General features: G+C 32.1%; 44 protein-coding genes (1 of these 44 running past the window's edge). 7 read left to right on the forward strand and 37 right to left on the reverse strand.

Annotation, left to right across the window (positions count from 1 at the left end):
- Nucleotides 1-54: 54 nt before the first annotated feature.
- Nucleotides 55-546 carry a hypothetical protein gene (locus tag KTF99_RS12145; protein WP_008791127.1) on the reverse strand — a complete coding sequence of 164 codons (492 nt, stop codon included), beginning with the start codon at nucleotides 544-546 and terminating at the stop codon, nucleotides 55-57.
- Between the two features lie 25 nt (nucleotides 547-571).
- Nucleotides 572-2131, reverse strand: coding sequence for an alpha-glucoside-specific PTS transporter subunit IIBC (locus KTF99_RS12150; RefSeq protein WP_009301236.1), 1560 nt, complete (start codon nucleotides 2129-2131; stop codon nucleotides 572-574).
- A 248-nt stretch (nucleotides 2132-2379) separates the two neighbouring features.
- On the opposite strand from KTF99_RS12150, the gene asnB reads away from it, so the two are divergent.
- Nucleotides 2380-4209: an asparagine synthase (glutamine-hydrolyzing) gene (gene asnB, locus KTF99_RS12155; RefSeq protein ID WP_272222709.1), complete on the forward strand. Its 1830-nt coding sequence runs from the start codon at nucleotides 2380-2382 to the stop codon at nucleotides 4207-4209.
- An 8-nt stretch (nucleotides 4210-4217) separates the two neighbouring features.
- On the opposite strand, the gene KTF99_RS12160 is transcribed toward asnB, so the two are convergent.
- The 6 genes from KTF99_RS12160 to KTF99_RS12185 form a co-directional block, all read right to left on the reverse strand.
- Entirely contained in the window at nucleotides 4218-4595 is a 378-nt protein-coding gene (locus KTF99_RS12160; protein ID WP_003537312.1) for a hypothetical protein, read from the reverse strand.
- A 64-nt stretch (nucleotides 4596-4659) separates the two neighbouring features.
- On the reverse strand, nucleotides 4660-5418 hold the full coding sequence (aroD, locus tag KTF99_RS12165; protein ID WP_009301238.1) for a type I 3-dehydroquinate dehydratase: 759 nt from the start codon (nucleotides 5416-5418) through the stop codon (nucleotides 4660-4662).
- A gap of 146 nt (nucleotides 5419-5564) precedes the next feature.
- Nucleotides 5565-6449, reverse strand: a complete 885-nt coding sequence (locus KTF99_RS12170; RefSeq protein WP_008791123.1) for an ROK family protein — start codon at nucleotides 6447-6449, stop codon at nucleotides 5565-5567.
- 240 nt (nucleotides 6450-6689) lie between these two features.
- On the reverse strand, nucleotides 6690-7601 hold the full coding sequence (locus KTF99_RS12175; protein WP_008791122.1) for an ABC transporter permease subunit: 912 nt from the start codon (nucleotides 7599-7601) through the stop codon (nucleotides 6690-6692).
- The gene (locus KTF99_RS12180; RefSeq protein WP_008791121.1) at nucleotides 7582-8517 is read right to left on the reverse strand and encodes an ABC transporter ATP-binding protein; all 936 of its coding nucleotides are present in this window, start codon (nucleotides 8515-8517) and stop codon (nucleotides 7582-7584) included. The genes KTF99_RS12175 and KTF99_RS12180 overlap by 20 nt, the downstream gene beginning before the upstream one ends.
- Entirely contained in the window at nucleotides 8510-11629 is a 3120-nt protein-coding gene (locus KTF99_RS12185) for an FG-GAP repeat domain-containing protein (protein ID WP_029480912.1), read from the reverse strand. Before KTF99_RS12185 ends, KTF99_RS12180 begins: the two co-directional genes overlap by 8 nt.
- Nucleotides 11630-11919: 290 nt before the next feature.
- On the opposite strand from KTF99_RS12185, the gene brxF reads away from it, so the two are divergent.
- Nucleotides 11920-12348, forward strand: coding sequence for a BREX-3 system P-loop-containing protein BrxF (gene brxF, locus KTF99_RS12190; RefSeq protein WP_003537301.1), 429 nt, complete (start codon nucleotides 11920-11922; stop codon nucleotides 12346-12348).
- 17 nt (nucleotides 12349-12365) lie between these two features.
- Here the strand turns inward: brxF and KTF99_RS12195 are convergent, their stop codons facing one another.
- From KTF99_RS12195 to KTF99_RS12245, 11 genes are all read right to left on the reverse strand, one after another.
- Complete coding sequence (locus tag KTF99_RS12195) at nucleotides 12366-12974, reverse strand: V-type ATP synthase subunit D (protein WP_003537300.1); 609 nt, start codon at nucleotides 12972-12974, stop codon at nucleotides 12366-12368.
- Between the two features lie 2 nt (nucleotides 12975-12976).
- The gene (locus KTF99_RS12200; RefSeq protein ID WP_008791119.1) at nucleotides 12977-14419 is read right to left on the reverse strand and encodes a V-type ATP synthase subunit B; all 1443 of its coding nucleotides are present in this window, start codon (nucleotides 14417-14419) and stop codon (nucleotides 12977-12979) included.
- Nucleotides 14420-14432: 13 nt separating this feature from the next.
- On the reverse strand, nucleotides 14433-16184 hold the full coding sequence (locus KTF99_RS12205; RefSeq protein ID WP_003537298.1) for a V-type ATP synthase subunit A: 1752 nt from the start codon (nucleotides 16182-16184) through the stop codon (nucleotides 14433-14435).
- A gap of 15 nt (nucleotides 16185-16199) precedes the next feature.
- Nucleotides 16200-16796, reverse strand: a complete 597-nt coding sequence (locus KTF99_RS12210; protein WP_003537297.1) for a V-type ATP synthase subunit E — start codon at nucleotides 16794-16796, stop codon at nucleotides 16200-16202.
- A gap of 12 nt (nucleotides 16797-16808) precedes the next feature.
- A complete protein-coding gene (locus KTF99_RS12215; protein ID WP_003537296.1) occupies nucleotides 16809-17117 on the reverse strand; it encodes a V-type ATP synthase subunit F in 309 nt (102 codons plus the stop codon).
- A gap of 19 nt (nucleotides 17118-17136) precedes the next feature.
- Nucleotides 17137-17568 carry an ATP synthase subunit C gene (locus KTF99_RS12220; RefSeq protein WP_003537295.1) on the reverse strand — a complete coding sequence of 144 codons (432 nt, stop codon included), beginning with the start codon at nucleotides 17566-17568 and terminating at the stop codon, nucleotides 17137-17139.
- Nucleotides 17569-17588: 20 nt separating this feature from the next.
- Nucleotides 17589-19481 carry a V-type ATP synthase subunit I gene (locus KTF99_RS12225; protein ID WP_003537294.1) on the reverse strand — a complete coding sequence of 631 codons (1893 nt, stop codon included), beginning with the start codon at nucleotides 19479-19481 and terminating at the stop codon, nucleotides 17589-17591.
- 12 nt (nucleotides 19482-19493) lie between these two features.
- Nucleotides 19494-20855: a hypothetical protein gene (locus KTF99_RS12230; RefSeq protein ID WP_003537293.1), complete on the reverse strand. Its 1362-nt coding sequence runs from the start codon at nucleotides 20853-20855 to the stop codon at nucleotides 19494-19496.
- A gap of 13 nt (nucleotides 20856-20868) precedes the next feature.
- Nucleotides 20869-21900 (reverse strand): V0D/AC39 family V-type ATPase subunit, encoded by a 1032-nt coding sequence (locus tag KTF99_RS12235; RefSeq protein WP_003537292.1) that lies wholly within the window; start codon nucleotides 21898-21900, stop codon nucleotides 20869-20871.
- Between the two features lie 12 nt (nucleotides 21901-21912).
- Nucleotides 21913-22221 carry a hypothetical protein gene (locus KTF99_RS12240; RefSeq protein WP_003537291.1) on the reverse strand — a complete coding sequence of 103 codons (309 nt, stop codon included), beginning with the start codon at nucleotides 22219-22221 and terminating at the stop codon, nucleotides 21913-21915.
- A gap of 231 nt (nucleotides 22222-22452) precedes the next feature.
- Nucleotides 22453-22914 (reverse strand): DUF2798 domain-containing protein, encoded by a 462-nt coding sequence (locus KTF99_RS12245; RefSeq protein ID WP_029480919.1) that lies wholly within the window; start codon nucleotides 22912-22914, stop codon nucleotides 22453-22455.
- Between the two features lie 228 nt (nucleotides 22915-23142).
- On the opposite strand from KTF99_RS12245, the gene KTF99_RS12250 reads away from it, so the two are divergent.
- Nucleotides 23143-24888, forward strand: a complete 1746-nt coding sequence (locus tag KTF99_RS12250) for a M24B family metallopeptidase (protein ID WP_034559117.1) — start codon at nucleotides 23143-23145, stop codon at nucleotides 24886-24888.
- A gap of 92 nt (nucleotides 24889-24980) precedes the next feature.
- On the opposite strand, the gene nrdG is transcribed toward KTF99_RS12250, so the two are convergent.
- From nrdG to KTF99_RS12300, 10 genes are all read right to left on the reverse strand, one after another.
- Nucleotides 24981-25496, reverse strand: coding sequence for an anaerobic ribonucleoside-triphosphate reductase activating protein (gene nrdG / locus KTF99_RS12255; protein ID WP_022008183.1), 516 nt, complete (start codon nucleotides 25494-25496; stop codon nucleotides 24981-24983).
- 7 nt (nucleotides 25497-25503) lie between these two features.
- Nucleotides 25504-27807, reverse strand: a complete 2304-nt coding sequence (locus KTF99_RS12260; RefSeq protein WP_008791115.1) for an anaerobic ribonucleoside triphosphate reductase — start codon at nucleotides 27805-27807, stop codon at nucleotides 25504-25506.
- A gap of 153 nt (nucleotides 27808-27960) precedes the next feature.
- Nucleotides 27961-29586: a B12-binding domain-containing radical SAM protein gene (locus tag KTF99_RS12265; RefSeq protein WP_003537281.1), complete on the reverse strand. Its 1626-nt coding sequence runs from the start codon at nucleotides 29584-29586 to the stop codon at nucleotides 27961-27963.
- Nucleotides 29587-29626: 40 nt separating this feature from the next.
- A complete protein-coding gene (locus tag KTF99_RS12270) occupies nucleotides 29627-30874 on the reverse strand; it encodes a M15 family metallopeptidase (protein ID WP_003537280.1) in 1248 nt (415 codons plus the stop codon).
- A gap of 29 nt (nucleotides 30875-30903) precedes the next feature.
- Nucleotides 30904-31458 carry a Fe-S-containing hydro-lyase gene (locus tag KTF99_RS12275; RefSeq protein WP_003537279.1) on the reverse strand — a complete coding sequence of 185 codons (555 nt, stop codon included), beginning with the start codon at nucleotides 31456-31458 and terminating at the stop codon, nucleotides 30904-30906.
- Nucleotides 31455-32297 (reverse strand): fumarate hydratase, encoded by an 843-nt coding sequence (locus KTF99_RS12280; RefSeq protein WP_029480945.1) that lies wholly within the window; start codon nucleotides 32295-32297, stop codon nucleotides 31455-31457. Before KTF99_RS12280 ends, KTF99_RS12275 begins: the two co-directional genes overlap by 4 nt.
- A gap of 36 nt (nucleotides 32298-32333) precedes the next feature.
- Nucleotides 32334-33149, reverse strand: a complete 816-nt coding sequence (locus KTF99_RS12285; RefSeq protein ID WP_003537277.1) for a MurR/RpiR family transcriptional regulator — start codon at nucleotides 33147-33149, stop codon at nucleotides 32334-32336.
- Between the two features lie 297 nt (nucleotides 33150-33446).
- Nucleotides 33447-34418 carry a dipeptidase gene (locus KTF99_RS12290; protein WP_003537276.1) on the reverse strand — a complete coding sequence of 324 codons (972 nt, stop codon included), beginning with the start codon at nucleotides 34416-34418 and terminating at the stop codon, nucleotides 33447-33449.
- An 11-nt stretch (nucleotides 34419-34429) separates the two neighbouring features.
- Nucleotides 34430-35284, reverse strand: a complete 855-nt coding sequence (locus KTF99_RS12295) for a DegV family protein (protein ID WP_003537275.1) — start codon at nucleotides 35282-35284, stop codon at nucleotides 34430-34432.
- 14 nt (nucleotides 35285-35298) lie between these two features.
- Entirely contained in the window at nucleotides 35299-35559 is a 261-nt protein-coding gene (locus tag KTF99_RS12300) for a hypothetical protein (protein ID WP_003537262.1), read from the reverse strand.
- A 66-nt stretch (nucleotides 35560-35625) separates the two neighbouring features.
- Here KTF99_RS12300 and KTF99_RS12305 point away from each other — a divergent pair, with 66 nt between their 5' ends.
- Both KTF99_RS12305 and KTF99_RS12310 read left to right on the forward strand, forming a co-directional pair.
- Nucleotides 35626-35862 (forward strand): RDAC family protein, encoded by a 237-nt coding sequence (locus KTF99_RS12305; protein WP_003537261.1) that lies wholly within the window; start codon nucleotides 35626-35628, stop codon nucleotides 35860-35862.
- A 143-nt stretch (nucleotides 35863-36005) separates the two neighbouring features.
- A complete protein-coding gene (locus KTF99_RS12310; protein WP_003537260.1) occupies nucleotides 36006-37424 on the forward strand; it encodes a 6-phospho-beta-glucosidase in 1419 nt (472 codons plus the stop codon).
- Between the two features lie 84 nt (nucleotides 37425-37508).
- Here the strand turns inward: KTF99_RS12310 and KTF99_RS12315 are convergent, their stop codons facing one another.
- The 4 genes from KTF99_RS12315 to KTF99_RS12330 all read right to left on the reverse strand — a co-directional run bounded on the left by KTF99_RS12315 (nucleotide 37509) and on the right by KTF99_RS12330 (nucleotide 49035).
- On the reverse strand, nucleotides 37509-39254 hold the full coding sequence (locus tag KTF99_RS12315; protein WP_029480948.1) for a DUF2207 family protein: 1746 nt from the start codon (nucleotides 39252-39254) through the stop codon (nucleotides 37509-37511).
- 1 nt (nucleotide 39255) lies between these two features.
- Nucleotides 39256-39810: a LemA family protein gene (locus KTF99_RS12320; protein WP_003537258.1), complete on the reverse strand. Its 555-nt coding sequence runs from the start codon at nucleotides 39808-39810 to the stop codon at nucleotides 39256-39258.
- 128 nt (nucleotides 39811-39938) lie between these two features.
- Complete coding sequence (locus tag KTF99_RS12325) at nucleotides 39939-44633, reverse strand: glycoside hydrolase family 2 TIM barrel-domain containing protein (RefSeq protein WP_029480950.1); 4695 nt, start codon at nucleotides 44631-44633, stop codon at nucleotides 39939-39941.
- A 259-nt stretch (nucleotides 44634-44892) separates the two neighbouring features.
- Nucleotides 44893-49035, reverse strand: a complete 4143-nt coding sequence (locus KTF99_RS12330; protein WP_029480952.1) for an InlB B-repeat-containing protein — start codon at nucleotides 49033-49035, stop codon at nucleotides 44893-44895.
- A 287-nt stretch (nucleotides 49036-49322) separates the two neighbouring features.
- On the opposite strand from KTF99_RS12330, the gene KTF99_RS12335 reads away from it, so the two are divergent.
- Nucleotides 49323-50036 carry a GntR family transcriptional regulator gene (locus KTF99_RS12335; RefSeq protein WP_054322524.1) on the forward strand — a complete coding sequence of 238 codons (714 nt, stop codon included), beginning with the start codon at nucleotides 49323-49325 and terminating at the stop codon, nucleotides 50034-50036.
- 23 nt (nucleotides 50037-50059) lie between these two features.
- On the opposite strand, the gene KTF99_RS12340 is transcribed toward KTF99_RS12335, so the two are convergent.
- Both KTF99_RS12340 and KTF99_RS12345 read right to left on the reverse strand, forming a co-directional pair.
- Nucleotides 50060-50260 (reverse strand): hypothetical protein, encoded by a 201-nt coding sequence (locus tag KTF99_RS12340; protein ID WP_029480956.1) that lies wholly within the window; start codon nucleotides 50258-50260, stop codon nucleotides 50060-50062.
- A gap of 75 nt (nucleotides 50261-50335) precedes the next feature.
- Nucleotides 50336-51121, reverse strand: coding sequence for a MurR/RpiR family transcriptional regulator (locus KTF99_RS12345; RefSeq protein WP_003537247.1), 786 nt, complete (start codon nucleotides 51119-51121; stop codon nucleotides 50336-50338).
- Nucleotides 51122-51275: 154 nt separating this feature from the next.
- On the opposite strand from KTF99_RS12345, the gene KTF99_RS12350 reads away from it, so the two are divergent.
- Complete coding sequence (locus tag KTF99_RS12350; protein ID WP_008791106.1) at nucleotides 51276-52412, forward strand: MFS transporter; 1137 nt, start codon at nucleotides 51276-51278, stop codon at nucleotides 52410-52412.
- Nucleotides 52413-52469: 57 nt separating this feature from the next.
- On the opposite strand, the gene KTF99_RS12355 is transcribed toward KTF99_RS12350, so the two are convergent.
- The gene (locus KTF99_RS12355) at nucleotides 52470-55940 is read right to left on the reverse strand and encodes a DUF4082 domain-containing protein (protein ID WP_029480958.1); all 3471 of its coding nucleotides are present in this window, start codon (nucleotides 55938-55940) and stop codon (nucleotides 52470-52472) included.
- A gap of 329 nt (nucleotides 55941-56269) precedes the next feature.
- Nucleotides 56270-57671, reverse strand: partial view of a family 1 glycosylhydrolase gene (locus tag KTF99_RS12360; protein ID WP_008791104.1) — the 3' portion only. 104 nt of this gene lie beyond the right edge of the window; 1402 of the gene's 1506 nt are visible here — the last part of the coding sequence; its start codon lies beyond the right edge, outside the window; its stop codon occupies nucleotides 56270-56272.

Genomic DNA, 57671 nt, shown 5'->3' on the forward strand with positions numbered 1-57671 from the left:
CCACCAGCAATAACAACTGAATATTTCTTTTCCATTTTCTTTTTCTCCTCTGTTTTACATTAATCTAAGCGTCGCAAATAAACAAACGGTTGAAAAGGCTACTACAATGAAGCTTCCTCCACCATACTGGAAAGTGTACTTCATTGTAAATTCCTTAAGGGTCTTGAATACTTTAATATCATATGTTTTAACTGTTACATAGAACAAGTAAGCAATAATCATAAAATATAAACTATTTAATGTTAAGGCCTGAGCTAAAAGCAATAATACGAAGTTAATACAAGCAAATTTAATGTCACCTTCTTTTAATTTTCTTTGTGCAATATTTAGTAAATAAGCAATATATGGATTAATCATTGCAATCAAGAAAATTACTGCTACACTTGGCTCACTGCTCAGCACTTCTGGCAAAGTAATTGAACGCATCATCGCTAACAACGATAAATATAGATAAGCAATAAACGGTGTAACCATTAAGAACACTTTAGCGATCATATAATATCGATCTAATCTTTTTAACTTCTTTTCATTAATTCTTTTTGCCATCTTCAAGACCATCCTTTTCATTTATTTATAGTAATGCTTCAAAATCTTCTCTTACACTTGGTACTTTTAATCCAACAATTACTTGAATATTTGTCTTAGTAGCTTTTAAACCATGAGTACCAATTGATTTAAAATAGCTATCAGATTGAACTAATTTTTCATCTTTTACATTAACTCTTAAACGAGTTGCACAGTTAGTAACATCAACAATGTTATCTTTACCACCTAATCCTTCAAGGATAGCAGCAGCTAAACTTTGTTTTTCTACCTTTCCACCAGCTTGTTTTTCTTTAAAATCAGCTTTAGTGTGGAATTTAATTTCTTCTTCATCATCTTCACGACCAGGTGTCTTGAAGTCAAATTTTAAAATCAAGAATCTAAATACAATGAAATAAATACCTGTAAAGACTAAACCTACTACCAATAATGTTAAATATGTTTGCCAGTGTGAAGCCATTAATGGTATAAAGTTAAGGGCTGACATTTCGATCAAACCACCTGATAATACCCCAACAACACCTAGCGCATTTGCTACTGTAGCTAAAGTAGCAGCTAATACTGCATGTACTACAAACAATACTGGTGCAATAAATAAGAATGTAAATTCAATTGGTTCTGTAATTCCACAAACAATAGCTGTTAATGTGATTGGAATTAATAGACCAGCAATTTGTTTTTTCTTCTTATCTTTAGCTGTCGCATAAAATGCTAGTGCGATACCTGGACATCCAAATACTTTAGATAAACCTGTAAGTGTTGGCCATGCCCAAGGTGCTAATGATTTTAAAGAATCACTTGAAGCCGCTAAATCTGGTAAAGCTGTTGCCCAAGCTGAATAAACTCCACCGTTGATAATTACTGAATCGTAGAAGAATGGGAAATACATTAAATGATGTAATCCAAATGGAATTAAGATACGTTCCATGAAGATAAAGATCCATACCCCGATTGATCCAGCACCAGCAACAAATCCTTGGAATGCACGCATACCATCTTGAACGATTGGCCATAACCATGCAGATAAAAATGCAACTGGTAATAAAGCAAAGAAACCAACAATTACTACGAATGATGAACCACTGAATGTTCCTAACCATTCAGGTAATTCAGTATCAAAGAATTTATTGTGTAAATATACAACGATACATGAAATCATTAACGCTCCGATCATCCCCATATCTAGAGTTTTAATACTAGCAATCATCGTAAGACCACTTGTACCTCCAGTTTCTGCTGCGAAGTCAACTCCGAAAGTTCCTCCCCATTGGCTTAAGATCGTACTTAAGAAATATTGAAATGTTAGATAAAGTACTAACGCTTCCATACAACATCTTGCTTGTTGTTTTTTCGCAAGACCGATTGGTAATCCAACCACGAAGATTAATGGTAACTGATTGAATACTGTCCATCCCCCTTGAAGAATGACATTCCATACTTGATACCACAATCCATTAGGGTCAGCTAGACCACCCATAATTGCTTCAGTTGTAAACAATGTTCCAATCCCGATAGTTGTTCCTGCAAAAGCAAATAACAGTACCGGCGTGAACATTGCCCCACCAAAACGTTGAATTTTTTGCAACATATTTTGTCCTCCCTTTTCTCTTGACACATACATCGTATCAATTTGAAAGCCGTTACACAACACTTTGACCAAAGTTAGAGACAAGGTGATATTTTCTATTATTTATCACATTCACCGTGATTTTTCACGCTAGCGCAAAACCCTTGATATACCTAATTTTTCGCATTTTTATGGAGAATCAAAAAAGAAAACACGGTTAAAATTATCTTTTGACATAATAAAAAGTATCATTCATATAATGATACGGGGTGATTAATTTGTGTGGATTTTTATGTATGTATGACTATATGAACGATTTAACTAATCAAGTTCAAAACTTTAATAAGATGCTTACATTATTAAAATATCGTGGACCTGATGATTTTAATATCGCCAGTAGTGAACATGTTTTATTAGGCCATTGTCGGTTATCAATTATTGACTTAAATGGCGGTAAACAACCATTTAAATATACTTATAATGATATTGAGTATACGATTGTATATAATGGTGAGATTTACAATATGAATACGATCAAAGAGCAATTAATTGATGAAGGGTACCATTTTACTAGTCAAAGTGATACCGAGGTAGTTGTTGCTAGTTTTATTGCTTACGGTCCACGTTGTCTTAATTTATTTGATGGAATTTTCTCTTTTGTAATTTCATATCAAAATAAACTTTTTGTGGCTCGTGATCAACTTGGTGTCAAACCGCTTTATTATTATCAAAAAGATGATTTATTTATTTTTAGTAGTGAAATAAAATGTATTTTAATGTATTTAGGGCGTTGTGTCGTTGATGAAACAGGACTTAAAGAATTATTAGGACTAGGGCCAAGTGTTTCGCCTGGTAAAACTATTTATAAAGATATCTATAGTCTTCGACCAGCACATTATATGAATGTCTTTAACGGTTACAAAGAAATCAATCGTTATTGGGCACTTGAGCGACGTAATCATAATCGGAGTTACGAAGAAACAGTTCATGATATCCGCTGTCTCGTAAATCATAGTATTCACCAACAGTTGTTGAGCGATGTCCCTGTATCATGCATGCTATCTGGCGGCCTTGATTCTTCGATCATCACTGGTGTTACTAGCCAATATATTTCCAAATTATCAACTTATAGTGTCGACTATCAAGATCAAGACAAATACTTCCAACCTTATGAGTATCAAACAACACGTGACGACCACTATATCGATGAAGTAAAAACACTGTATAACACCAAACATAAAACAGTAACTTTATCCCAAAAACAATTAGTGATGTCGTTAAAAGAATCATTGATTGCGCGTGATGCTCCTGGGATGGCAGATATTGATTCAAGTTTCTTATTATTTTCAAAAGAAATTTCTCATAATCATAAAGTTGTACTTTCCGGAGAATGTGCGGATGAAATTTTTGGTGGCTACCCATGGTTTTATCGAAAAGAACTTTACAGTATTGACGGCTTTCCATGGATGCGTGATTTAGATAAACGAATGGAACTATTCTCTGATGAAATTCAAGCACTGAATATCAAAAACTATGTCATGGATAAGTATCATCAAACATTAAACGAAATTGATTATCATGATCATACTTATGAAGATGCTAATAAGCGTAAAATGATCTATTTAAATATGGAATGGTTTATGCAGACTTTATTGACTCGTTCTGATAGTCAAACGATGCGTAGTTCTATTGAATTACGAGTTCCTTTCGCTAATAAAGATATTGTTTCATATTTATATAATGTGCCATGGGAATATATGTATCACAATGATATTGAAAAAGGTCTATTACGAGATGCTTTTAAAGATTTTCTACCAAGTGATATCTATAATCGAAAAAAGAATCCTTATCCTAAAACCCATTCACCATTATATCGTGATTTAATCGTAGAATTGTTAAAAGAATCATTAAATGATGAAAATAATCTACTTCTACGTTTATTTAACCGTGATAAATTAATTGATTTAATTAATAGTGGCGGAGAATCCTTTAAATATCCATGGTTTGGTCAACTGATGACTGGTCCTCAATTATTAGCATATTTCTATCAGATTTATCTCTGGGGTCGGATTTATCATGTTGAAATAGAACTAGAATAATCTTACGATTATTTTAGTTCTATATTTATATATTCATCTTTTAAAGATATCTCCCGAACATACTCATTATCAATAATAATACTTTCATCATTGATTGTTAAATATGGCAAATCCTTGACCGTTTCCTTTAAAACTTTATTTAAATCTAAATTAATAAATCCATATTTAATAACTCCGTTTATATCAATAATAATCTTATCTTCGACTCTTACCCGAGCTATTGCTCTCAGCTTTGTTTCTATATTATAATAATTTAAATTTGCACTTAGATGTAAATAGTCGTCGATCTTAATATTTAAGTCATAAAGGCTAATATCTTTATAATCAAAAAATTTTGGATATAAATATTTACATAATTTTTCTAATTCATTCTGATTTATTAACATTTAACCACCTATTTTATTTTATGTGTAAATTATAAAAAGGTGCAAAAAAAAGGACATATAGTCCTTAATTATTATGGTGAATCACTTTTAACACTTCTTTTAAAGCATGAACTTCAATTTGACCTGGAGCAGAGCTATTGTTATCTTTTCCAAATGTGATCGCTGAGCCAAATTGTTCACCTAAAATTCTTGTTGCAATTCCTTTGCTTGACATAGACATTGTAACAAGTGGTTTATCATATAACTCATTAGCTTTTAGTGTTGTTTCTAATAACAATAAAACATCACGATAGTCTTCTGGCATCACTGCAATCTTAATTATATCAGCTTCTAAAGAATCCATTTGTTTTATCTTTCCTAACATTGTATCAATACTAGGAGTACGAGTAAAATCATGACTAGACATAATGATTTTTTTATCATTTTGATGAATTAAATTACTTAAATTAATAACGGTATTAGTTCCACTAGATAATTCAACATCATAAATATCAAATGCTCCACTTTCAAGAGCAATTGAATATAATTGCATGTATTCATCATTACTTAATTTACCATTTCCTCCTTCAGGAACACTTCGGTAAGTTAAAATAATTCCTTGTTTAATTGCCATTGAAGCAATTGCTTTAAATAATTCGGTTAATTTTTGATGATCTAACAGTTCATTGAAATAATCAATTCTAAGTTCAATCAAATCTATATCTAATGACTGTAATCTAATCAAGTCTGTTATGATATCTTGATGATTGTTGCTAACAACTGGTACACATATCTTTGGCATACCCTCACCAATTACAATATTTTTAACTTTACAAACACCCATAAATCATCCTCCTAAAAACCATATTCATTTTAACATCAATATGTTTCTTTTAATAAGAATACTGAATGAACATTCCCCAATATTCACCTTTTATACTATAACACTATTGATGATAATATGATACTTTTTTAGGGTAAAAAAACAAATTATTTTATGCTAAGAAAGTATGATAGCGCTCCAATTAAGTTTGCTTCATTATAAAATTTACATGTCGTTACATTTGGTTTAAGCAGCTGATTAGTCTCGTTAGCAATTATTTCAACCGCCTCTTTAATCAGCTTGATCAATAGAGGTTGTTTAGAAATTCCTCCACCAATACAGATTACTCCTGGATCATAACTATACTGAAGGTTATACAACTGTATTGCAATATCCAGACAAAAATTTTTCAGTACCTCCAGAACAACTTCATCCGCATTGTTAGCCAATTCAAAAACACGTCTTCCATCAATTGACGTGACTGCTAAAGCTTCCGCTGCCCGCTTACATAAAGCTGTTGTAGAAGCAATGTCCGACCAGGTCAATACTTGATTAGTCTCTTTATCATAATCAACGATCAGGGTACTTATTTCACCAGCAAATAAATGTGCACCATGATGAATTTGTTTATTTTTTATAATCGCTCCACCAATTCCAGTTCCTAAAACTACAATTATTGCATCATCATAAGCTTGTGCACTCCCAATCCAGGCTTCAGCCAATCCAGCGCACTTAGCATCATTTTCCAAAGAAACCTTTATATTATCACAAGCTTTAGAAATTAGCTCAGTTAAACAGATTCCCTGTAAATATGGATACGCAACAACGACTTTGATCGTTCCATTAGCTGCATCAATAACACCGGGACATGATAAAGCAATTCCTTCAACTTTCCTATTACTTTCGTGGTATATTTTAGCAACTGTTTCTATAAATTTATCTAAGCTGTCTACTGCTGTTGATAAAATTTCTTGTTTATTAAAAATTTCTCCCGCTTCGTTCATCCAGCAATATTTTATTGCTGTTCCACCAATATCAAATACTAGATACATCGCTCAATCCTCCTACTAATTAATAATATCATAGATTTTAATCGGAGTGTTTATTAATCTTATTTTGAAAAAAGTTCTCATAAAAAAACTAGAAAATTATTATGTAAATAACTTCTAGTTTTATAATCCGTAAAGGAACCTCTATTGTTCAAAGGGATATACAGCTTTGCTACTAAAAAAGCGGTAGTCAAAAACATTACTCAAATAATAAGATTCATTGTATTATTATATAGTACTAAATTAAATGTCTTTTTTATCCATCCGGCGATAAGATAAAACATACAGTCCACTAGCTAAGGCTAGATAAACTGCTGTAATCAAACCACTATTTAGTGACTGATTCAATGTATAAACAGCACGATTTCCTAAATCAAAATCAGTTACACCATATGAGTAAAGATTTGTGAACATTCCAAACATGCTTAGATCACCTAACATTGTATTAAAATCTCCAACCAGCATTAAAAATTGATTAAAGATCAATGAAAGATGATAATTAATATCAAATAAATATAAATGATAGGTATCATATTTTCCAGTATTCGTAAGGAAAATTCGGGCAAAAGGGATAATTCCAAAAATTAGTGCAGCTAATGCTACTAGAATTAAAATAGCAGGTACTTTCTTTTTAAAACATGATGATAGAAAAGTCGCTAATCCCCCAAGAATAAAAATTAAAATTATTCCATAACTAATGAAGGCAAGAGTAGCTGCTAATACCATCCGTAATATATCTTTTTCAACACCACTTAAAATAATAAAGACCATTAAGAATGTCGCAAAAGAAATAACCAAATAAACAAAACTGCCCACTAGCATACCACCTACTTTACCGATTACTAACTCTAAACGTGATATTTTTTTTGATAATAATAATCTCATTGTCCCCTCGTGAATTTCACTTGCGAAAAGTCCCGAACCACTATTCGAACAAATAATCCAGATCAACATTCCTACTAATAAAACGAAAGCTAAAACTGCATAAAACATTAAAATATCTTGTGATAAAGAAAGATAAGTTGGCTTTTGACTCATTAAACCAAGATATTGATTTGATAGTATAAAACCAAAAAAGCCACTAATAATCACACACGCAACAACCGGAATAAGCTTAAACATTTTAATAAATGTCTTACTGAATAGTACTTTCATGATCATTTTCCTCCACTAACTGCTGATATAGTCCTTCTAGAGAAATCGTATCCTCTTTTAATAAATCTAATTCATAATCATTTTCATAAATAAACTTAACAATTTCTTTTTTACATTTTTGTTTATCATCTATACTTACTCTTAAAACTCCATTATTGAGCGTATAAAAATACCCTTTAGTTTCTAAATATGTTTGTAAATGCTCATTATGATTACAGCTTACAAGTAATTTTTCTTGATTAAATTCATTTTGAACTACATCAATAGGTTGATTTAAAACTACATGACCTTTATTGATCATAATAACATGATCAATGATCATTTCTAATTCCGTTAAAACATGTGAACTAATTAAAACCGTCATCTTCCGCTGCTTTACTAAACGTTTTAAAGTTTGAATAATTTCATAACGACTAGTTGGATCTAAATTAGCGGTTGGTTCATCCAGTAATAAAATCTCTGGCTTATGCATCATTGCTTGAATCAATCCAACTTTCTTTTTCATCCCTGTTGAAAATTTAGCAACACGTTTCAACTGATGTTCAACTAAATCAAATTCTTCTAATAATTCCTTAGTTCGTTTTAAAGCTTCATCATAGCTAAGATCAGACAACATCCCCATATAGACTAAATATTCTAAACAGCTCATATCACTATAAAAATTAGGAAATTCTGGAGAATATCCCATTATTGCCTTTGCTTCATTAGAACCTAACGGATACCCTTTGATCAAACCACTCCCTTTGGTCGGAAAAATCAAGCCCATCAGCAATGACATAGTTGTTGACTTTCCTGCTCCATTCGGCCCAATCATACCGTAAATTTTTCCTCCCTCTAAACTAAAAGACAAATCATCAATTGCTTTATAATTACCAAAAACTTTATCCATATGTTCAATCACAATTAATTTATCCATGTTTAACACCTGCCTTTTTCATTAATCGATATTTTGGGTAGAAGACTAAACCAAAGCCGCCAGCAACAATTCCTATTACCAGTAACATAATCAAATAACGACTAATAGTGCTTTTTTCCACTGTAATTACAGTAGCATAATGAGTAACCTTTCCTTGACCATCATTATATGAAAAGATTAAATCATGCTCTCCTGCTAATAATTTAACATTAAAGTTTTTAGCTGTTGTCTTTTCAATCAAATTTCCTTGATCATAAACATACATCAAACCATTCTTTTCTGTTTTATAACTTATTTTTAAATTCCCATCATTTACATCTTTTTCATTAAAATCAACTAATTCAAAATCTCGTTGATCAGTAAAACTATATAACTGCCCTACATTATCTTCAAGCTGCAATAGCTGATTATTTAAAGTTCGAGCACTCGTGACTGCCATTTTTAATCCCGCTACTAAACTATCATTTCTATAATCATATATTTGTGATAATGTACCATCATTATAGATTAATTTTGATTGTCCGATCACTGTAGTAATTTGACTCGAATCATAGTTTCCTTTACCAAGGATCTTACTTTTTAACTCCTCATAATTACTTCCATTTAAAATCTTTAGAATATTCTTTGTACCATAGTCAGAATTATCATAATCCCTAACTAAATACGCTAACTCTTGAATCCCGTCATCATTAAGATCATTGATTTTAACTACACTATTTCCATTTTCAATTAAATTAAAACTAACTATATTTTCCAAAGGAACCGGATCACCCATAGAATTATCCCAATCATTATGATAATCAGTAATTAAGTATTCAAATAACTTTTCACCAGTTGCTCCACTAAGAACAGTCCTCATTTCATCATAAATACCATAAACAAGATCATCAACTCCATCATTGTCATAATCAATTCCTGTCACACTAAAACTATCTTCTTCATTTTCATAGATAACACCATCTTTTAATAATGAATATCGTACCGATAAGTCTTTCCCTTTAATGACTTGGAAACATTGACAGCCTTTATCATTATAAGCATTGATTACAAAATCTTTGATTCCATCATGATCAAGATCGCCTAGCACTTTAACATGAATATTGTTTTGCAATTTTTTATCATAACTTTTAGCAATATTAGTTTTTTGATAAGTTATATCATAACCATTCTTTAACGAATAATATAATCGCATTTCACTTTCACCAATATTGACTAGATCACTTATTCCATCATTATTCACATCACCTACGTCAATAATCGTAGTAGCACCTTCAAATGATTTATTATAAACACTTCTAAATGTTAACGATGCCCCATCAAGAATATTCTCATCAACAATAATTTCTGATTTGCCATCATTATTCATATCTGTAAAATATCTAATTGTTTCACCAATTAAATAATGTTCATAATACTTATTATTTTCATCATAGCCTTTTTCTAATAATACCTTTTTATCTGCCAGCGTATTTCCGTCATTTAAATTCATAATTACGATATGACTAGCAATTACCTCACCATTAGCGTTTAGTTCACTGACTAAACTTAAAAGATGATTATGTTTTTCATCATAATTAATCGCTTCAAAACCATTATTATGATAACCATCTGGAATGTTAAACGTAACTAAATTATCATCACGGCCACCTAAACCCATTTTTTTAATTTGCGTTATTTTACCATTATTCAAAACAGACACGATTGTACCATCACTAAGATCAACAACTTTATTAACAACTTTAACACTACCTAAGTACTCTATTGTTTTCAAATCTTGATCAACAAGCAGTGACACACCCCCGTCAACTTGTAATAAATAACGTTCTCCTTGATTAGCAAAATGAATTTTCACATTTTTACTATTAATACCATTAAGATTCAAATTAGTTTGTTTTAATACTGTACCATCATTTAATGAATAAGCGACAAGTCTTAACTTTCCAGTACTAGCATACGTTGGAACAACCAAAGCAGGCTGATTATCAAAAATACCTTTAACCGCTCTACTATAATCTAAATTATATTGCTCAACAGGAATATCCAGTTTAACCTCCATCTTTTCAAGATCAATAAGTATTAAATGAGGTATCTCTTTTTCACTATCTCCTTCATTTAATTCAATTTGTGGACTCCCCAAGTAAGCACTTATCAACATTAAATTATTATCTAATAAATCCATTCGATAACTCATAAAACTAATATTATGGATTCCTGTAGGAACTAGTTGACCGCTCCATTTATTATTGTTTTTTAATAAATTTCCTAATTTCTCATCAATATCCTCTTCTAAATTTACTGTTTTAATAATTTTCCCATTCATTTGATCAATTTGATATAATTTGGCATCTTCTGTAGTTACATACAATTTATCTTTAATATACACAATATCCCAAATATTTAAATTGACTTTCCCCAAAGTATCATATCGTGGATCTTTAATTTCTTTAGGTGTTGTTAATGCAACTGTATAATTTAATTTTCCATTAGTTTTATTAAGACTTCCCAATTCTCCTAATTGTGTCGTAAAAATAACCTGATTATTAACTAATGCCATTTTCCAAATATTATCTTTCGCTTCATAATCAAATACAACCTGATAATCTTTTGTACTAATTCCTACTAAATGATAATTATAAATTAAATAGACAATATTATCATTAAATAGAATTTGTCTAATTGTGGCATTCTTATTCACTGCCTCATTATTATCATTAATCGTGTTATAAGAATATTTTGTAGCATATAATACTTTTGAAGTTTTTGAACTAACGATTTTAAAATCATCATAATCATCTTCACTATCAATATAAACAGCAACATCTTTAAGACCATCATTATCAACATCATCAATTATTTCAAATTCTTTAACCGGCTTACCAACTTTGATTTTAAAATCATCGTTACCAATAAAAACTAACTCTGATTGATTAGATACCATCAATCCGCTTAGTCCTTCGCCTAAATCAACATTTTTCCCATTACAGCCACCTTCAATTTCATTACCTTCACCATAACTAACTAAGCTATTTATGCCGGTAATTGCCTGTAGTGGCATCAACGACATAGCCAAAATCAAAATCGTAGCGATTAAAAAAGTAAGCATTTTCTTCATTCTAAGCATCTCCTTTTAATATCATGTTTCATAACAAAACTGTATCATTCCCTATAGTACAGTTTCATTATATCATCGCATTAACTGTATCACAATAGATAGTACACCTTTTTAGAAAAACTTTAGAAATACTTAATGACTATAAATCGTCAATATTTCCTAGGAAATACTAGTAAAATTATGATATTGCTAGGAAATGACAAATATAAATGATAGAATGAAAATAGATAATAAGTCGATTTTAACAAGGTTTTTTGGATTAAAGAGAATATAAAAAGGAGGACAGACCCATGAACCCGTTAACAGCAGAAATCGCCACCGCCCAAAATAGTGATAATAAACTAATTTTAATTATCGGTGGTCCTGGGAGTGGTAAATCAAAACTTATTCATGACTATAGCAATGAAACCGGTATTCCAATTCTAAATCTTGATCAGATCTTTAAAGATGATTGTAGTGAAATCATCACTGTAATGAATGACTTTATTGATAACTACGATAAAGAAGTTCTTTTGTTGGATAATAAAAGAGTCCTTTATGCTAAGGACTCAAATATCGATATGTTAACATTTTTAAAAGAATTAGCTAAAAAAATAATTGTTGTAGCAACATGGAATGGTACTATTGCTGATAATAAATTAATTCATATTCGTTCTAAACTACCAGCTAATCTTGAATATTCTTTAAAAAATGAACAAATTAAATTTATTAAATGTTAAAAATAGAAGCATAGCTTCTATTTTTTCATTTCTTTAATAACTTTTTGACGTGTAAATTCTTCTCTTTCTTTTTCTTCCAACGCTTCTGAAATAACCTTAATAGTTGATTCGAAGCGCGGAATCGAAATATTTCTTAAAGCGTTAGCACGTTTTTGGGTTTTACGAATCGTATTAGCTAAACGATAAACACTATTTTCTACCTCTGCTAATAAAACTGTTAATTGTTTTACGTTGTAAAAACAATTATAAGCATAATCGACTTTTGAATTTGAACGTTCAATATCATAAGTCATCTTTAAGGGTTGTTTATCATAAGCAATCTTAGGAATCTCAACCCCCATAACACTTCGATAAGCAATTGAAATCCCATAATCCTCAGGTGTACTATTAACAATATCTGTAATTAACCCCATTGAAATATTAGCCTCTTGAAGTGCATCATATGCTTCTTGATATGAAGAAGTAATTTGATCACGAATAAGTTTTACATCATCTAATAAAGTCATCATTTCTTTGATTAAAACGTTACGTTTTTGATCCATTAGATTATATCCAAGGTTCGCTAATTGCAATGATTTTTTCATTGCAATTAGATTACCTTTAGTTGGAACTACTTTCAAGGCCATGATTATTCACCTTCTTCTTGTAATTCTTTAATAATCTTCTTTTCTTTAATGTTAAAGCGTTCAACCGCTTTTTCATGATTATAGTATTGATCTAACAGAGCATTATCTAAACGGTCTAAGGCCTCACGAGGAAGAACTGAAACTAGATCCCATCCTAAATCTAATGTTTCTTCAATACTACGGTTAGTATCAAAACCTTGGTTAATAAAGTATTCTTCAAATAAACGACCAAAGCTAATGTATTTTTTATCCATATCTGATAATTCATCTTCACCAATAACTGATGTCAATGAACGAACATCTTGAACATGGGCATAGCATGCAAATAATTGGTTTGCAATATCTTGATGATCTGCACGAGTAAACCCTTCACCGATTCCATCTTTCATTAAACGACTTAATGAAGGTAATACTCCTACTGGAGGATAAACTCCAGCTGAGTTTAAATCAACATCTAAAGTGATTTGCCCTTCAGTAATATATCCTGTTAAGTCAGGTACTGGATGAGTAATATCATTATTAGGCATTGTTAGAATTGGAATTTGGGTTACTGAACCTTCAGCATCTTTGATGATTCCTGCTCTTTCATATAATGAAGCCAAGTCAGAATATAGATATCCAGGATATCCTTTACGACCAGGAATTTCACCCTTACTTGAAGAAAATTCACGTAAAGCTTCACAATAAGAAGTAACATCGGTATAAATTACTAAAACATGCATATTTTGTTTAAATGCTAAGTATTCAGCAGCCGTTAAAGCACAACGTGGCGTTAAAATACGTTCAATAATTGGATCATTTGAAAGATTTAAGAACATGACTACTCTTTCCATAACCCCAGCTTCTTTAAAACTACGTTTAAAGTATTCAGCTACGTCATTAGTTACCCCCATAGCTGCAAAAACAACAGCAAATCCTTTACCCGCCTCATCAGCAATTTTCGCTTGTTTTACAATTTGAACTGCTAAACGGTCATGTGGTAAACCAGATACTGAGAAAATTGGTAGCTTCTGTCCACGAATCAATGTCGTTAAACAGTCAATTGAAGAAATTCCAGTATTAATATAGTTACGTGGATATACCCGTGATACAGGGTTTAATGGCAATCCATTGATATCCATTTCAGCTTCAGCATATACTTCACCTAAACCATCAATTGGGCGACCAGCACCAGAGAAAATTCTTCCAAGAATTTCTTTAGAAACTGGTAATTCCATCGGTTTACCTAATAACCTTGTTTTTGTATTTTCAAGTGACAAGCCATTTGTTCCCTCAAATACTTGAACAACAACTTTTTCACCTTCGATTTGAACAATTCGACCAGCTCGAGTTGTTCCATCTTTTAGTTGAATATCAACCATTTCATCGTATGAAGCACCCTTAACGTGGTCTAAAACGACTAATGGCCCATTTATTTCATTTAAGCCTACATATTGTAATGACATAATCATTTTCCTCCTACGCTACAGATTTGATTGCTTCATCAATATCATGATAATAAGTATCTAATTTTGCAATATTATCATTTGGAATATCATATTTCATTTTAATAACTTGATCAAAGATTCCAGTATCTACGATACGTCTTACGACTTTACCTTGATTTACCGCTTCTTTACAACGTTTATTTAAATATAAAATTACTTCCATCATTTTTAATTGTTTTTCCATTGGTACATAAGTGTCATCTTTATGGAACGCATTTTGTTGCAAATATCCAACTCGAACTACCTTTGCAACCTCAATAATTAATTTTTGATCTTCTGGCAATACATCAGGACCCATTAATTGAACAATTTCGTTCAATTTTGCTTCTTCTGCTAAGATATAAGCAATTTCTTGACGATCACTTACAAATTTAGGCCCAACATTTTTACTATACCACTTTTCAAGATCATAGACATAATCACTATAACTTTGTGTCCAGTTAATTGCAAAATAGTGACGAGCATAAGCTAGAGCTTTGTCTAATGCCCAGAAACAACGTACGAAACGTTTAGTATTTTGAGTAACTGGTTCTGAGAAGTCTGCCCCTTGAGGTGAGACTGCTCCGATAATTGATACTGAACCTTCTTGTCCATTTAATGTTTCCATATATCCAGCCCGTTCATAGAATTGTGATAAACGAGATGGTAAATAAGCTGGGAACCCTTCTTCAGCAGGCATTTCTTCTAGACGACCAGAAATTTCACGAAGTGCTTCAGCCCAACGAGATGTTGAATCAGCCATAATAGCAACATGATAACCCATATCACGATAATATTCTGCTAAAGTAACTCCAGTATAAATACTTGCTTCACGTGCCGCAACTGGCATGTTTGATGTATTGGCAATTAAAACCGTACGGTCAGTAAGTGGTTTACCACTCTTAGGGTCGATCAATTCACTAAATTCTTCAAGAACTTGAGTCATTTCGTTTCCACGTTCACCGCACCCAACATAAACGATAATGTCTGCATCGCACCATTTAGCAATTTGGTGTTGGGTCATTGTTTTACCTGTACCGAAACCACCTGGAATAGCAGCTGTTCCTCCTTTAGCAATCGGGAACAGCGTATCGATAACCCGTTGACCAGTTACTAGAGGTGTTCCAATTGGTAATCGTTTTGTGACTGGGCGTGATTGTTTAATTGGCCATTTTTGGCATAATGTACATTCAATGATCTTACCATGAGCATCTTCAATTTTCATGACCACATCATTGATTGTATATTGACCATCTTCAACCACTTCAACCACTTTACCACTAATCAATGGACTAACCATACATTTATGAACGATTAAATCAGTTTCAGGTGTTGTTGCATAAATAGTTCCACCTTTGACTTCATCGCCAACTTTAACAGTCATTGTAACATCCCACTTTTTAGCAATATCTAAAGAATCAACATTGCTTCCGGCTTGGATAAATGCTCCTGATTCTTTTTCAAGTGCTTTTAGTGGACGTTCAATCCCGTCAAAGATATTTCTTAAAATTCCTGGGCCTAACGTTGCACAGATTGGCGAACCAGTTGAAACAACTGGTTCACCTGGCTTAAGACCAGTAGTAGTTTCATATACTTGGATGGTAGTAAATTCTTTAGAAATTGAAATTACCTCACCCATTAATGAATCATTACCTACATATACCATTTCCAACATGGAAAAAGACACTGTATCTTTTACTTTTACAACGGGTCCGTTAATAGAATAAATTACATTATTGTTCATATATTAACCCCCTGTCTATTTAATCATTAATCCTGATGTTTTATAGAACCAATCCTTTTGGTTTTCTAAAGCAAAGTCTAATGATTCATCAACAACGACATTAGTAGCTTTATTTTTAACAATAAATCCACCAATCGTAATCTTATCACTTACTTCTACTTCTAAAGCTGTACCATAAGCTTTAATCAATTCATCTTTATATTTCATATCAGCTTCTCTAAGTTCAAGAGTTGAATCACTCATTGGATATAATTTCCCAATTTCTTCCATATGTTTAACTAGATACGCCTGATAATCTTTGCTATTTGCAAAAGCAACTAATTTATCTTTAGCTTCACTAAAGATATTAGCTACATATTCATCTCTTTTTTCAACTAACTTCTTAGTCTTTTCTTCTTGTGATGAAGAAGCTTCAACACTAGCATTTGAAGAAATTTCTACTAACTCTTTAGCAAGTAATGCTTCGGCATCTTTCTTAGCTTCAGCTTTAATTTGGTTGTATGCTTCTTCTTCAAGACGCTTTGCTTCATCTAAGATTTTTTCTTCTTCAAGATTTGCTAATCTTTCAATCTCTTCTTTCATATAAAGAAATACTTGTTCTTTCTTTTCCATAGCATTCCCCTTCTATAACTTCACACCAATTGCTTCTGAAACATATTTGTCAATCGTTTCACCAATTTTTGATTCACCATGACGGTCTGGTATTTCAACAAGCAATGGTTTTTGTTGTTTTAACTTGATTTCTGAGATAACATCAGGCGCAAGTTCAATTAAGTTAGTAGTGATCAAGATGATTCCGATCGAATCATCTTTTAATTTTGTTTCTAGTAATTCAAGAAACTCTCTTCTTTTATGAACTACTTGGCCTTCAATTCCTACTAATCTAAGTCCTACTTGGGTATCGACGTTATCACTTATACAATAAAATCGCATAATGATCACATTCTTTCAATTAGATTTTGTTGATAATTAAGATAGAAATTAATAACCCGTAAATAGCAACCCCTTCACCTAAGGCTACGAAAATTAATGATTTACCAAAGTTCTTTTCATTTTCAGAAAATGCTCCGATAGCCGCAGGAGCAGCAGCAGCAACAGCGATCCCAGCTCCTAAAGCTGATAAACCAGTAGCTAAAGCAGCAGCTACGAAACCTAAACCTTGAGCAATTGTTCCAGTAATTACAGCTGTTTCTTCAGCGTATACACCGTTAGTTACAGCAGCCAAATATAATGCTAAACATACTGCTCCAGCAAATCCAGCAACATGAGTTGCTAATCTAATTTTAGCGCTTTTTACGCTTACTTTTCCTGTGAATACTTTAATTAATGGTAATGATAATAAGATAACTACTAATGCTGGTAAAATAAATTCTAAAACTGTCATAATGACTTCCTCCTCGATTTTTAATCCTCTTTAATAGTTTTAAATGAAATTCCGTTTCCTTCGTAGTATCTACTAAACATTTCGTAGAACTCTAACCGTAAAACTTGAATTCCGACAATTAATCCTTCTAAGCACATTACAAAAATGTTACCAAAAATTATAACGGCTAGCTCACCAACGCCACCGACCATTTCAGCCAATGTATATACAACCAACATCATTCCGGCATGTGATAAAACAAATCCTCCAACCCGTAAAAATGACATTGTGTTAGTGATGAAAGATAAGACTACTTCGAATAATTCGAAGAATCCTTCAACAAAGAACGCACCAAAACCATTTGGGAACATTGCTTCATGTTCTTCAAATTTTCTAATTAGTGGTTCCTTTAGGAAAATTAGAAATAGTGGTAATGCAATCAATCCAACTACATAAATAACATTAACAAATCCTAATCCTAAAAACATATTTATAACTAATCCCAAAATAGAAATATAAAAGACTAATCCACAAATTCCATTTTGACTTAGCACTGCTTCTCCAAAATTCTTCTTTTTAAAACTCAAAATAACATTAAACGCCATCGAAATAATAATTAAAATTATTCCTAAACAAATCGCAGCGATCAATAATGTCATCGTGTTGTCTGGCGACATTGCATTGAATAACGGAATCAAAATTTCCTCATTTCCAAATACCGAACCAAAGACAACCCCAAAAAGCATACTGGAAATTCCTAAACGGACTCCAACCGCACCTAATTGTAAACCAAACTTTTTATAAGCCACAAATCCAACAAGTGATAAAATAACCCCTTGTCCTACGTCACCAAACATAATTCCGAATAACAAGGTATATGATAATGCCACTAATAAAGTTGGATCGGCATCATTATATTTAGGTACCCCATACATTTCGACGAACATTCTAAACGGCCGTGAAAACCAATTATTTTTAAGCAATGTTGGTGGCGATAAACGAACATCACTATTAGCTGGTTTAATATCAACTGTTACTTTCTCTAATGTTTCAAAATCTTCTTTGAATTTTTTAACACTACGTGTTGGAACAAAACCATTGACAGAAAGTTTATCACCGATTACAACAACATATTTTTGCATGATAAAGACATCATTTAAATGTTTTGCAATCGTATAGATTTCATTCAACTTATCACGGTCATTAGCAAACATTTTATCAATTCGCTCTTTTAATTTTTCACTTTGTTCTTTAGCAACATCAGCTTCTTCTTGAATCTCACCAATAGCAAGTTCTGGTGAACCGTGAACAAAGGCCGGAATATGAATCCGTTCAAAATACAATGATGAGAAAATATTATCAACTTCTGGTGCATCACCAGGCGTTGTAATATACATACACCAAGTATATTGATTATCATTGTGAAATGCTTTAAAGACAAATGGTAATGATTCATAATAATCTAATTTAGAAACATTATTTACTGGAATTTTTCCAAATCTAACCTGAAGATATTTACAGCTAAACAAATCATCAAAATCAACATCAATATCAGCAACATGTTGCAACTGAATGATTGCTTCCTGATTTTCAATAATCATCCGATCTAATTGTACTTTTACAGCATCAATTCGCTCAACATCAAGCAGTAGATCATCTAAATATTCTTTTACCCGCAGCACATTGATTTGATTAGTTTCAACTGGCACTTCTTCTAGCTTAAAATGATACTTATTTGATGCATCATTCAATCGCACCAAGATTTCTTCATAAAGATTATCTTGATTGTAAACACTTAGTCCCGTTACACTATCAATAAACTTAGAGGCCAACTCAGGATGAAAGTCATCATGGCTAAAAAGCTTTAATAAAACTTCATTGTAACGATACTTATCAAAATTAATACTAACTAAGTTTAATCTTGAAATCGCCATTATATCCCTCCTCTATATCTTGATTGATTTTCGCGTAACTTTTTTCACAATAATTAAAATCACCATCGCAATGATCCAAAGACTGAATCCAAATAAGAAAGTATGAATAACATGTAATGGTAAACTTGCTAACGGCTGGTACAATTCAATTCGATAAAACGCCGTTCCATAAAATAAACCACCAATTAAAACAGCAGCTCCTAAACGTTTTAACATGCCACCAAAATTATTAGGTTTTTTAATTGTAAATAAGAACCCTAATACAATTAATAAAGCTCCAACACCAATATCACCAACACAAACAGCACCGATAAGCATCGTTAATAAAGCAACTATCGTCGTTGGATCAAAAGTGTCACCAAGTGTTACACTCAAGACATTTTCAAACGGTTGCATTAAACTATTATTTCTTACTAATACTGGTGCCACAATATTTCTATTTTCATAGATATTAACTGGTAGTTCCATAACTTTTACACTATCAATATCATCAAATTTTGCTTCAGCTTCTTTTAAATCAAAACTACTGAAAGTGTAGATCGAAGCTTTTTGTGAAAAGTCCACAACATAACGACATTTATCAAATAGTCTTTTTAAGTTATATAATCTTGTAAATGTTTCTAAAACCTCTTCTTTATATTCCTTTTTTATATCCTCTAGTTTAGAATCCATTTTAGCAATATATTGTTCCATAGCTGTTGACTCTTCAGTTAATTCGTCAATTGCTTCATGAACTTTACCATGAGCAAACTCCGGTAAGCTAATTGGCTCAAATGACATTGATGAAAATGCATTATCAATTTCAGAAATACTGCTTGTAAGTCCAGCATAAACGATCCAAACATATTGTTTAGAACGATTCAATTCCCTAAAAATAAATTCATAATCACGATAATATTGAATTTTTGTAAATTCATTCACAGGAATCTTTCCAAATCGACAGGTAATATATTTAGTATTCTTAACATCATCAACACTTATTTTTGATTCTTCTAGATTTTTCAACAAAATGATTGCTTCATCATTTTCTTCTTTTTCTTTTGTAATATCTTCTTTAATTTTGACAATATTATCAATTTTATCATTAATATCATCTATTAATTTATTTGCATTATGCAAGTTGATTTCTTTAAATTCATTATCTTGAACATTACTTTCAAGATTTAAACGATTTAAGATGTGATAAATGTTATCTAGTGGTTCATTATACGGATTAGCTTCATCCATAACTGATACCCCTTTAACATTATTTGCTATTTTTTTAGAATCTTGAGGAAACATTTCATCTTGATACTCGGTCATCTTAATTAGCATTTTCATCAAATCTTTATGTTCAAAGGAAATATTAAAGAAATGTGTTTTTATAATAGCCATTCATTAATCCCTCCTATGCAAAGATCAGCATCTCTTCAATACTAGATGCATCTCGTCCATATCTAATTCCCTCAATAATATGTTTTAGATTATCAACCTCTACCTTTTGTAAGATTGAATATGTTAAATATACTAACGGTGCGTTACTAGAAAAACGCATATATCTTTTAGCGATATTATATCTAACTTCTTCAACATAATATTCGATATAAGCATAGTCTTTATCACCTAAATACAGCTTATATTTAGAATTAGCTAATAATTCCATCAATTCTTTTGCACTACGAGCTTCAATTAATGTATCCAACATTGATGAAGACATTCGACAATGCTCTAAATATAAAGAATTTTTAATTGTTTCATTCGATTCTTTAAAATATTTTTTGAATCGATAGATCTTCGTAATATTGATCAACTCAATCGATGTCGATAAAATATCTAATAATTCTTTTTGTTCTTTACCCTTAAAATTCTTTTTAATGGCAGCCACATAAGTACTATAAAATAGTGATTTCATCTGACGTTCTAAAGCATTAATATCAATCGGTGCTGTAAAATCAAAATCAGCTAATATTTTATAATACCTAGTATCTCTTAAATATGTTACTAGATCCTTATAGTTATCAACATTGATCAATCCATAAATATTGAAACTCATTTTGCTTGCTAAATAATCAGGTATCTCCAAAGAAAAACTCGCTTGATCTTTTTCTTTAATACTGACAACCTTATCAACAATCAATTGAACCTCAATTCCAATGACCTCTTGGCTATAGAAATCTTGATTCTTTTTTGGTGCATACTTCATTAATCTCGCACAACGTTCAAAGTATTCTTTATTTAAAGCAGCCTCTACTTGGCGACGGTGAACGTTACGGACATTAATATCTTCTAAAACACCACTATACTTTGTTTGCGATTTTAAGTATGTTACCATCTCACTAAGTGACTGTTTCCGGCATAGATCACTATAACCTTCCTCACCAATGCGGTATCCATACATCGCTTTAGCCTTAGCACATAGTGCATTTGACGATAAAGCCATACCTTCACCTTCTTACTTTAAACATCTTTCGACAATCTGATTGATCCATTTGTCCTTATTTTGATTATAAAGATTCTCTAAATTAGCTACAGTATCATTATAATCTTGATCAAGCTGCTTTGCTTCTTCTTTGTTTTTATTCATTAATTCAGCTTTATGCGCCTCAATCTTTTTGTTTTGTTCGGTGACAAAACCATCATATATCTCTTTTCTTTTTTCATTCATGTTGGTTTGCGCATCTAATTTCTTAGCTTTTGCAGCTTCAACACGTTCGACACATTTACGGTCTATTTCTACTAACCTTTGAATTACATCATCCATAGTATAAGCCCCCTTTGCCTGAGATAAGTATACTCCTATATTTTAAAAATGCAACGATAATAATCTATCAATTGAAAAAAATAGTCATTTTCGCTGTATCCCTAGTCTGACAAGGGTTTACAACGATTTAACAAACTTTTTAAAGACTTATATTTTTTTCGTGAAAAATAATTATCATGCTTTTTTAACATGATAATTATAGCGCTAAGTTTGATAAAATCACTAGACAATCTATGCGATTTGTCTAGTAAACAAGATTTTGAAAACGCTTCGAATAAAAGGTCCTGCAATTAACAGTTGTAGTGGTAAAGCTGCAATAAAATTTTTTGGAATATTTGTCAACCACACCATTAAAGTCTGTTCACTGATTCCAGCCTGTTCAACTGCACCGTATAAAGACATTAAAATAACCATGCCACAGACCATAAAAAACGAGATCATAATAATCTTAATAAGTGGTTTATTTTTAGGATTTACAACTTTAAAAGCTAAACTTTTAGCAAACTTAGATACTATTACCCAATCACATAAAATTGCAAATAAATAGGCTAATGGGAATCCCAACCATGCTTCTTTGATTGCTTCGCTTGAAAAGCCGAAGTGTAAACTGACATTATAGACACTCATCCAAAAAACCATAAAGGCACACATAAACATTGTAAAAACTAAACTTTCTTTTCTATTTGTTGGCATTAATTTTTCCTCCTTTTAACATAAAAAAGCCAGTTAACAAAACCATAACTTTCGCTACAATCTTTGTCAGCTGACTTAATCATCACTACCATTATTTAGTAATATTCTTTTAATGCAATGCTATCCTAGCATAAAAAATTTATTTGTGTAAGTTTTTTTTTTATTTTTTTTATATTCATTGAGGGAGCTAATCAGTTGTGATAAAGTATTGTTAGTGAGGTTATGAATATGATAAAAGAAAATATTGCAAAAATGCAAACATTAATGAAAGAAAATGGAATTGATATTTATATCATTCCAACTAGTGATTTTCATCAAAGTGAATATGTTGGTGAATATTTTAGAGGACGTAAATTCTTATCAGGATTTACCGGTTCTGCTGGAACATTAGTAATCAGTCTAGATGAAGCACGTTTATGGACTGACGGGCGTTATTTTATCCAAGCAGAACAACAATTAGCTGGAAGTGGCATTATTTTAATGAAAATGGCTATGCCTGGGGTTCCAACAATCAAAGAATATCTTGATCAAAACACTGATAAGACTGTTGGTTTTGATGGACGAGTAATGTCATATCAAGAAGTTGCTCGTTTAAGTAATAAACTAATTACAGATGTTGACTTAGTTGATGAAGTTTGGAGTGAACGCCCTAGCATCTCTCATGAGCCAGCTTTTATTTATGATGAAGAATATTGCGGTGAATCACGTGCTTCAAAACTTGCACGTTTGCGCAGTGCCATGGGAGATTGCCAACACCATATTATTACTAGCTTAGATGATATTGTCTGGTTATTTAACATTCGTGGTAACGATGTAGATTGTAATCCCGTCGTACTATCTTATGCTTTGATTAATCAAGATAATGCTATTCTATATGTTCAAGATAACGTCGTTGATGTTAAAACTGAAGCTATTTTAAAAAGGGATAGTATTATCATCAGAGCTTATAATGATATTTATGAAGATGTTAAAAAACTAACTGGAAAAGTCTTATTAGATGATCAAATTGTTAATTATCAAATCTTCAATAATCTAAATTGTGAAATAAAAACAGCACCTAATCCAACTCAACATTTTAAAGCGATAAAAAATGAAACTGAAATCAAAGCAACCAAAAATGCCCATATCAAGGATGGTGTCGCTATGACTAAATTCATGTATTGGTTAAAAAACAACGTTGGAAAAATCGAATTAGATGAAGTTACCATCTCTGATAAATTAGCAGCATTTAGAAAAGAACAAAATGAATTTTTTGATCTAAGTTTTGATACTATTTGCGGATACAAAGCTAACGCTGCTTTGATGCACTACAAAGCAGAACCTGGAAATTGTGCAAAAGTAACTAACGAGGGAATGCTATTAATCGATTCTGGTGGTCAATATTTAGATGGAACGATCGATACAACAAGAACCTTTGTTTTAGGTCCTATCAGTGATATTGAAAGACGTGATTTTACCGTGGCTTTAAAAGCAATGTTTAGACTACAAGCAGCTCATTTCTTAGCGGGAACAACTGGTCCAAACCTAGATTTATTAGCACGTGGTATAGTTTATGAATACAATCTTGATTATCGCTGCGGAACAGGACATGGAGTTGGTCACTTCTTAAACGTCCATGAAGGACCAAATGGATTCAGACCCCATGATCGTCCAGGATTTGCTAAAATGTGTGCTTTTGAACCAGGAATGATCACAACAGATGAACCTGGTATTTATATCGAAAATAGTCATGGTGTTCGTCATGAAAATGAATTGTTATGTGTTGAAGTCGAAACTAATGAATATGGTCAGTTCTTAAAATTTGAACCAATTACAATGGTTCCATTTGATTTAGATGGTTTAGATCTTGAATTATTATCTAATCATGAAATCAAACAAATCAATGATTATCAACAATTAGTATTTGATCATGTTGCACCATTTTTAACAAATGAAGAGAGAGCTTGGTTACAAGCTAACTTATTAATTAAATAAGTATAGTCTAAAGGCACACTTGCATAGTGCCTTTTTATTTGCTTTATAAACTAATCACCAATCTTTAAAACAAAAAAGGAAGCTGTGCTTCCTTAAATCTTAATTTCATTATTCTCATCAGCCAAATATTCAACTACCTCTCTTTGGCTTAGAGATTGTTGAATATTAATCAATCTTTGATTAGATGAACCACGATAAAGTAAAGCTAAACTTTTTTTATCTAATTCAAATTTGCCATCGATTAGCATATCGCAAAGTTCCAATAATGATTTTTTATTAGGATCATCCATAATTTGTTCGAATGTAAAACCACTATAAATAACAATATTTAGTTTTCTAAGTCGAGCAGCTTTACAAAGTTCTTTTAAAGGCTCGATTTGTAACATTGGTTCACCACCTGATAACGTGATTCCATCTAATAAAGGATTTTCATCAATTTCATTAATTATTTCACTAGTATCTCTAATATACCCGCCATTAATATCATGGCTTTTAGGATTGTGGCAGCCTAAACAATTATGAAAACAACCTTGGGTAAAAATCGCATATCTTAAGCCCGGCCCATCAACAATAGAATCATTAACCGTACCAAATAATCTAATTTCCATTAATTATTCATTCCTTGGTTTCGTGTTTTACACGATCACTTTCTTCAGCCTTTTTCCCATCATTAAAACGATCTAATGTTCCTACTAAATAACCAGTGATTCGCCGGATTCGTTCAAAACCATGATGTTCTTCCTCGCTTCTTCCACATAACGGGCAAACATCATCAATAATTCCATTATAACCACATACTGGATCACGATCAACTGGATGATTGATTGCTCCATAACCAATTCCATTATCATGCATTGCTCTAACAATTTTTTCGAATGCAGCAATATTTTTAGTCGGATCCCCATCCATCTCGACATAACTAATATGACCACCATTAGTTAATTCATGATATGGTCCTTCTAATTTTATTTTCTTAAAAGCACTAATTGGATAATATACAGGAATATGGAAACTATTAGTATAATATTCACGATCAGTAATCCCGTCTAATTCTCCAAAAAGTTTTTTATCCATTTTAACAAAACGACCTGAAAGTCCTTCTGCCGGAGTAGCAATCAAACTAAAATTCAAATTATATTTTTCAGTTGCTTTATCCATTGCCTTGCGCATATGAGCAACAATTTGTAATCCTAAGATCTGAGCTTTTTCACTTTCACCATGATGTACCCCAATCAAAGCTTTTAATGTTTCCGCTAATCCGATAAATCCGACTGTTAAAGTTCCATGTTTTAAAACCTCACGAACTTCATCATCAGGTTTTAATTCATCACTATCAAGCCAAACTCCCTGCTCCATTAAAAAAGGATAGTTTTTAGCCTTACGACGACATTGAATTTCAAAACGTTCTAACAATTGCTCAATACATAAATCTAACATTCCATCAAGCTTATCAAAAAACTCATTTACATCTCCTTTAGAACGAATTGCCAATCTTGGTAAATTGATAGAAGTAAAACTTAAATTTCCACGCCCAAAACTAATTTCTTTGTCCGGAGCATAAACATTTCCCATAACTCGTGTTCGACATCCCATATAAGCAATTTCAGTTTCTGGCGTTCCTTTATAATATTGTTTATTGAAAGGAGCATCAACAAATGAAAAATTAGGGAATAAACGTTTTGCAGAGGTACGACAAGCTAATTTAAAAAGATCGTAATTAGGCTCACCTTCATTATAGTTGATTCCTTCTTTTACTCTAAATATTTGAATTGGAAAAATTGGTGTTTCACCATGACCTAGCCCAGCTTCTGTTGCTAATAATATATTACGCATTACCATGCGCCCTTCACTTGAAGTATCCATACCATAATTGATTGAACTAAACGGTACTTGTGCTCCAGCTCTTGAATGCATAGTATTAAGATTGTGAATAAACGCCTCCATCGCTTGATATGTCTCTCGATCAGTTTCTTCATAAGCGCTTGTAATTGCAAATTCAACGATTTCATCTACAAATTTATCTACTTTATTAGCTTTCAGTGTTTCTTTTAATTGTTCTTCAAATGCCTCATTTTTATCTAAAGTAGGTTTTAAACGCATTTCTCCCTTTACTTTAGTCGCAATATCTTCACCATCTAATTTTACTAATAAAGTAATTGCTTTAGCTAAATTATGATAAAAATGCTTTAAGTATGATTTTGCAACACCTGGTGCCATACTATAATCAAAATTAGGAATTGCCTGACCTCCATGTTGATCATTTTGGTTTGACTGGATAGCAATGCAAGCTAGAGCAGCATAGATACTAATGCTATTTGGCTCTCTTAAAACTCCATGGCCAGTTGAAAATCCTCCTGCAAATAATTTAATTAAATCAATTTGACAACAAGTTGTTGTTAAAGTTAAAAAATCCATATCATGAATATGTATATCCCCATTAATATGAGCACGTGCATGTTTAGGATTTAATACAAACATCTCATTAAACTGTTTTGCTGCTTCAGCTCCATATTTCAGCATTGTCCCCATCGGAGCATCTGCATTCACGTTAGCATTTTCTCTTTTTAGATCACTATCTTTACTATCAGCAAAAGTAATCTCTTCAAAAGTCTTCATTAGCCGTGACTTCATATCCCTTTCACGCGTACGATTAGCGCGATATAAAATATAGGCTTTAGCCACTCGTACATATCCTTGTTCAATCAATACTTCTTCAACCGTATCTTGAACTAATTCTACCGTTGGTAATTCACTCTTCTTTTTTTCTAGCTTTGTTTCAACTGTTTTAGCAATATTCATGGCATTTTTTAATTCATATTTACCACCACTTGCTTCAAATGCTTTGTATATAGCTCCTGCAATCTTATCTAACTCAAATGCGACTAGGCGCCCATCTCTCTTACGAATATTTTCTATCATTCTATATCCCTCCATGCACTATTAAGTATATCTTATTTGTATTTTTAATTCATGTTATATACTCCTTTACCCAGCCCTTTTTATAATCATAAAATAAAACGCTCTCCCATTACAGGAAAACGTTATCTAACGTAATATAACCGTTTATCATTATCAAGAATACTTTTTCACACTAACCTGATAATTTTGATAAATCGCTAATAAGTAGCCATCAGTTACCTTTTCAACCACCCCATATCTAAAGACTTCTTCTTGGTCTAAGTCATATTTTTCTATCAAATAATGCATTGTTTCACGTGCTTCGCTTTTATCTAAACGGGCCTTCCACCAGCGTTTAGGTTTTATTTTTGATAACCGTAAATAGTCTTCAATCAATAAATCCTGATACTGCCGATTTAAATATTCGTCTAAATAACTAAATAATTCATCATTTTGAAATTTAAACATTTTAAATTGTTGTTTCAAATAATAATTGCCCAGGTCTAAGAAAAAATAAAAAGGTGAAGCGACTGTTCTTATCACTGTATTCATTGTTATTGGCATCTTGCCACTATTCCAGAATTTCTCTAACATTTCTTCTGCCAAATGAATTTTCCCAATATCTTCAGGGCTTAAATCATTACTATAAAGCAATTCATAGGGTGGATTTTCATCATATACATACCCATATTTTTCTGCCTCTTTTCGAAGACTTGTTCCTCTCAATAACTTTAAAAAACCTAATTGCAGTTCCTTTGGATAAAAAGCAAAAACATCATCAAATGATCGGGCAAATCTCTCTAGGTTTTCTAAAGGCAAACCTGCAATCAAATCTAAATGAAAATCAATTTTATGATTTTGCTGTAACTGTTTAATTACCTCACTTAACCGTTCAAAATTTTGATATCTTTTAACGATTTCATTTGTCGGCTCATATGTTGACTGAATTCCTATTTCAAATCGTAATAATCCTCTTGGAGCATAATCATTAATATAATCAATAATTCGCTGATCTAGTACATCACCATTAATTTCGAATTGAAATTGAATTCCTGGTCGATAATGCTTAAAAATAAATTCTAAAATCGCCAAAGCATGAGCTGTTTTAGCATTAAAGCTCCGATCTAGCAGCTTAATTGTCTTAACTCCACTATCAAGCAATAATGATAATTGCGCTTTTAAATAATCTAAACTAAAGAAGCGTAATCCTTTTTCTAATGAAGATAAACAGTACTGGCATTGATATGGACAGCCGCGACTTGTTTCAAAATAAAGAATCCGCTTATCCATATCAGCAAGATCACGTTTTAATAAATAAGGTGATTCAAGTGTTTCAAGATATTGTAGATCAACCGGCTTAGTTTGTTGATAATCTCGCTTATCTTTTCTGCTAATTCCTTGAATATTAATCGGCTGCTGTGTTTCTAAACAATCTAACAGTTCTTTAAAAGCCACCTCACCTTCACCACTAATTAAATAGTCAATTTTAAAGTTATCTAGAAAATAATCAATTTCATAACTTACTTCCGGTCCTCCAATTACAATAACTAATTGTGGGTCCATTTTTTTTAATTTATCTATCAATATTTTTATTAAATCAACATTCCAAATATAGACACTAAAAGCCACAACCTGTACTTTTTGTTCAATAATATCATTTGCAATTGTATCAAGATCCTCTTTGATCGTATATTCTTTAAAATCCACCTCATGATATTCTTTAGTAGCTACATAAAGCAATCTTAACGATAAAGACTTATGTATATATTTTGAATTTAAAGTAGTAATTAATGTTTTCATTTCTTTACCTCATTAAAATAATCTAGAGGTAACCCCTAGATTATTTTTTCGTAACTTTTGGCATTACATTGTTATATAAACAATATTCTTCAAAAGTCCATTCCTTTTCAACGATTTTTTTTGCTACATCTTTACCAACATAACGTAAATGCCAAGGCTCATGAGCAATTCCCGTTATTCCGTCAGTACCATTTTCAAAACGGATAATAAAGCCATATTTAGCACAATTTTTAATTACCCATTTATATTCATCAGTATCACCAAAAGTGATTTTTTTACCTTCTACAACACTTTGACTAGTTAAATCAATTCCTAAACCAGTTTGATGTTCACTTGCTCCAGGCTGAGCGACATATTCATTTGCATACTGCCCGCCAAAACGTCTTTCAAAATCAGCCATTGTATCAACTTGTGTCTGATATGAACGATACGCACTATTAACAACTAATTCTAATCCTTCTTTTTTAGCTGCTTCATACATTTTAGTTAAAGCATCTGATGTTTCTTTAGTCATTTTCGGATTTTGACAATCTGGAGCTACTGGAATTTCCGGATCTACTAATTTAGGTTCATAGCTTTCTGGTAAATAGAAACCTTTTTTTACTAAAACTAATAAATCATCAGGATTAGTAATTGTATAGCTTTCTTTAGGCTCACCATTAGATGAAATCAAAAATGGATAGTTAGTAATACATACTGCATAATTATAGTCTTTGTAATTATTATAAGCGTTGATATACGCTTCAAGATTTTGAATTTGATAACCTTTTACTTTGCGATAAGGCTCTAAATCCTTGGCAGTATAATTATGATCGATCAAATATTGTAAATCTTCTTTTGATACTTTATCACTAATCAAATTCCAAATAACTTTCTCACTATACCCCATACTTTTTAGTTTAGGTACTTCTTCTTTAAATAATCCATTAATATATGTAACAACATCAGCATATTCCATCTTTTTATTCATGCCTAGATATTTTTCGTATTCATCATATAAAGAAACTTTTTTAGAATTTGCTATCCAATTAGTAATATGATCAAGTTTATCATGGGATAAAATTTCATTTTCTTGTTCTTTTGTTAATGACAAAATTTCACTTGCTTGTGAAAATGAATAGCCCTTGATTAATAATTTAATCCGTGTCAAATTTAACACAACAACAATTCCAATAACTAAGACAACCCCAACAGCCCCAACAAGAGCAACGCGTCCAACCTTAAGGCGACTTCGACTACTTGTTCCATAACTGCTGTAATATCCATAATCTCTTTTCTTTTTAAACATTATTATATTACCTCTTTAATACTTTCTCTTTATTTACATGTACTTAAATAATCGTTACGCCCTAATTCATATTGATCGTTACCATTACTATCAATCACTACTACTAATGGCATATCCTCAACTTCTAAACGTCGAATCGCTTCAGGTCCAAGATCATCAAAAGCAATTACTGTACATTCTTTAATGCAATTAGACATCATCGCTCCGGCTCCACCGATAGCACCAAAATACACTCCATGATATTTAATGATTGCATCTTTAACTGCCTGCTGACGATATCCCTTACCAATCATCGAACGTAATCCTAACTTGATCATTGTTGGTGCAAAAGCATCCATTCTCCCAGACGTTGTAGGTCCTCCACTCCCAAATACTTTACCAGGTTTACTTGGCGTTGGTCCCACATAAAAAATTACTTGATCCTCTAAATGAAAAGGTAATTCCTTTCCTTCTTCAATCAAAGCCATCAAACGTTTATGAGCCGCATCACGACCCGTATAGATAGTTCCGCTTAGTAACACTTCATCACCAGCATGTAATTGTTTTATTTTTTCAACGGTAAGCGGTGTTGTCAATTTAATCATAATGAAGCCTCCTTATGACGCGCTACATGGCAGCAAATACTTACTGCAACAGGCATTCCAGCAATATGAGTAGGATGAGTCTCAATATTCAATGATAGAGCCGTAGTTTTTCCACCATAACCAGCTGGTCCAATTCCTGTAGCATTGATCATCTCTAATAATTCAGTTTCTAAAGCAGCATATCGGCTATCTTCGTGATGGGTTCCAATTTCACGCATCATTGCTTGTTTTGACAACATCGTAACTTTGTCAAATGACCCTCCGATCCCTACACCAATCACCATCGGCGGGCAAGCATTAGGTCCAGCGTCATTAACCACTTTCATTACAAAATCTTTAACTCCCTGCAATCCATCACTTGGTTTTAACATTTTAATTTGTGACATGTTTTCAGACCCAAATCCTTTTGGAGCTACAACAATTTTAAATTCATCACCACAAACAAGATCAAAATAAATAATTGCTGGGGTATTGTCTTTAGTATTGATCCGTTCAAATAATGGATCATCAACTACTGATTTACGAAGATAACCTTCCTCGTACCCTTGACGCACTCCTTCATTAATAGCAGCTTTTAAATCACCATCCACATGAACTTCTTGTCCAATTGTAATATACACAAAAGCCATACCAGTATCTTGACAAATCGGCATCATATTATCTTTAGCTAAATCAGCATTATCAATCAATACTTCCAAAGTCTTTTTAGCTAAGGGATATGGTTCTGTATCTATCTTATCTTTAAGTGCCTTAAACACATCACTGGGTAAATTACAAGCTGCTTCCATACATAGTTGTTTTACTGTTTTTGTAATATCTTCACATTTAATCTCACGCATAACTTTTTCCTTCCATAAAAAAAGGTTAAAACCTTTTTAGATAATTTTTTCCTGAATTCCTGGATAATATAAAGAATAATATCGCAGTGACATCAATTCAACTGCTGTTAATAACGTATGTTTACCAATCTTTCGCTGTTCGCTATCACCTAATACAATCGTATAATTAACGTTTATTCCAATATCTATCCCTGGATTATTTGTCATTAAAACAACCTTACATTTTGATTTCTTTAAATACTGTAAAACTTTCGAATTACTCCGTGCATAAAATCCATTTACTGTCACAATAATTGCAACACTATTTTCATCCATCAAACGCGCACAATCAATCTGACGTTCTGTTTCCATATATGCCATTGTAAACTTTTCCAGCATTAGTAAATCAGTTTGAAAATGCAACGCTGCAGAATGAGAAAACTGAGTTCCAAAAAAAGCTACTGAATCACTATCATGAATAGCCTGTAGAACTTTATCAATCACATTCCAGTCTAACCGCTGTGACAATTTTGAAATAGCATCACATACTTGATCACTATAATATTTAGTACATTCTTGAGGTTTATCTTTCATCATGTCCAAAGGAACATTAATTAAATTATTAAACTTTTTGCTATCTGAAGCAAATGAAGAACATTCTTGTTTTAAATGAGCATAATTTTCATATCCTAAAGCACGACAAAAACGTGAAATCGTTGCCGGGGATACATAACATTCTTTAGCAAGCTGACTAATTCCCATTTTGGCCACTTTTGAAAAATTATGAGCCATATACCAGGCAATATTATAATTTGTATCAGCTTCACTAGCTGTATCTAAAAAGATAATTAAACGATAAAATAAGCTTTTCATCCTCATTCCTCCACTTATGTGTATTATACACTATATTTCGCCATTTTAAAATAGCTCGATATCTATCCGAACGAATAATTATCACATATTTTAAGATATTCTATATACATTTTCACCATTGTTTAGTTATATACTAACAATGTAGTCAAAAGAAATATTCGATTTTCCCTTCAATATAATGACTACAAACAATATATAAAGATATCCTTCCCTGATATCATGTATTATTAGTATCCTTTCCCTGATAACTAATAATAAAAGCGACAAGTGATTTCCCCACTTGTCGTTTTTCTGTTTCTATAAAATTTGACTATAAACACGTAAAACGTTCTTATAAAAAACTTTCTCAATTTCATTTTCACTAAAGCCAGCTTCCTGCAGTGCAGCAGCTAATTGGGGCATCATCGAAGCATCAGCTAATTCAAGGTTTTGATCAATACCATCAAAATCACTACCTAAGCCAACATAATCTATCCCCACCAGTTCCTTAATATATAAAATATGTTTAACCATATCTTCAATACATGAACGCATCCCGCCATGACTCGATGGTTTTAAGAAATCTCCGCAAAAATTAATTCCCATGACGCCATTACGTTTCGCTAACTGTTTGATCATATCATCAGACATATTTCGAGCAACTCCGCAAACGCTACGAGCATTACTATGTGATGCAACAAACGGTTTTGTCGTATATTTTAATACATCATAAAATCCCGCATCACTCAAATGTGAAACATCGATAATGATTCCCAACCGCTCCATTTCCTTGACATAAGCAATCCCAAAATCAGTTAATCCATCTTCTGTATTTAAATGATATAAATCTTTAAATTCCTTAGTACTAATCAAATTAGGATAACCTATTCCGTTAGGATGATTCCAAGTTAAAGTAATCATCCTAACGCCTAGACGATAATAATTACGTAAGATTGCAAGATCATTATTTACGACTGCCCCTTCTTCCAATGTAAGCATCGCTGACATTAGACCATTTTTTTGATTATTAAGAATATCTTCATAACTATATACTGGTTTAATCAGCTCAGGACTTTTTTCTAGTTCTGTATAATATAGATCAATTAATCGCTGTGCCTTTGTTAGTGGATCAAGATGATCACTTAAGTTTACAAACATCGCAAAGTTTTGCAACAAATAATCACCTTTAACCATTTTCTTTAAATCAATATTAAAATCATTTTTTGATAAACAGCCACCTTCATCATAAAGCCGCAAGATGGTATCACAATGCATATCAACAACTTTCATTTTCTCACCTATTACATCTTATGTATATAATGCACAGATATACATTTCATCCCGCCATGACAAGTCAATACAGCTGGTAACTTGTTTACGATAACCTCAATATTATCAAAAATATCTTGTAATAATCGTTTTGCTTTCAGCGCTGATTCTTCATTATCAGCATGAGAGATGTATAATGTATAATCCTTAGCATTAACACCAGCATTTTTAAATTTGTCAATTACAGTTTTAACAATTTTTGATTCTGTCCTACTCATCGCATATTTATCGACACAACTACCATCTTCCTTCAAATAAAGTAAAGCTTTTACTTTCAAGATTGATGCCATTTTAGCAGCTACCGGCGATAACCGTCCCGAGCGCGCCAATTGCTTAAAATCAAATGGGGCTAAAAAAGAAAAACTATTTTTAGTTTTCATTTCTAACATTTCAAAAATTTCATTTACATCATGATCATTATCAGCCATCTGTTTAGCCGCTAATGCCATATCCATGACAGGTGCACCAACTTGGCGGCTATCATAAATATACATATTATTCATTTCTAACTGATTTTTCACAAGATTAAATCCACTCCAAGTTCCACTTAAATCACTACTGCAGGTGATAATGATAATAGCTTCATAATTTTTAGCTTTCCAATTCGCCATTAATTCATGTAAATATCCAGTATTTGGCTGTGATGTCGTAGGGATACATCCAGCTTCCAGTTTTTTATATAATTCTTCCGTTGAAATATCAATTTGGTCTTTGTACTCGATCCCGTCAATCAGTACACTTAGTGAGACTAACTCAATTCCAGATTCTTTCGCTTGAACCCCGTTCATCGCACTTGTTGTATCGGTAACAATTAAATAATTTTTCATTATTCTTTATCCTTTCATAATTCCAATTCTTTATCTTGGTAATCTTTAGTGAGATGTTGATAGTCTTTTAGCCAAGTAACTCCTTCTAAATATTCCTCTTCACTCAAGAGTTCATCTAAAATGTTAAAATGAACTAGCATACAAACATCATAAATGCTTTGCCATAAAGCATCAAATTCATTATCACTAGCCTTCAAATCACTTTGTTCACTCTCTATGTATGCGACTAACTCATGAGCCAGCTTGGTTGCTTTTTCTTTTTCAGTTGCAGCCATTATATATCCTCCTTGACTTTTATATAATGAAATTATAACATTATTTTAACAAAAGGAGTTAAAAACATGAAAACAATTTCAATTTTCCAAGTCCAAGACATCAATAATTTATTAAAAGAACGCCAATTTGACTACATTCTCAAATTACGTGATGCTTGTGGCAGTCAAAGTCTCTATCTTGAATGTACTGGTGAAGAAACCGATATTAATATATTATGCAATGTAATCAATGAATTATTAAAAAATGATTATTTACAAGTAATTCCCGGAACTATCAATCCATACAACCTGTTATTAAAATAATATATTAATTATTACCATAAGCACGATAACTTATTATATTATTTTCATAAAATGAAAGCGGTTTTCATCACCTGAAAAAAGACCACTTTCTTTTCTTTTGCCGTTATAATAGCCTTGTAACAAAAAACAAAGGAGATTTACAAATGGCAAAAAGACCTGTAAAAATTGCTACCATCGGTGGCGGGAGTTCATATACTCCAGAATTAGTTGAAGGATTTATTAAAAGATATGATGAACTACCTATCAAAGAACTGTGGTTAGTTGATATTGAAGAAGGTAAAGAAAAATTAGAAATCGTTGGAGCAATGGCACAAAGAATGGTAAAAGCTGCGGGTGTTCCTATGACGATTCATTTAACATTAGATCGTGAAGAAGCTTTAAAAGACGCTGATTTCGTTACTACTCAATTTAGAGTTGGCTTATTGGATGCAAGAATTAAAGACGAAAGAATTCCCTTAAGTCATGGGATTATTGGGCAAGAAACAAATGGTGCCGGAGGAATGTTTAAAGCATTTAGAACTGTTCCTGTTATCTTAGAAATCGTTGAAGATATGAAAAGACTATGTCCAAATGCCTGGCTAGTAAACTTTACTAATCCTAGTGGAATGGTTACTGAAGCTGTTATCAAATATGGTAAATGGGATAAAGTTGTTGGTTTATGTAATGTACCTATCTCTTGCCGTAAAATGGTTGGGAAAGCTTTAGATAAAAACGAAGAAGAATTATTCTTTAAATTCGCTGGATTAAACCATTTTCACTGGCATCGAGTATGGGATGTTGATGGAACTGAATTAACTGATAAAGCAATTCAAAAACTATATGTTGAAAACGATGGTTTAAGAAAATTTGGGGCTAATGCTACACGTGCAAAGGAAGAAGAGGAAAAAGCCGCTAAACGTGCCGCTGATGCCGGAGTAGCAAATATTAAAAATATTTCATTTGTTGCAGAACAAATCCAAGATTTAGGATATCTGCCATGTATGTATCACCGTTACTACTATATCACTGATGATATGCTTGAAGATGAAATTGCCGACTTCAAAGAAAATGGTACTCGTGCTGAAGTTGTAAAAAGAACAGAAGCTGAATTATTTGAATTATATAAAGATCCTAATTTAGATTATAAACCAGAACAATTGACAAAACGTGGTGGTACTTATTATAGTGATGCTGCTTGTGAATTAATCAACTCAATCTATAATGATAAACGTACAACTATGGTCGTATCAACACAAAACAAAGGGGCATTAACTGATCTTCCATATGATAGTGTAGCTGAAGTATCTGCTATCATTACAGCAGCAGGACCAATGCCAATTTCTTGGGGAACATTAAAACCTGCAGCTCGGGGAATGGTTCAAATTATGAAAGCAATGGAAGAAACTACAATTGAAGCCGCCGTTACTGGTGATTATGGTAAAGCATTACATGCATTTACAATTAATCCATTAGTTCCAAGTGGTCAAATTGCTAAAACATTATTAGATGAAATGTTGATTGCTCATAAAAAACACTTACCTCAATTTGCTGATAAAATCGCTGAATTAGAAGCACAACAATAAAATAACCTGGAGTTTTGAAGCGAACCTCCTAAGTTGAAGCAACAACTTAGGAGGTTCATTTCATTCTTCCAGGTTTTCTTTATTTTATCGGCTTCCGCCTCCGCCGCCTCCGGAGAAACCACCTCCGCCTCCGCCAAAGGAACTAAAACCACCGCCACCGCTATACGATGAACTATGAGCTGCACTATATGCATTAGCTGCACTACGAACACCACCATACATAAATGTTCTCGTTGCTAACATCGTATAAGTGTAATCAATATTTGAATATTGATTAAATTCTGGGCAGAGTTTACCAATTTGTTTTTCTACCTCGTCAGCAATACCAAGAATTGAAGCAAACATTAAATATTCTTCCCAGAGTTTTACTTCAATTACTTCTTTTTCTTCAATACTACTAAAGTCTAATAAAAAGCGTTTTAATCCTTTAGTATAAATGATATCATCTCTAAATGATGGTTCATAAACTACTTTTTCATTTGCAATATCTATTCCTAAGAACTTTTTATAAGTTGTTTGCTTTTTCATTAAGCCTTTTTCTTTTAATTCTTTTTCTTCAAATTCAATCAAATCATTAAACCAATCTTCGATTTCTTCATAATTCCGTTTACACCAACGTTCAAATTCTTTATTCTCTAAGATTTGATTATCACCACTTGCTTCCCGAAAATAACCTAACATCTTTTCTTCTAAAATATTTTCTGTTGGAATCTCACCACTGAAATCAATTTCATATTTATCTTTTTTAAACCAGCCAGTGCCCGGTTCCATGGTAAAATTCACATAGCCATCTCTGATCCATTTTAACAACATAGCACACAAGATACCTGAACGATCATCTTGCTGGATAATCCCTGCTTTTGTTGCAACGTAATAAAAATAGTAGATATCTTTATGACAAGGAATATCACGGAACGGATTAACATGTTCCATTGTCGGAATTTCATTGTTACCGTCACTAAAATATAATTGTTTATTTTTGTTTGCTTTAGATACAACTCCAACAATTACTGCAATTATCCCAGCAAGTACCGCAACACTAATACCAATAAACATAAATATTGAACCATCACTAGAATCTTCTTGATAACTTGAGCCATCACGTGCATCTTCTAAAACAGCTTCAAATGATTCATTTTTGGTTATTGCATTGCTAAAAGTTCCATCGGGTACTCTAACTAAAATATTAACATAATTAATATCGCCTCGACGATTATTGTTTAAATCACGATTCGATATAATTATCGCTCCATGATCATCAAAAATAACTTGTCCTTCATAGCCAAAGCCCCAAATATCACTATCTTGATCATAAAACTTGTAATCAGAACTAATCGTTGCTTCAAATTCAGCTGGTTTAGGATCCATTTCCTGATTAAGTAATTGCCAATTAAACCCCTGAGCATCACTATATTGATTAACAAATGGAGTAATCGTATATGTCATCGTATATGTGTGTTGACCATAATCACCTATCCCATAACATAACTCATAACCATCACTCTTTTCAATGATCCCACATTTATTTTTCTTCTCTTGACGACTAGCATCAATATCCCAATTATCAACATATTGATATTTTGTTCCTTTTTCATCGACAACAGAAAAATCACTGATCATAGCCCCATAAAGATTATTAAATGCCTTGTAGTTTTCTGTTCCTTCAATCGCATCCATCTTCCAAGTTTCCTCAACTTTTGCTGAACCATCTTGATTAATATAAATGTTCATATTAACCGCTTGAAGGTCATTCCCTGATGCCAAAACAGGTAACGGCATCAAAGAAACCAGAAAGATTGAGAGTGCTAAAAATAATTTTTTAACTTTCATTTTAAAATTTAACCTTTGGTACTTCTTTATCTGTTTCTTGAACCTCAAAATAATCAAAAGTTCCAAAACCAAATATTTTTGCAATAAGCACTGAAGGGAAAACTTCTGTTTGATTGGTATATTTATTTACTGAATCATTATAAAATTGTCGTGCATACGTAATTTTATCTTCTGTAGCTGTCAATTCTTTTTGTAATTCCATAAAATTAGTATTAGCTTTTAAATCCGGATAAGCTTCACCTAACATCATTAATCGGCTTAAAGCCTGATTTAATTCACCAGAAGCTGCAAGCTGATCTTGAGGACTATTGGCAGTCACATAAGTATTTCTTGCTTTTATTGCATTTTCTAACGTTTCCTTTTCGTGACTAGCATACCCCTTGACTGTTTCAACAAGGTTCGGGATCAAATCAGCCCGCCTTTTTAATACCACATCAATTTGTGCCCAGTTAGTTTTAACCCGGTTCTTTAATTTAGTTAATGTGTTATATGCAACTATGCAGTAAATCACAATTAACGCCACTACTATAAGTACAATAATTATTGGTATACTCATTTTTAAACGCCTCCTTTTTCTATACTTATATTATACAATCTTAGTAAGAATATACAACGAATACGATAATCATAAAAATGTCAAATTTCCAAAAAAGGATGTCATATTAAAACATCCTTCTATTATTATTAATTATTTTCTTTTCTTCTTTTCATCCATAAAACCAGACTCGCAGTTGAAACCATTAATGCAAATATACCAGCAAAATTAGCCGCATCACCAGTTTTTACTCCTTGAGAAGACTCTTCGCTAATCGCAACTTTCTCTAATTGTTCTAGTGCATTTTGTAAAACCGTTTTGGCTTCATCAACAGCTGCCAGTGTCGCCTTTTCATCTGCTAAGACAATTTTGGCTGCTGATAAAGCTTTTTCTAATCGTTCCCAAGAAGCCCTTGTATAATCTTTAGCAGATAATTTTTCAGTCCGCTCAACTAGCTCCTGTAATTTAATCTTATTGAAATCACGAATATTTAAATTTTCAATTGCCACATTTAACCGTGTAATAGCAGCATTTACCTGAGCTTGAGTTACATCATTTCCAGTATAAATATCTTGTGCTGCTTGTAAAGCGGTCTTAAACTCTTTAACTAAATCAGCATCAAGATTACTTAAAATATCTTCAGTAATCTTATCAGCAATAGCTAAAAGTGCTTCTAACTGACTCTTATCAACTTTTTCTTCAGTCTTTTTAACTAAAGCTTGATACATAGTTTGTAATTTTTCATAACTATCATCAACTTGTTTTTGTGTTGCCTGATCATCTTTCAAAATCACTATTGCTTGATCATATGCTTCCTTAAATTCTTGATACGATTGGACTGTATATTCTTCACTTGTTTCAAAAACTTTCTTTATTTCATCGCTTTCAATATAGTTTTCAAGAAACTCTTTGTTTACCGAGATAATATATTTAATAGTATAATTTTCTATCGTTTTACCATCTTCCGCTCTAACAATGATCTTTACTTCATTATTATATACTGGTAAAACAGTAATTGCTTCATTATTATTACCTTGAGCTATAACTGATGGGGTATCAGCTGTTTTCAAATCAACAGTATATGTTTTAGTAAGCTTATCATACCCTCGATAACCATTAAATTCTTTAATATTAACCCCATCTAATTTTAAATCATCTAGATTTGCAGATGAATTTGCAGTTACTGGTAAAATATAATCATATACTTCTATTTCTGTTAAACCAATACATTTATTAACTTGCGGTGACTTCATCCATATGCGTAATTTATTAGTTGTAATCGGGTGAATAAATCCATATGGAGTATCACCAGATGTATATGGTACTTGTGTAATGTGCGAAGACTCAATTTCTTGCCATGAATTTGTTGGAACATCATAATATTCAAACCGGACATTGTTATCACCTGGTAAAACACTGAATTGATTATCCGTAAAATGCCACAGTTTAATATTTTGCATCAAGTATTCTTTTTGCCATTCTAATTGTACATAAGTATCCACCGGAGGATTTTCATTTCTTAAACTCCAATTTGTCCACCGTGCGCTTTCGCGTCCACTTTCATTAGTAATCCCATCATTTAATTCACTCAATGAATCATTGATTGGCGTTGCTGTTGGTTCACTTGGAACACCATTGACCATTTTCCCATTTGTAAATAATGGTGTATCTTGATAATTCTTTGAAGCAATATTCTGTGAATCAGCTAATTTTGGTGCTACTCGAACAGTTGCTGTAACATCTTTTACTTCATTTAGAACATTGACTGTACCTTTTACTGTTACCATTCCTTCATTTTTAAAAGCATCAGCAGGAATATTCCATTTAACCGGAAAAGCCTCACTATAATTTCCATTTTCATAAAGTCCTCGAACCGTTTGTGGTAATACCGGTGTAATTCCTGCACTAGTTACTGTTGAATAGTTTTCCATGGCTACGACATTACCAATTACATGAACCGTTACAGTTACTACAGCTTCACTATCCTGAAGTTTTCCTGTTATTGTGAACTCACCAATTTTATTTAATGATTCTTTATCATATTCATTCCATTTAATCGTTAAGTCTCTTGTCTCCCCATTATTGTATGTTCCTACAACTTTTGCATGCAGATCAGGTTCTTCACCAACATTAACATATAAATTTTTAGCAATTGTGTAACTTTGCAGATAAGCATCACCCTCAACAGCATTTTTAACCGTCTTGACAGAAATATTTGAACCACTTAAACCATCACTGCTGGCACTAAGTGTAAATGATCCCTCATCTTTAGTAGATTGAACAATCACTAATGCCTTTCCTGAAAAGGCTTTTCGTGAAGTTCCCTTATAACTATCAGTATCAGCTGCATTACCATTATCAACCCCAACAATTTTACCATTTCCTTCAATCTTGAAATTAATACGATTATCAGCTCCAGCGACAATATTTCCATTCATATCTTTAACATCGACAGTAAGATAAGATAAACTACTGCCATCAGCTAAAATTTCCTTTTTATCAGCACTTATCGCTAATTTTGCAGCTTTGGTATTAGTCGTTACACTGCTTCTTCCTTCAGTTTCTGTAATTAAATTACCTTTTTTGTCATATGCTTTAGCACTCAACGTTCCTGAAGCCCAGGTTACATTAAAGCTTGGGTAAAATTCTCCATTTGAAAATGTTTGATACTTATATCCTAAAGCAGTAGTATGCGTTGTTGCTGTATCTTCCCCCACTTTATTCCCATTTAAATATAACTCCACTTTTGCAGCATTAGTAAATACATCGACCTTGACCTTACCATTATTATTTTTGACTATTTCATCATTGTTCCATGTTGACATTAAATGCAAAGTAGTTGTATCTTCGTCCCACATACTTTTATATAAATAATAAGTATCTTTTACAAATCCCGCAGTATCAACAATTCCAAAATATGATGATTTAGGTTTAGCTCCCTGACCACTTGCACTTCCTGCTCCAGTTCCATTCCATGGCGTTGGTTCACCAATATAATCAAAACCAGTCCACACAAACTCTCCAGCATTGAAATCATTCTTAATAACAAATTGCCAGGCATCACTTGCTGAATGTCCCCAGCCAACTTTTGCCTCATCATTATCATATTCTGACATTTGTAAAGTATTATCATCTTTACCCGTAGTATTATAAACTCCACGACTATGGACAGCACTTGCCGTTTCAGAACCGTATAGTGGCCAATCGCTATAAGTATTGTGCATAGCTATAGTTTGATCACCATTTGCATAGTTCATTCCAACCACGCCACCAGCTTCATATATTTTTTGATTAATTTGGCTGAGCATCGCATTTGGATTAGTATTTTTGCGATTATCACCATTTGTGACTGGACGAGTTGTATCAACCTCTTGAACCCATTTAATTAAATCATCAACTAAATTTAAATAATGTGAGGTATTTCCTGATACTCCTTCATCAATTTCATTACCTAATGACCACATAATTACACTTGGATCATTTTTAGCACCATCAACCATTGCTTTAACATCAAATTCGCCCCACTTCATTCCAGCTTTTCCATTAACAATTTGATTATCGGTACTAATTACTTCATTAAAATGTGAAGTGTAGTCATTAACATTTCCATTTTTATATTCGGTCCAGCCATCAAAAGCTTCATTAATAACTAACATTCCATTTTCATTACATACTTCTAATAAAACTGATGCCGCAGGATTATGGGTAACACGAATCGCATTACATCCCATTTCTTTTAATATTTTGACCTGCCGTTCAATTGCATCACGATTAGCAACTGCTCCTAGTGCACCCTGATCATGGTGCAGACAAACACCTTTTAATTTTATTTTTTCACCATTTAATGAAAAACCTGTATTATTATCAAAATCAAAATAGCGGAAACCATACTCAGTTTCATAAGTATCTAAAACTTTATTATCCGCCACGATTTCAGTTTTCATTGTATATAAATTTGTATCCTCAGTGGACCACAATTTAGGAGCAATAACAGACACTTCCTGTTTTACATCTTTTGTACTTTTAGCTGCTAATTCAACTTCATTAGTGACGGTACTACCCGCGGCATTTCCTTGAGCATCCAATAAAGTATTTTTAACTGTGATCGTTTTATTTGTATCGCTATCATTATCGATTGTTGCTGTAACATCAACTTTAACATTATTGTCCTTAGTATTTTCTAAATCTTTAGCAATGATTTTAGTTCCATTATAGCCAACATGAACCTTATCTGTAACTGTTAACTTTACATCTCGATAAATCCCACTTCCAGAGTACCAGCGACTACTTGGAATTTTATTATTAGTTTTTACTACTAAAACATTTTCAGTCTCACCATCGCAGATTAAGCCCTCAGTCAAATCAAATGCAAAAGCAGTATATCCATATGGATGCTCACCTAATTTTGTCCCATTTAAATAAACTTCAGCATTCATATAAGCGCCATCAAACTCAATCATCAATTGTTTTTCTTGATATTTTTTAGGTACTACAAAAGTTTTTCGATACCAGCCAACGCCACCTGGTAAAAAACCACTCTCTGCTTCTCCGCTTGTTGTGAAATCTTGATCAATACTATAGTCATGTGGTAAATTCACCGTTTCCCAAGTTGAATCATTGTAATCTTTGTTTTGAGCATCATTTATATCACCACGATGAAACTTCCAATTTTCATTAAATAGCGTGGTTCTTTGCCCATCTCCAATGATATCAACATATACTTCTTCGGGGTCTGACTGAGTAATTCTTGCATTTTCTTGTGCTAATACCCCAACTGGTGCTGATGATAACAACATTGAAACAGTTGCTACAGCACATAATTTTTGATTCCATCTTCCTTTCATAACTTCCTCCTTTTCCCGTATAGAATAGCTATTTTGATTAGTTAAAGTTCCCAAATAAATATAAAAGACCTGATTGTTCATCACGCTTATAAACGCTTTAAACAACCAGGTCTTGCCTAATCAAATAGTAACAATCCTATGCACTAACAATTATAGTTAATCACGTAAACCATGTCAATTAATTTACTAATAAAAGATTATTATTTTAGTAAATATAATTATATGTGGAAAAAGCAGGTAAATTACCTGCTTTTATATTTTAGCTCTGATGTTTAAATTTCCTTTTCAACTCAGCTAATAAAACTAATGCTCCGATAAACATTCCTATATATCCAAATAATTGAACCTCATCTCCCGTTGCTACTACTGAACTATCCTTAGACTCATCAGGTTTTACGGTTACTTCACCAGCTTTTTTAAATGAGGCCCTTACACGAATATCAGCCGTAACATTTTTAATCATATATGAGTTATCCTTAATTTCAACTGCCTTTTCATTGATTAGTAATTGATCAAGTTCATAGCCTTGGTCAGGAACAACTTTTAAAGTAACGCTTTCACCAGCGTTAACAGTTGACCTATCAGCTATAACTTTACCATTTACAGTATCTTCAATAAAAATACCAAATGTTGTATCTGAATCATTTATATTTTTTACATTAATACTATCTAAAACATACCAGCCCTGCTCTGTCACTTCCGCATCTTTAAGGGCTAAAGCAATTTCCGGAAGATTATTATTTTTATCATTAACAATTGCTGTTGCTAGTTTGTATTCACCTGATTTAATACTATTTGGCAATTTAAATGTAGTCTCATAATGATTATTTCCATCTTCGAAAAGCCAATCACCCGGGTTTACTTTATCAGTATCTTCATTATATTGATAAATAACCTGATTTGTTTTTGGGTCCAATAATGCGAAAGCAACATGATATTTATTATCCCAATGTTTATTTTTATTCGGCAACATGCCTAGCCCTAAATTACGCCACGCTTGTTTAATAGTTATTTCTTCCCCGGTCGTGAAAAGCTCAGGAACTTCTAAACTAGTCAAAGCGAGGCGATAGCCACCATTCAAACCAAATTTATTCAATAAACCAGAACCGTTTTGTTGATCATTCTCTAGCCATTTCTGACAGTCCATTACAACCCGAGCATCTAGAGTATTTGCTCGACATGCCAAAGCATCAGCTACGACCTGACGTAAAATACCATCCAAAGTCGGATAACCAGCATTATTATACCAGTATTCTCGTACTTTAAATGAATGATAACAATTTTCTGCAAAAACTGGTATTCCTTGATTAAACCATTCTAATGTTTGATTTCTAATTGCATCCGTCATCCAGCCAAATGTATCACGGCGAACAACAAAATCATATTCTTTGTCAAATGCTCCAGTATAAGGTTTGTCAGTATTAATGATCTCATCATTTTCTTGAGTCCCATAATTTTCTGGTTGTCCTTCTTGAGCTCCCAATAAAACATCCGGGAAATATTTATCATATATTTTAATCACTTTTTCAACCGCATCATAAACATTATCATCCCACTCAGTACTAAATTTAACGTGATGTGCTTCACCCCAGTTACCAAAGCCCATACCATCAATAAAAGCAATATCTAAATCATTATTAAACTCTGCACCAAATGCTTTAATAAACTTATCTAATTTTTCTAAGAAAACAGGATCATTAATATATGGATCTTTAGCATCGATTTCTGGTGCCGTATCATCAGTTCGATCAGTTTTATACCAGCTTGCTCCTGCTTTAAATACATATTCTGGTGTTGCCTGCTGAAAAGCATCACTTGAATCCACCAATACCCTAAAAGCTAATTGAATTCCTCGCGCTCTTGCTCCACTAATTAATTTACTCAACCTGCTATCAGGATCATTCCATGCATAATTTCCTTCTGATGGTTCATACCAGCTCCAAGGATTACGAATATATAAAATATTTGTCTTTAAACCTTGAGCATATAATTCATCCATTTCAGCCCAATATTTATCAACATCGGTATCTTGGAATTCATAATATTGAACCCATCCCATTGACGGATTATTATAAATCGTTTCATTATCAACAATAGTTGAAATCAATTTATTGCCGGGCAAAACTCTTCTTGGTACAACAACTTCAAACTCATCTGTGATACCAACATCCTGACCATCTTCACTACTAACCTTTAATGTTATTTTAACTTTTGTATCTGTCAAAGGTGCATTAATATTACCATTTAAATCAATGATTTCCTCATGATCAGAACTATTGATCGATACCTCATAGCCTTTTAAATGAGGAATTGGAAATTTGCTTTCACCTTGATTTACAACTATATTGGTATCAATACTTTCAGCATAGTACTGAGCATTATTATTTATTGTTCCAATTGCATTTAAATCTATAAATAAATAGGAATTATCCCAAACTAGATTAGCTTTATTTACGATCAAGCGAATTTTACTAGTTGTAAGTTCATTAAAAATAAGCTGCTGTGATTCTCTAATTTGATTATCGGTTTTATGTTTAAAATCAAATGTATCAACATTTTTCCAACCATTACCATCCCAAATTTCCACAGTCAAATTACCAATACCTTGTGAATTAGGAAAATGTGCCGTATAAACAAGTTCATTAGTTGTAATTGTCCGTGGTGAAAAATCTAAGATATACTCATCACTATCAGAATATGTAGTTTTATAATAACTACTTACATTATTATCAACCATTCCAGCTGCATCAATATTTTCACCATTATGATAAACTCGGGCATTTGATAAAAGATTATCTTTTAAATATACACCTTCTGTTTCAATTTCATTGATTACAATATTTTCATTACTTTGTAATTCTAAAATAAATATATTTCCCAAAGATAAATAACCGGGATCAACTTCAAAATAATCCCCATTTTTATCACTTTTCCAGTCTGGTTTAAAATCACCAGCTAAATCATTGATCATCCCATTTTCATTGACATTAACATTACGATAATAATTAGTATTCGCAATACCTTTTAAGGTAACAGTTTCAATGTTTTTATTACTCGTATAAATTCTCATTTTCTTTAATGCAATATTGGCAAACTTATTATTTTCAGGCTTAACTTCAAACAATAAAGACGTATTCCCATTATTACTCCAACCGCTTTTTATGTCACCATCAGTTATACTTGTAATTTTATAGGCTTGATCATTAACCAAAGAAATATCTAAATATTTAGAACAGTTTTCAATATTTATATCTTGATCTAACGAAATACGATACTCATCACTATAAAGATCTAATCCCTCACAAGTAACATGAATACTATATGTACCCACTGGTACTGTCTTAGGAATTACAAATTCATAATTTAATTTACCATTTTTCATCTCAACTTGATATTTGACTGGTCTTGCTAGTGATTGATGAGATTTAAAATCGACTAACTCTAAATTTATTGTAGTAGATTTATTCTTATTTTTTATTACCATTGGTACAATATTTTTCACACCATAATTTCCTTGTGAAGAACTTATTTGAATAGATGGTAACTCTCCAGATTTATAACCCCATACCTGTACTTCAACAATATCATTCGTATTTTCCCAACTAGTATATGAATCTAATGTTTTTAACATGATTTTATTAGTTGAATAAACTTGATCAAATTGAATTCGAAATGGCTCACATTCAATATTCTTATCCCACCTAAATTCAAATTCACGACTGCCATTATTTAAAATATTTTCCCAAGTTTGACTACTATCATCCCAATATAATATTTCTGCAACTTTAGGGCCTTGGTCATTTCCATATGTTGAATATAGATCTAAAGAATACACATCTATTAAATCCTCTCCATAATCAAATGTAAAAATTCCTGGATTTTCTCTAGTTGGCTTATTTGTAACGGGCGTATACATCGCCCACTGAATACCATCAATTAAATCGCCTATTACTCCTGAATATCCAGTAACGTTGGTACTGATCTTACTGCTTAAATTAACATTATTTAATAAAATTAGACCATTTGTAACACTTTCACTATCAATCGTTGTTCTTACTTGATATTGACCCCCTGACAATGTTCCTGGTACTTGCAGCACTAATTGAGTAGTGTCACCATTGATTACCCCATTTTGCTTTGTTGCTTCTACTTCTCTTGCTTCTTCATCAATCAGTACTGTGTTATATTCTTTACCACTCAATCCCGTTCCAGTTATCGTAATTGTCAGATTAGCATTTGGTACTACCGGTTTATTATCTTTATAAACCTCTGTATAACCCACTTTCAAGATAGTTTGATCTAAATGCTGTTGCCAATTTCCTTGAGCCTTGATTGGAACAATATAACTAAAAAACATCGCCACTATAACTAATAACGAAACAATCTTACCTCTCTTTTTCATAATAAAGTTTCCTTTCCAAAATAAACACTATTTCATTCGTTTATCCCCTTTATTTCCCCAAACTACTAACACATTTATTATCAATATTCACACTCCTTTTCTACATCTTTTGCGATTGTTACCAAACAATTTTATTGTTATCTACTTTTAGAACACAACGTTTTAATACCAGTGTCAATACAAAATGTAAGGGGTTTCTTTTTTGTCCTATATATGCAAAATTGTTACCAAACACTTTACAAAATAATAATTAAATGATATTTTTATAAATAAGGATGGGAGATATTATGAGAAAGTACGAAACAATTTCCATTGATTTAAAGAAACGAATTGAAAATGGTGAATTTGAAGAAACAAAAAAGCTGCCTACTGGTGGGCAGCTGATGAAAGAATATGATGCTAGTAAAAACACCATCAGCAATGCTATTAATTTGCTGGTTAATGATGGATTGTTATTTGCTATTCATGGTAGTGGTTTTTACATTCGAAAACCAAATAAAGGAACTATCAAATTAAATAACACAATCGGTTTTTCAGCTGAACATCCCGGTGAAAAATTAGAACGTGATATTTTAAGTTTTAAATTAATTGACTGTGATACTGATCTAGCAGAACATTTAGAATGTAAAGTTGGTACTCCAGTTTATGCAATAAAACGATTAATGTATATTGATGATATCCCTTTTGCTGTTGAATATACTTACTATAACAAAGACATCATTCCTTATCTTAATGAAGACATTGCAAAAACATCAATTTTTTCTTTTATTATTAATGATTTAAAACTTACGATCGGCTTTTCTGAAAAATACATTTTTGCTAAACCACTATCAAAAGAAGATCAAGAGCTTTTAAACCTAGAACCTGATGCCTTTGGTTTAATTATCGATGATAACGTTTTCCTTTCAAACGGCAAAAAATTTAATTACTCGAAAATCTGGTATAATTATAAATATGCTAATTTTTTCAACAATGATAAATCAACTCGTAAAAAATCATAAACAGTATTATAGTTTATGATTTTTTATTTAGGCTGATTATGATTTTTTCTATGATGACTATCTTGATTATACCCTGACTGACACCCTTCAGGAACCTCCTCTTGATTAAATATAGCTAAAATATTATACAGTTCTTGAACACTAAACTTATTAAGTTCAGCAAAAGAATATTGTGAAGTATAAGACATAATCGTTTCAATAATTTGATATTTACCCGCAGACATATGATGTGATGAAGCGTTATGATGAGTTTCTTGATCAACTTGTGAACAATGATATCGATTAGTTCCAAGCAGGTTTTATAATTTGAAATAAATCATTTCACATAACAATCGATTTAAATATGGCAAAGAATAATAACCATCATTATAACTGTCAGGAATTCCATAAACATATAATAAATCAGCATACTCCTTTAAATAATCTTCTTCTTGAACAAAGGCAATGATTTTTATTTTACGTTCCTTTGCATAATCTAAAATCTCTTTTTGAGCATCAGAAAACCATTCCTTATATACACCAATAAAAACAATAGTATCATTATGATCTAACTGGTTTAGATACATCTTTTCAAACTCATAAAAATTAATCAAATATGCCGGAATATCGTTGACTAACATCTCTAACTGCAGCGTATAAAAATCCGCCAGTTCATGACTATCACCAATAAATGTAACACTTTTTGAAGTTTTGAGTAACTTAACAATTTCTTTTAACTTATCAATATCTAAATTTAATTTAGTCTGTCTTAAGTTAGCAAGACCATCAACATATAAAGATTCACTCATATTTTCAATCGTCGTCCGCATAAATCTTTGAGTATGAGAAATAATTCGGCGCATTTTAACATCCCTAGTAAACAACTCAAATTCATATTTAAAAGCCTGAAAGGATTCAAAACCAGCTTTATTGATGAAACGACTAACTGAAGCAGGAGAAATATTAGCTTCTTCTGCAATCTTCTCTAATGATAATATTTTAATATCCTCAATGTGATTAATAATCGTTCTAGCAATATTATAATCATTACTATTTGCGATTCTTTCATTACAAAATTTAATAAAACTAAAACAATCATTCTTCATCTTTTTTTCCTCCAAATTATCTTTATATTTTTATAATACAACAAAATTAACCTTAAATATTTAATTTTATCTTAATATTACAACTTTTTCACACAATTATTGCTTTATAATTTAATATTTGCTAATGTTAATTAAAAGGTGGTATCAACATATAATGAAAAACAAACTGATCTTGTTATCAATATTATCTGTGGCATTAGTTTCATCGATTAGAGGCTCAATAATTCCAGGAATGAATTTGTTATATCAAGAATATTCTGCTTATCCTATGTCTACTGTCTCTTTAATCATCACGATTCCCTCTATAGCTGTTATCCCTACCTCATATTTTTGTAGTAAGTTTGTTGGAACAAAAGTTTCTTATCGAACTATATTGATTGCGATGAACGCTGCTCTTTTATTTGGTGGGACTGGTCCATTCTTTATTGACGAGCTCTATTCAAGATTATTTTTACGACTGCTCTTTGGTATTGGAATCGGAATTGCCATTTCTTTAAATAAATCCATCATTTTAGAATATTACACTGATAATCGTCAAATCAAGTATTTAGGTTATACAACGATCATTTCCAGTCTAGGTGCAATCTTCTTCCAAACATTAGTTGGCTATTTAAGCAAGATTTCAACTGACTTTATGTTTCTTGGTTATTTACCTTTAGTAATAACACTTATTCTATCTTTTTATATTCCTGATATTCCTTTAAAAGCACCATCCAAATCAACTATCAAAAAAGAAAAAAACATCAAACTTCTCACCATCAGTATTTTCTTTCTAATCTTAAATATGCTGATGTCATCGATTGGTATTAATTTGTCAACTTTGTTTGCTACGAAATCATTTGCAGACATAGCTGTAATAACAGTCCATGCTAATAACATTAATTCTATTTGTTCAATCAGTTCGGGTCTATTATTTAATAAGATATATAATAAATTCAAGAATAATTTCCTCCCCATTTCCTTATTTCTTTGCGCTTTATCTTTAGCAATTTACATTTTTGGGAAAAGTTACATCAGCATGTATATTACTTCGGGAATCTTCGGCTTTACCTATAATACCATTATTTTATATATCTTCTTGATTGCAGCGCAGACCGCTAAAGAAAAGGGTAATGCAGCTGTGGGCGGATATATGGGAATAGCTGCTGGAATTGGTGGCTTTCTTCCCTCATTTCTAGTTTATCTTTGTCAATTATTCTTTAATGAAAGTATTTATTCTGTTTTGTTTATTGCTATCATGTTTTTAGTTTTTGTCGGATTCATCACTATTAAGTTTTTACCTGCAAAATAAAATCGTAACATATAATTTTAAACAGGTGCAAAAGAAGAATTCCTAGGAATTCTTCTTTTAATAAATATTCTTTCTTTTCTTTATGATTACAAACAGACCTGCCATGATCCCAATTAAAGAGATATAGAGACTCATTAAATTCTCATCCCCCGTATTTGGGACTACTGGCTTTTTGTCAACTGGCTTAATCGAGTTAATTGGAGTAACACTGCCCTCTTTCTTTTCAAGAGTATCAATTGCATCATTAATTGCTTTTGCCATAGCATCAACTTCAGCTTGCTGTGTAATATTTTTTCCACGAACTACAGCATTTATTGCTGCTTCTACTTTGGAAAAATCTTTATAATCATCCTTGTTTAATTTTTCAGCAGCTACAATAGCCGCATCAACAGCCTGATAATCAGCATCTAAATAAGTTAGTTCATTTTTTGCTGCTAAAAGTGCCTCGTACAATGCATCGCCTTGTTCTTTAGTAATATTTTCAACATTATAGCCACTAATTGCTGCATCTAATGCTCGACTGAGTTTCGCATAAGAGTCTAGTGTATAGAGCTTTGCATCTAACACCTGAATTTCATTGATTAATTCTTCTAATATTTGAAGTGAATATGTTTTTGTTAATTCTGGATAAGCACAGCTCATTGCATAATGCTGCCAAGAAGCATGCTCTTGGTTTCCAACATCTGAAAAATTTCCATTTGGTTGATATGTTTCAGGATAAACACCACCAGGAGTGGAATGATCTAAAATAAAACTAGCTAAATAATCTAACTTTTCATTATCGTCTTTTACGCGATTAAACATAATTTCCCATGCTAACCCTTTACCAATAATATGATTTCCACTTTGTTGAGTATCAAAATCATAGACAACATCTAACATCTTATAATCATCATAATCTTGACTATCATATTTTGCATAAATATCATAAGTATTTTGCATGATTTTTTCATCCATTGCATACCATTGAGCTGCCATTGGAGCCCAATTGACCCATGACATTCCTTTAATAAACTTCATGTTATTATCAATATCATATAATTCAGCATAAATTTTAACTCCATCAACTTCAGTTGTTAAATATTCATTGATTCCCTTTGTTAAAGTTGCGGAAGTATCAGCCCATTTAATTGCAGAATCACTATCGCCAAATTCTTTTGCTAAAGCACTTAGTTCATACAAAGCTTGTGATGCAAATACATTTGTAATTAAATCATAAGATTTCCAATATCTTCCCTCACGTGAATGCTCAAAACTGTCATTTCTCATTAATTTATATTCGTCACTTATGTATCCTTGATCAATATAATAATTTGCAAATCTTTTAATAATTGGATAGGATTTTTTGATAAACTCTTGATTTTCTACCGTCTTTTTACATCCATTAACAAATTGAGCCCACGCATGGATCAACATATAATTCCCATCAATTTGAACATGATTGGATAAAGTATGAAGATTGGATTTATATGCAACATAGCCTGCCTCTCCAGCTACTGCAGTCCCGTTATATAATGTTGCTAAATTATCCACATTTTTACTTCCATACCAAGTAATTGTATTATCACTATTTTGTGGAGCTTTAATTTCTAAATAATAAGATTGCGTTTTATCGACTTGTTCCAACGATAAACTAAATTCTAAATGTACCATTTGCCCACTTGAAGATAGCTTAGAAATATCAATCGCAGCGTCATCTACTTTGATTGCTTCTGCACCATATCCTTTATATAAAGTTGCAATAGCAATTCCCTCTTCTAAATTATTTTTACCTAACAATACATCTACAGCCGTTACATATTGATCTAAAGATGGAATTTCCTGAATCCCAATATTTTTATCTCCAATTGTCATAAGCGGTACTCGATAATCACCCGAATATAATGGTAGGATATCTAACTCAAAATCAAAATCATGACTATCCCAATTATCACCATTTAAACTATAGGCGCTTGCTTTAAGAGCAGGGTTATAATTCCATTGTACATAATCATTATTTTCAGCCCATAAAACAAAATAATAATCTTTATCGGCAGCGACTTTAACTTCTTTTCCAAAATCAATTTGATAATTTTGTACTCCAGCTTTTTCAATTGCTATCTCCCCTGAAGCAATAGCCTTACTATTTAAACTTTCTCTTAATTCACCAATCAAATTACCACCTGCCACGTTAGCATCAGCAGTAAAAGAAACGGCTTGAATTGCATCACCATTTAATGAAATTTTTTGAGCATATGGTGATTGAGCAATATTAACTTCTGAAAATACTTCCGCTGCAATAACATAACCAGTTTGTGACCAAACATTATTTTCCCAGTTCATAGATGCTACAGAACCCGCAAACATTGAAGAACCACAAGCAATAACTTGACCGCTGGTTGTTGTAATATGAACATAATATTTTTGTCCTGGTGTCACAGGAATATTTTCTCCAAAATCAACTGTTTGCCAGCCATTACTTGATACTGTTTGTGAAATAGTTTTTATTGTTTTTGCCTCATTTCCAGGTTCAGTTGTCAACTTAAAAGTAACAGGAGCACTTCCGGTTAAATAAACTCGAAACGAACAGATAGAATCACTATTTGGCACAAATGCAAAAGCAGAATTATTAGTAGTTGCATTAATTAAAAATAAAGCAATCGAATGATCTGTATTTGACATAAATGAATTATCTGTTTTTTCATCATCATTTCCGTTTAATTTAAATGCCGGATATGCGCTTTCTGCAAAGCCGCCTAAAACCGGAACATCATAATTATAACCCATAATAGCATTATCCGCAGGTTTCCCATCAGCCTTTCCGAACATAGCAATACCATTATTAGATTGTACAAAGAAATGATAAGTTTCTCCTTTTTTTACAGTAATTGGCTGGTCAAATGTAAATGTCTGCCAGCCACTAGCAGTAACTGTAATCTCTTTACTTATCAACTCTGTTGAAGCATCTGTAATATTTGTTCGCAAACTTCCAGTTAAAACATCATTTCCAGTAGAATTAGTGAAAATAGAAATTGATGTTACTTTATCACTATCTGTTTGAAATGCTACTCCACCACCGTTATTTGGTCCTTTTAACCCAAATAACGCATGATCAGAAAAAGTCTGTGAGGTATATAAATTTTGTGTCTGTGCTGTTTCTCCCTGGGATAGATAGGAGTTCCCAAATTCTTCATCTTCATAATCAGGAACGATATGCTGAGCATAATCTGCCCCTAGTCCTTGTTGATAGCTCAACAAAAAATTTAATACTTGTCTTGATTTTTGATAATCACCATAAGCATTTTGTGCCATTACTTGAATCGAACTATCACGAATAAACATTCCCTCATAAGCCCCTGTCAAAGAAGTCGGTGCATAACCCCGATTCGTAATTCGATTCGTTAAATTAGCATATGTATTCTTATACATTTCTTTAGCCGCATCGCTTGTCCCTACATGTTCAACTGCAAAAGATGGTGTTCCTAATAATGAAATTACCATTCCAGCAGTTAAGACAATAGTCATTATTTTTTTTAACTGTTTCTTCATCTTCCTCACCTCTCTAATTTGTGTGTTGTTTACTCAATGTATATTGTCTACTTTTATTATTCCCTCCTTTTAGAACAGGTATTTTAATCAAAAAGACAAGACTAAAAAGTATTACACTTTTTTGGTCTTGCCTACCTAAAGTAACAACCCACTAGTATATCTTTAATATACTATTATTTATTATCATTTTAAATCTGTCTATACAATTTTGGTACAATATTTCATTAAATAGTATAATTCTGGTACATTGTTTCACTATCCCACTAAAAAGGAAGTGATTTTAGAAACCATTCCCTTTAAATAACATAATTTTAAACAAATAAAATAATCTAGCCTAGAATTTCGCCATTTGATTCAATCACTTTTTGATACCAGTAAAATGAATCTTTTTTCTTTCTTTTAAAAGTACCATTACCTTTATCGTCCAAATCCACATAAACAAAACCATATCTTTTTGCCATTTCTCCTGTACCCGCCGATACAATATCAATGCACCCCCAGGTCGTGTATCCGAGTAAAGGAATTTGATCTATCTCTACTGCCTTTTTGAATTCAACAATATGACTACGCAAATACTCAATACGATAATCATCATGAATCGCTCCATCTTCTTCAACAATATCATAATTACCCATTCCATTTTCGACAATGAATAGTGGTTTTTGATAACGGTCATATAATTCATTTAAAACAAACCTAAGACCTTTGGGATCAATAGGCCATCCCCACGCAGTTTTTTGTAAATAAGGATTGGGTGATGCTTGCTGCCCTCCTGTCGTTGTTGTATTACTTGCATCACAATCAAATGCTGTTGTACGATAATACGAAAAAGCTAAATAGTCAGATGTATTTTCTTTTAGCACCTCATCATCACCCAGCTCTTTTTTTAAAGTGAACTTATATTCATCAAAAATACTTTGAGCATAATTAGGATAATATCCTCTCATCGTGATGTCTGAAAACATCAACGCTTTTCTTCTAAATTCATATGCTCCAAATACATCTTCTGGTTTGCAAGTCATAGGATATATTCCTGATAAAGCACACATTGTCCCGAGCATAAAATTAGGATTTATTTTTCTAGCTATTTTATTTGCCTTAGCACTTGCCACTAATAAATGATGAATTGCCTGCAGCTTGATTCCAGCATCCTCAACAGGTGTTTCCCCCTGATTAGAATTACTTTTAGTCTTCCTATTATTTGATGCAAGACCTAATGTCCAATATCCACCTAAAACATTAATCTCATTTACTGTAATCCAATATTTGACTTTTGTTTTCCAGCGTTCAAACAGTGTAGAAGCAAAATTCAAATAAAATTCTATTAATTTACGATTTATCCATCCACCATATTTTTCAGCCAAATTCAATGGCATATCAAAATGAAGAATTGTCACTAAAGGCTCGATGTTATATTTTTTCAATTCATCAATAACAGCATCATAAAATCTTAGACCATCTTCATTCGGTTCTTTGTCATCACCATGAGGAAAAATACGTGTCCATGAAATAGATAAACGATATACTTTAAACCCCATTTCTGCCATTAATTTAATATCTTCTTTATAACAATGATAAAAATCTGTAGCATTATGACTTGGATAATATTCTGATTCCTTAATAAATGGGTGAAATCCAAATGGAATACATTCCCCAGCCTGAATACTTGTAATATTACCATTATCAGCTTTACAATAAATTCTTCTAGGATTTTCTTGATTTCCATCAGTT

Origin of the sequence: Erysipelatoclostridium sp. MSK.7.34 (assembly GCF_019041935.1) — a bacterium.
GTDB lineage: Bacteria > Bacillota_I > Bacilli_A > Erysipelotrichales > Coprobacillaceae > Thomasclavelia > Thomasclavelia ramosa.

What these genes read in the sequence shown, in the direction of transcription:
- KTF99_RS12145 (WP_008791127.1), bottom strand. Translation starts at nt 546, where the DNA reads ATGGCAAAAAGAATTAATGAAAAGAAGTTAAAAAGATTAGATCGATAT.
- KTF99_RS12150 (WP_009301236.1), bottom strand. Translation starts at nt 2,131, where the DNA reads ATGTTGCAAAAAATTCAACGTTTTGGTGGGGCAATGTTCACGCCGGTA.
- KTF99_RS12160 (WP_003537312.1), bottom strand. Translation starts at nt 4,595, where the DNA reads ATGTTAATAAATCAGAATGAATTAGAAAAATTATGTAAATATTTATAT.
- aroD (WP_009301238.1), bottom strand. Translation starts at nt 5,418, where the DNA reads ATGGGTGTTTGTAAAGTTAAAAATATTGTAATTGGTGAGGGTATGCCA.
- KTF99_RS12170 (WP_008791123.1), bottom strand. Translation starts at nt 6,449, where the DNA reads ATGTATCTAGTATTTGATATTGGTGGAACAGCAATAAAATATTGCTGG.
- KTF99_RS12175 (WP_008791122.1), bottom strand. Translation starts at nt 7,601, where the DNA reads ATGAAAGTACTATTCAGTAAGACATTTATTAAAATGTTTAAGCTTATT.
- KTF99_RS12180 (WP_008791121.1), bottom strand. Translation starts at nt 8,517, where the DNA reads ATGGATAAATTAATTGTGATTGAACATATGGATAAAGTTTTTGGTAAT.
- KTF99_RS12185 (WP_029480912.1), bottom strand. Translation starts at nt 11,629, where the DNA reads ATGAAGAAAATGCTTACTTTTTTAATCGCTACGATTTTGATTTTGGCT.
- brxF (WP_003537301.1), top strand. Translation starts at nt 11,920, where the DNA reads ATGAACCCGTTAACAGCAGAAATCGCCACCGCCCAAAATAGTGATAAT.
- KTF99_RS12195 (WP_003537300.1), bottom strand. Translation starts at nt 12,974, where the DNA reads ATGGCCTTGAAAGTAGTTCCAACTAAAGGTAATCTAATTGCAATGAAA.
- KTF99_RS12200 (WP_008791119.1), bottom strand. Translation starts at nt 14,419, where the DNA reads ATGTCATTACAATATGTAGGCTTAAATGAAATAAATGGGCCATTAGTC.
- KTF99_RS12205 (WP_003537298.1), bottom strand. Translation starts at nt 16,184, where the DNA reads ATGAACAATAATGTAATTTATTCTATTAACGGACCCGTTGTAAAAGTA.
- KTF99_RS12210 (WP_003537297.1), bottom strand. Translation starts at nt 16,796, where the DNA reads ATGGAAAAGAAAGAACAAGTATTTCTTTATATGAAAGAAGAGATTGAA.
- KTF99_RS12215 (WP_003537296.1), bottom strand. Translation starts at nt 17,117, where the DNA reads ATGCGATTTTATTGTATAAGTGATAACGTCGATACCCAAGTAGGACTT.
- KTF99_RS12220 (WP_003537295.1), bottom strand. Translation starts at nt 17,568, where the DNA reads ATGACAGTTTTAGAATTTATTTTACCAGCATTAGTAGTTATCTTATTA.
- KTF99_RS12225 (WP_003537294.1), bottom strand. Translation starts at nt 19,481, where the DNA reads ATGGCGATTTCAAGATTAAACTTAGTTAGTATTAATTTTGATAAGTAT.
- KTF99_RS12230 (WP_003537293.1), bottom strand. Translation starts at nt 20,855, where the DNA reads ATGGCTATTATAAAAACACATTTCTTTAATATTTCCTTTGAACATAAA.
- KTF99_RS12235 (WP_003537292.1), bottom strand. Translation starts at nt 21,900, where the DNA reads ATGGCTTTATCGTCAAATGCACTATGTGCTAAGGCTAAAGCGATGTAT.
- KTF99_RS12240 (WP_003537291.1), bottom strand. Translation starts at nt 22,221, where the DNA reads ATGGATGATGTAATTCAAAGGTTAGTAGAAATAGACCGTAAATGTGTC.
- KTF99_RS12245 (WP_029480919.1), bottom strand. Translation starts at nt 22,914, where the DNA reads ATGCCAACAAATAGAAAAGAAAGTTTAGTTTTTACAATGTTTATGTGT.
- KTF99_RS12250 (WP_034559117.1), top strand. Translation starts at nt 23,143, where the DNA reads ATGATAAAAGAAAATATTGCAAAAATGCAAACATTAATGAAAGAAAAT.
- nrdG (WP_022008183.1), bottom strand. Translation starts at nt 25,496, where the DNA reads ATGGAAATTAGATTATTTGGTACGGTTAATGATTCTATTGTTGATGGG.
- KTF99_RS12260 (WP_008791115.1), bottom strand. Translation starts at nt 27,807, where the DNA reads ATGATAGAAAATATTCGTAAGAGAGATGGGCGCCTAGTCGCATTTGAG.
- KTF99_RS12265 (WP_003537281.1), bottom strand. Translation starts at nt 29,586, where the DNA reads ATGAAAACATTAATTACTACTTTAAATTCAAAATATATACATAAGTCT.
- KTF99_RS12270 (WP_003537280.1), bottom strand. Translation starts at nt 30,874, where the DNA reads ATGTTTAAAAAGAAAAGAGATTATGGATATTACAGCAGTTATGGAACA.
- KTF99_RS12275 (WP_003537279.1), bottom strand. Translation starts at nt 31,458, where the DNA reads ATGATTAAATTGACAACACCGCTTACCGTTGAAAAAATAAAACAATTA.
- KTF99_RS12280 (WP_029480945.1), bottom strand. Translation starts at nt 32,297, where the DNA reads ATGCGTGAGATTAAATGTGAAGATATTACAAAAACAGTAAAACAACTA.
- KTF99_RS12285 (WP_003537277.1), bottom strand. Translation starts at nt 33,149, where the DNA reads ATGAAAAGCTTATTTTATCGTTTAATTATCTTTTTAGATACAGCTAGT.
- KTF99_RS12290 (WP_003537276.1), bottom strand. Translation starts at nt 34,418, where the DNA reads ATGAAAGTTGTTGATATGCATTGTGATACCATCTTGCGGCTTTATGAT.
- KTF99_RS12295 (WP_003537275.1), bottom strand. Translation starts at nt 35,284, where the DNA reads ATGAAAAATTATTTAATTGTTACCGATACAACAAGTGCGATGAACGGG.
- KTF99_RS12300 (WP_003537262.1), bottom strand. Translation starts at nt 35,559, where the DNA reads ATGGCTGCAACTGAAAAAGAAAAAGCAACCAAGCTGGCTCATGAGTTA.
- KTF99_RS12305 (WP_003537261.1), top strand. Translation starts at nt 35,626, where the DNA reads ATGAAAACAATTTCAATTTTCCAAGTCCAAGACATCAATAATTTATTA.
- KTF99_RS12310 (WP_003537260.1), top strand. Translation starts at nt 36,006, where the DNA reads ATGGCAAAAAGACCTGTAAAAATTGCTACCATCGGTGGCGGGAGTTCA.
- KTF99_RS12315 (WP_029480948.1), bottom strand. Translation starts at nt 39,254, where the DNA reads ATGAAAGTTAAAAAATTATTTTTAGCACTCTCAATCTTTCTGGTTTCT.
- KTF99_RS12320 (WP_003537258.1), bottom strand. Translation starts at nt 39,810, where the DNA reads ATGAGTATACCAATAATTATTGTACTTATAGTAGTGGCGTTAATTGTG.
- KTF99_RS12325 (WP_029480950.1), bottom strand. Translation starts at nt 44,633, where the DNA reads ATGAAAGGAAGATGGAATCAAAAATTATGTGCTGTAGCAACTGTTTCA.
- KTF99_RS12330 (WP_029480952.1), bottom strand. Translation starts at nt 49,035, where the DNA reads ATGAAAAAGAGAGGTAAGATTGTTTCGTTATTAGTTATAGTGGCGATG.
- KTF99_RS12335 (WP_054322524.1), top strand. Translation starts at nt 49,323, where the DNA reads ATGAGAAAGTACGAAACAATTTCCATTGATTTAAAGAAACGAATTGAA.
- KTF99_RS12340 (WP_029480956.1), bottom strand. Translation starts at nt 50,260, where the DNA reads ATGTCTGCGGGTAAATATCAAATTATTGAAACGATTATGTCTTATACT.
- KTF99_RS12345 (WP_003537247.1), bottom strand. Translation starts at nt 51,121, where the DNA reads ATGAAGAATGATTGTTTTAGTTTTATTAAATTTTGTAATGAAAGAATC.
- KTF99_RS12350 (WP_008791106.1), top strand. Translation starts at nt 51,276, where the DNA reads ATGAAAAACAAACTGATCTTGTTATCAATATTATCTGTGGCATTAGTT.
- KTF99_RS12355 (WP_029480958.1), bottom strand. Translation starts at nt 55,940, where the DNA reads ATGAAGAAACAGTTAAAAAAAATAATGACTATTGTCTTAACTGCTGGA.